Raw genomic sequence first — 56,877 nt, forward strand, 5'->3', positions numbered from 1 at the left:
TGGCGTTCCTTCCAGGGAATCGGTGACGTTGAACATCACCAGCCTGCCATGACCGCCCTCTCTCAGCGAATTTGCAGAACTCTCAGCACACTACCTATAGAGACGGGGAGAAAAACGCCGTCATCGCCCGCTTCGCCAATCGCCAGAGAAAGCGCTGGCGCCATGTTCAGCCTCCCCGTTCACGGGGAGAAATGCCCGGCAGGGCAATGAGGGGCGGCGCTGACATCGATATTTATGATATATTTGTACCTGCATTGCATATCATCGGATGAGAAATCGATGCCCGCCGTCAACAACGAGGAAGCCCCAAAGCCCCGACAGGACCACGAGACGCCGCTTGAAACAGCGGCGCGGCTTCGGGCCGAATTCGGGGTCGAGCTTAGCAAGCAGGCACCCGAACCGCTGCCACGCTCGGTTCACGACAAATTGTCTGGCGAAGTTTAACCAGGTTCTACGGTTAGGCTTACGGATCTGGAGACTGTTCCGTGACCGGCGGTGTGCCCTTCCGCCCAATATTGCGCCGGATCATGCCGAAATCGGCGCCGCCGGTGGCAAAGGCCGTGATGAAGTAGAGCAGAGCGCCGCCGGCTACCAGCGCCAGCAGCGTCGTTGCCTTGATCACCAGTGGCGAGCCGGGGCCGAGCCTGACGGCCAGCCAGTGCTCGGCGAAATAGAGCGCCACCGCCATCACCGCAGCCGACAGCACCAGGCGCGGAATGCGCTTCAGCAATGGCACGTCGCGGCCCCAATGGCCACGTCGGATCAGCACCGCAAGCAGCATCACCGCGTTGACCCAGCCGGCGACGGCCGAGGCCACCGCAATGCCGGGCGCGCCCATTTTCGGGAACAGCGTCAGCGCGGTGATCACGTTCACGCCGACCGAGATGGCGGCGAACATCATCGGCGTGCGCGTGTCCTCGCGGGCGAAATAGCCGGGAGTGAAGGCCTTGATCAGCACGAAGGCCGGCAGGCCGAGGCCGAAAATCGCCAGGATCGCGGCCACGGTCGGCGTCGAGCCGTTGGCGGCGAAGGCGCCGCGCTCATAGACCAGCCGCACGATCGGCTCCGCCATTACCCAAAGGGCCGCCGCCGCCGGCAAGGTCATGAACAGGGTGAACTCGACCGAGCGGTTCTGCAGATTGGCTGCCTCGACCAGATTGCCCGATTTCAGCGCCCGCGACAGCTCCGGCAACAGCACGATGGCCACCGCGACGCCGACGACGCCGAGCGGCAGCTGGTAGATGCGGTCGGCGTAAGCAAGCGACGACACGGCGCTGTCCTGCGCCGACGCGATCGCCGTGCCGATCAGCTGGTTGATCTGGGTGATGCCGCCGGTGATCGCCGCCGGCAGCGCCAGGATCAGCAGGCGCTTGACGTTGGGCGTCATCATCGGCCGGCGAAAGCCGATGGTGATGCCGGCATTGCGCACCGCCACCCAGACGATGGCAAGCTGCACCAGCCCCGCCGCCAGCACGCCCCAGGACAGGCTGAAACCGACCTCACGGGCATCCCTGCCGTGGTACCAGGCGTAGCCGAGCACGCTGATCAGGATGATGTTGAGGAATGCGGGCGCCACGGCAGCCGCGAAATAGCGGCGCAGCGAATTCAGCATGCCGGCCATCATCGCTGCGAGCGACATGCAGATGAGATACGGGAACATGATCGTCGCCAGCAGGACGGTCGTCTCGAACTTACCCGGCGTGTCGGCAAAGCCCGGCGCCACGAGATAGCGCACGATCAGCGGCATCGCCAATTCCATGACGATGGTCAGCGCCAGAAGTGCGGTGAACAGGACGCCGAACACTTCCTCCGAAAAGCGCTTGGCGCCGTCGGTGCCGTGAGTCTCGATCTCCTTGGCAAACAGCGGCACGAAAGCGGCGTTGAAGGCGCCTTCTGCAAACAGCCGGCGAAACGTGTTGGGAAACTGAAAGGCGGCGTTGAAGGCGTCCGCCACCGGCCCGGTGCCGAGTGCGGCCGCCATCAGCATTTCGCGGCCAAAGCCAAGGGCGCGGCTCATCAGCGTGCCGGACGCAACCGTGGCGAATTTCTTGACGAGGCTCATGCGCGGGGAGATTGCCTGGATGGTTGGGACAAAGGGGATGATTGGGACAAAGGGGGTGATTGGGACAAAGTGATGGTCACTCGGCCGCCGCCTTGGCCTTGCCGCCGCGCTCCGGGACAACGCCTTCAAGTGCCGCGATCAGCCTTGTGTGGATGGCGGCGGTGCGCGCCGGATTGTCGATCTTCTGCCCCGTAAGGTCGGTGACATAGAAAGTGTCGATCACCTTCTCGCCGAAGGTGGTAATGTGGGCCGAGGCGATGTCGAGCGAGAGATCGGACAACGCACTGGTGATTTCCGACAACAGCCCAGGCCGGTCCAGTCCCTCGACCTCGATCACCGAAAACCGGTTCGACAGCGTGTTGCGGATTTCGGCGCGCGGCGGAATCTTGAACACCTTGGCGCCGCGCCGCGGCCGGGTGCGCTTCTCGATCATCTCCGGCAACCAGCTCTTGCCCGACAGCACGTCCTCGATCAGCCGGCCGACGCGCTCGGCGCGACGGCGCTCATCCTCGTCGCGGTCGAATTCCCGTGAGATCAGGATGATGTCCAGCGCGCGGCCGTCGGACGTGGTGAATATCTGCGCGTCGACGATGTTGCCGCCGGCGCCGGCACAGGCGCCGGCAATAACCGAAAGCAGGCGCGGATGATCCTGCGCCAACACGGTGATCTCGGTCACCGCCTCGAATTGGTGGGTCCTGACCACGGTGGCGAGCTTCTTGCCTGCCGCGTCGGCTTCGCGAATGAATTCGGCATGGCGCAGCTGATCGGGGAGGTCGACCGTCAGCAGATAGTTCTCGTAATGCAGGCCGACATAGCGCTTGCGGGCCTTGTCCGGCCAATCGGCCAGCGCCTCGGCCAGCCGCTCGCGCGCCGCCGCCGTCCGCTTGGCGCGCGACACTTCCGAGAAGCCGCCGGTCAAAAGCAGTTCGGTCTCGTAGTAGAGCGTGCGCAGGAGCTGGCCCTTCCAGCCGTTCCACACGCCCGGCCCGACACCCCTGATGTCGCAGACGGTCAGGATCAACAGCATTTTCAGCCGCTCGACCGATTGCACGATCGAGGCGAAATCCTCGATCGTCTTGCGGTCGTTGAGGTCGCGCGTCTGCGCCGTCATCGACATCACCAGATGGTTCTCGACCAGCCAGGCGACGGTCTCGGTGTCGGCGGCCGACAGCCCCATATGCGGGCAGATGCGGCGTGCGATCCGGGCGCCGGCCTCTGAGTGATCCTCCGGCCGGCCCTTGGCGATGTCGTGCAGCAGCACCGCGACATAGAGTGCCTCGCGGCTCTTCTCTAGCCCCGGCATCAGCGTGTGCGACAGCGGATGCACCTTTTCACCATCGCCGCGCTCGATCTCGGCCAAGACGCCGATGCAGCGGATCAGGTGCTCGTCCACCGTATAGTGGTGGTACATCGAGAACTGCATCATGGCGACTATTCTGCCGAAATCGGGGATCAGCCTGCCGAGCAGGCCGGCCTCGTTCATGCGCCGCAAATTAAGCTCGGCATTGCGGTCCGAGGTCAGGATGTCGAGGAACAGCCGGTTGGCCTCCTCGTCGCGCCGCAGCGACTTGTTGACCAGACCGAGCGAGCGGGTGAGCAGCTTCAGCGCATCGGGATGGAACTCCAGCCCGTGCTTGTCGGCGAACCAGAACAGCCTGAGCAGATTGACCGGGTCGCGCTCGAACACGCTGTCGTCGGCGACGTTGATGCGGTGATTGTCGACAATGAAGTCCGACGTGCCTGCCAGCTTGCGCTTGCGGCGCTGGAAGGTGAGGAAGATGCGGTTGAAGCCGGGCACATGCTTGGCCTGCTCTTCCTCGAGCGCGGCGCAGAAGATGCGTGTGAGGTCGCCGACATCCTTGGCGACGAGGAAGTAGTGCTTCATGAAGCGCTCGACCGCCGACAGACCGGGATGCGTGGTGTAGCCCAGCCGTTCGGCGATCTCGCGCTGGATATCGAAATGCAGCCGTTCCTCTGGCTTGCCGGTGAGGAAATGCATGTGGCAGCGCACCGCCCACAGGAAGTCTTCGGCCTTCTGGAATTCGCGGTACTCGGCTTCGGTGAAGACGCCCTTTTCGACCAGTTCCTCGCCGGTGCGCACGCGATAGAAGTATTTGGCGATCCAGAACAGCGTCTGCAAATCGCGCAGGCCGCCCTTGCCGTCCTTGACGTTGGGCTCGACCAGATAGCGGCTTTCGCCGGCCTTGGCATGGCGATCATCGCGTTCGGCGAGCTTGGCCTGCACATATTCCGGTCCGGTGGTGCGCACCACTTCATGGTCGAAGCGGGTCAGCAATTCGTCGAAGAGCTTCTGTTCGCCCCACAGGAACCGCGCTTCCAGGATCGTGGTGCGGATGGTGATGTCGCTGCGCGACAGCCTGAGACACTCGTCGATGTTGCGGGTGGCGTGGCCGACCTTCAACCCGAGGTCCCACAGCATATAGAGCATATATTCGACGATCTGTTCGCCCCACGGCGTCTGCTTGTAGGGCAGCAGGAACAACAGGTCGATGTCGGAGCCCGGCGCCAGCGTGCCGCGGCCATAGCCGCCGACGGCAACGACCGCCATGCGCTCTGCGGTCGAGGGGCTTTTCACCCGGTAGACGTGGGTCGCGGCGAACTCGTAGAGGGCGCGGATGATCTCGTCCATCAGATGCGACAGCCGGGCGGCGCAGGCCGTGCCGCTGCCATCGTCCATCAGCATGCGCTCGGCAACCTTGCGGCCCTCGGTCAGCCGATCCTTCAGCAGCCGGAGCGCACCGACGCGCGCGCCGGGCTCGGCGCCGCTGGCCGCCGAGATCAGCGCCGTCATGTCGCGGCGCAAAGCCTCGCTGTCGATCAGCGCGTCGAGCTTGAGGGAGATTTTTGCCATGGATTGCCGGTGGGCCTCGCCTTTGCGCGGCGTCTATAGCGCGTTTTCACGGCGCTGTGTATGGGGCGGACGGACGCGTCGGCCGCGATACCAGAAAGGGATGATCATCTCGCGCCGGAGCCGGAAGAGATCGGCGATCTGCCGCGTCAACCGCCTGGCCTCGATCCTTGCCTTGGCGGTGATTGGCTTCTGGCGCTGTTTACCTATCCCGCTTGCCACCCATTCCTCTGTTCGCTCCTGCTTGAGCAGGCTTGGCAATCTCACCGGAATGTCGCCGAGGAATTGTGCCTGCAGGCACAATGCCGGGACGAGTTGGTAAATGACCTTGTCGGACGAGGTCGCAAAACGCGGATTGAAGATGAGGTGATCGACGGGAATGCTGATCTCGTTCGTTGCCGCAAGAAGGTCCCGCGCGGCCTGTCTGGACAGGATGTATCCCGCCGTACCGATATGGAGCCCGTGCAGTCTGCTCGCGGAAAAACCGTGACCGCAGGCGACTTGCTTGCGTGAAATTACGGTTCGGTTGAAGAACGTTTCCAACTTGACGATGTCCGCATCAGCGGGAATCCAGCCCGCATCGGCAAGCAAAGCACCGGCTTTGTCCGGGAAAACGACATCGTCCTCGAAAATCGCCGCGTAAGCATCCTCACCTGCAGCGATCATCGACCAACACTGTTGGTGGCTGAGCAGGCAGGCGATCTCGGCGTCGGCCAGGCGCAAATGCTTCTTGCCCTGCGGCATTTCGGCCAGATCCGGCCGATCTCGCGCATCGATGGCGGCGACTCGCTCGAAGGCGATGCCGATGCGCGCGAACTCCGCCGTTACATGGGCGAGGCGATCGCGGGACCGATCGAGATTGATAATCAGGCATTTCATTTGGGTGGGATCGATGCAGTGGGACGCGCGTCCATAGCATGGGAACAAAGTTGCGTAAGCGATTTTCCCTCGATGTGTGCGATGAGGGCCATGATCGAAAAGTGGAAATCGCCCCTTGACCTTCCAGTTACTGGAAGCACTACCTCCTCACCCAGACAGACATAAGGCATTTTTCGATGGCGCATTCCGAGCATCACCACCACGCGGCCGATGGCAGCTGTTGTGCGGCAAAGGCTGCTGAGCCGGCCGCCGAAGCCGTGGTGCGCGATCCGGTGTGCGGCATGAGCGTCGATCCGGCAGCCGGCAAGCCGACGGCCGAGCATGGCGGCCGTCTCTTTCACTTCTGCAGCGAGGGTTGCCGTACGAAATTCGTCGCCGGGCCCGAAAAATACCTGACCGCCACCGACCCCGTCTGTGGCATGAGTGTCGACCGCGCTACCGCCAGGCATTTTTTCCGCCACGAAGGCCAGGGTTTCTATTTCTGCTCGGCCGGCTGCCAGGCGAAGTTCGAGGCCGAGCCACAAAAATATCTCGGCGACAGGCCGGCGGCGTCGCCGGTGCCGAAAGGCACGCAATACACCTGCCCGATGCACCCCGAAGTGATAAGAGACAAGCCCGGCTCCTGCCCGATCTGCGGCATGGCGCTTGAGCCGATGGGCGTTCCCACTGGCGATGAGGGCCCGAACCCCGAACTGGTAGACTTCACCAGACGGTTCTGGGTCAGCGCGGTGCTGTCCCTGCCGCTGCTGATCGTTGCCATGGCGCCGATGCTCGGCCTGACGTTCCAGGCGTTTGTCGACGGGCGAACGATGGTCTGGCTGGAATTGGCGCTGGCCAGCCCAGTGGTGCTGTGGGCGGCCTTCCCCTTCTTCCACCGCGGCTGGGAGTCGCTGGTCAACCGCAGCCCCAATATGTGGACGCTGATTTCGCTGGGTGTGGGTGCGGCCTACCTCTACAGCGTCGTCGCCGTACTGTTTCCGGACATCTTTCCGCATCAGTTCCGTGGCCATGGCGGCACCGTCCCGGTCTATTTCGAGGCAGCTTCCGTCATCGTCGCGCTGGTATTCCTCGGTCAGGTGCTCGAATTGCGGGCGCGCGAAAAGACCGGCTCGGCCATCCGTGCGCTGCTCGACCTGGCGCCGAAGACGGCACGGCTGATCGGGGAGGACGGCTCCGACACCGACGTGCCGCTCGATGCGGTCAAGACCGGCGACCACCTGCGCCTCCGTCCAGGCGACGCCGTGCCGGTCGACGGCATCGTAACGGAAGGCCGTTCCTCCATCGACGAATCGATGATCTCGGGCGAGCCGCTGCCGGTCGAAAAAACGAAAGGCGATGCCTTGACCGGCGGCACGCTCAACAAGAACGGTTCGCTGATCATGCGCGCCGAAAAGGTCGGCTCCGAAACGACGCTTTCGCGCATCGTCGAGCTGGTCGCAAAGGCGCAGCGTTCGCGCGCGCCGATTCAAGGTTTAGCCGATCGCGTCTCCTTCTACTTCGTGCCGGCCGTCGTGCTGGTCGCGCTCGCGGCCTTTGCCGCCTGGGCGATCTTCGGTCCCGAACCCAGCTTGATCTTTGCCATAGTCTCGGCGGTCTCGGTGCTGATCATCGCCTGCCCCTGCGCGCTCGGCCTGGCGACGCCGATGTCGATCATGACTGCCACCGGGCGCGGGGCGCACGCGGGCGTGCTGATCAAGGACGCGGCCGCGCTCGAGCGCTTCGCTTCGGTCGACACGTTGATCGTCGACAAGACCGGCACCTTGACCGAAGGCAAGCCTCGCTTGACCGATGTCGTCGCTGCCGAAGGCCTGTCTGAGAATGAATTGCTGGCGCTCGCCGCCGGCCTGGAAAAAGGCTCGGAGCATCCGCTGGCCGAGGCCATTGTCGGCGGCGCCGGCGAACGCGGCCTGACGCTCGTTGAGGCCGGCGGCTTCGACGCCGTCACCGGCAAGGGCGTATCCGGCACGGTGTCTGGCAGGAAGGTTTCGCTCGGCAACGCCGCCATGATGGCCGATGTCGGCATCGACACCGCTTCCCTGTCGGCCAGGGCCGAGGCGCTGCAGGCAGAAGGCAAGACGGCGATGTTCGTTGCGGTGGACAAAAAACTGGCCGGCATTGTCGCGGTCGCCGATCCGGTCAAGGCAACGACAGCCGAGGCGATCAGGGCGCTGCACGACAGAGGCTTGCGGATCATCATGGCGTCCGGCGACAATGAATGCACGGCGCGCGCCATCGCCAAAAGCCTTGGCATTGACGAGGTGCGCGCCGGCCTGCTGCCGGAACAAAAGGCAGCCCTTGTCGAGGAGTTGCGTGCGAAAGGTGCCGGCGTCGCCATGGCCGGCGACGGCGTCAACGATGCGCCGGCCCTGGCCAGCGCCGATGTCGGCATCGCCATGGGCACCGGCGCCGATGTCGCTGTCGAGAGCGCCGGCATTACGCTGGTCAAGGGCGATCTCAACGGCATCGTCAGGGCCCGAACGCTCGCCCAGGGGACGATCCGCAACATCCGCCAGAATCTGTTTTTCGCCTTCCTCTACAATGTGCTTGGCGTGCCGGTTGCCGCCGGCGTGCTCTATCCGCTCACCGGCACGCTTTTGTCGCCGATGCTGGCGGCGGCGGCCATGAGCCTGTCTTCGGTTTCGGTCATCGCCAACGCATTGCGGCTGCGGACGTTGAAACTCTGAGCAAAGCCCCCAGATACGAATATCAATCAACAGGAGATCATGGATGACCTTGGCTAAGAAGATCGTGCTTTTGATGATGGCGGCGGGAATGCTGCTTGCCGTTTTCCTCGAAAGCGTCCCGGCGCAATCCGAAGAGATGAAACACGACATGGGCGCGATGGGCGCGCAAGGTCCTTCGACCGACGGCTACAAGGCGGCGATGGACAAGATGCACACCGACATGATGATCGAATACTCCGGCAATGCCGATGTCGATTTCGTGCGCGGCATGATCCCGCATCATCGGGGCGCGATCGACATGGCCAAGGTGGAACTCGCCAATGGCAAGGATCCCGAAATCCGCAAGCTGGCCGAAGATGTCATCGCCGCGCAGGAAGCCGAGATCGCCAAGATGCAGGCCTGGCTCGCCGCCCATCCGGTCAAATAGCGCAGCAACGACTGCGGAGAAGAATGCGGGATCCATTCTGGATTTCTCCCAGTGCTTGTGATGCCATGCGCATTGACCGCCATACGAGGAGCCTCCATGCCCACGACCATAAGAACCACCACGTTGCCTTCGGGCGAGGCCGTCCAGGTGCTGGGACAGGGCACATGGAAGATGGGCGAGGATTCCCGCCGCCGCGCCGGGGAGGTCAATGCCCTGAAGCTCGGGCTGGACCTCGGCATGACGTTGATCGACACCGCTGAAATGTATGCCAGCGGCGGCGCCGAGGAGGTGGTGGCGGAAGCCATTGCCGGGCGCCGCGACGAACTCTTTCTTGTCTCCAAGGTATTGCCGTCCAATGCCTCGCGCACCGGCGTGGCGCGGGCCTGCGAAAACAGCTTGAAGCGCCTGCGCACCGACCGCATCGATCTCTATCTCCTGCATTGGCCGGGCAGTGTGCCTCTAGGCGAAACGGTCGACGCTTTCGAGGCGTTGAAGAAGGCCGGCAAGATCCGTCACTGGGGCGTCAGCAATTTCGACACCGACGAAATGGAGGAACTGACCGGTCTGTCGTCTGGCGATCATGTCCAGACCAACCAGGTACTCTACAATCTGTCGCGGCGCGGCCCCGAATTCGATCTCGCGCCATGGAGCCGGCAGCGCGGCATCCCGCTGATGGCCTATTCGCCGGTCGAGCAGGGCGCGCTGGCGCGCAATTCCAGGCTGGAAACCATCGCCGCCCGCCACAACGCCACGGCAGCACAGATCGCGCTTGCCTGGGTGATGGCGCAGCCCGGTGTCATCGCCATCCCGAAGGCGAGTAGCCAGGAGCATGTCCGCCAGAATTTTGCCGCGCTCGACATCGAGCTGACGGCCGAAGACCTCGCCGAACTCGACCGCGCCTTTCCACCGCCGACGCGCAAGCGCGGGCTGGAGATGATCTAGATTGGAACGGGTTTCGACCGGGTATCATCATACGGCGTATAGAGTCGGAGCCATGACGGTCACGTCGCTGCGCGACGGTTACGTCGACATGCCAATCAGGCGGCTGCGCCAGCCCGGAGACCGGACATTCGGTGACAACCTGCCCTCGCATGTACCGCTCGTCGACGGTGCGCTCAGGCTTTCGGTCAACGCCTTCGCCATCGATGACGGCGACGACATCACGCTGATCGACACAGGGGCTTCGAACGCCTGGCACCCGACAATGGGGCACCTGCCCGAGGCGCTGCGCGAGGCGAAGATCGCCACCGACCGGATTCGGACTGTTGCTTTCACCCACACCCATCTCGACCATATACACGGGCTCATCCTTGCCGATGGTGGCGACGGCTTCCCGCAGCTCTCTCGCCTGCTTGTCCCGCGCGCTGAGCTCGGCATGTTTCGCGACGTGGCGAGGCTGGAACGCTTCCACGATCGCGCCCAGCCTCTCGATGCTGGACAGCGTGTCAGCGCTGACATCGATACGATCGGCTCCGCTGGCCATGAAGCCGGCCACACTTGCTTTCGCGTTGTGAGCGCAGGCGAAACACTGTTGATCTGGGGCGACATCGTACATGTGCCGTCGCTTCAATTCGATCGACCCGAGATCACGTGGGAATTCGACGCAGACCAGCAGCAGGCGAGGGCAAGCCGGTTGCAAATGCTGGCGCTTGCGGCCAACAACGACTGCTACGTTGCCGGCGCGCATCTTGATTCGCCCGGCGTCGGCCGGGTTTTTCGAACCGAGACGGCTTTCCGCTTCGAGCCCTTGTAGCACTCTAGCCGAGCGCCGCCCGCGCCCGTCGCAACGCGCGGGAAAACACTGCCGTGTCGTCGAAGGCGCGTGCCAGCGTGAGCGCGCCCTGGATGGCGCCGACCGCTTCTTCGGCGAGTTCGTCCGCCCTGTCAGCGCTGTGCCCGCTTCGGGTCAGCGCTTCGGCAAGATGCGCCACCCAGCGGCCGAAGTAGCTTCTGATCGCGATGGCGAAGAGGTCGCGGGATTCGTCCAGCGCGAAGGCGCCGATCAGGCACACCTGGCGGCCCGACCGGAAATAGCTCTCGGTCGCTTCGAACATCCGGTCGATGCCCGTACGAGGGTCGGCCCTGTCCTGCAACGGCACGAAGACATTTTCCTCGAACCAGCCATCTATATGGGCAATGACAGCCGCCGCCATCTCTTCCTTGCCGCCGGGGAAGAAGTGGTAAAGGCTGCCTTTGCCTAGGCCGGTCGCCGCACCGATCCGCGCCAGGCTCGCCCCTTCATAGCCGTGTTCGCGGAAAACCTCGCCGATGATGGAGAGCAAATCGGCGCGATCGGGCGCGATCCTGCGCATGCGCTAGTTTTTCCGCTTGAGCATGATCTTTGCCGAAAACCGCGACACAGCTCGAGGGATCATATTCTAAAGTCCGAGTTCGGACAGGCCGGGATGGTCGTCCGGCCGGCGGCCGAGCGGCCAGTGATATTTGCGCTCACCCTCGGCGATCGGCAGGTCGTTGATGCTGGCGACGCGCCTACGCATCAGTCCATCCGCGTCGAATTCCCAATTCTCGTTGCCGTAGGAGCGGAACCAGTGGCCGCTGTCGTCGCGCCATTCATAGGCAAAGCGCACCGCGATGCGGTTGTCGTTCCAGGTCCAGACCTCCTTGATCAGCCGGTAGTCCAGCTCGCGCGCCCATTTGCGCGTGAGGAAGGAGACGATCTCATTTCTGCCCGAGACGAACTCGGCGCGGTTGCGCCAGGTGCTGTCTTGCGTATAGGCGAGCGAAACCCGTTCGGGATCGCGGCTGTTCCAGGCGTCTTCGGCCATGCGCGCCTTCTGCGCGGCGGTCTCGGCGGTGAAGGGCGGCAGCGGCGGACGGCTCATGTCATTCTCCCATCGGCAAAGGCGATGGCGAGCATTGTACCAATCGGTACAATTGGTCAAGGCCGAAATCGGGCTAGGTTTTCCCCGCCAGCCCCTTCAGCCGGTAGAGCGCTTCCAGCGCCTCGCGCGGCGTCATCTCGTCTGGATTGATCTCACCCAGCGCTGCGCCCAATGCGTCGCTCTTCGCAGGCTTTGCCGCTTCCCGCTTCATTGCCACCGAAAACAGCGGCAGATCGTCGACCAGTCGGTTGGCCTTGCCGGAGACATCGCCTTCCTCGAGCTGATGCAGCACCTCTTTGGCGCGGCCGACCACCGCTTCCGGCAGACCGGCAAGTCGAGCGACCTGAACGCCATAGGAGCGATCGGCGGCACCCTTGCCGACCTCGTGCAGGAAGACGACGTCGCCTTCCCATTCCTTGACCCGCATGGTGACGTTGGAAAGGCGCGGCAGTTTGCCGGACAGCGCCGTCATCTCGTGGAAATGGGTGGCAAAGATCGCCCGGCAGCGGTTCTTCTCGTGCAGGTACTCGACCGCCGCCCAGGCGATCGACAGGCCATCGAAAGTGGCGGTGCCGCGGCCGATTTCGTCGAGGATCACCAGCGCCCGCTCACCGGCCTGGTTGAGGATCGCCGCCGTCTCGACCATCTCGACCATAAAGGTGGAGCGGCCACGCGCCAGATCGTCCGAGGCGCCGACGCGCGAGAACAACCGGTCGACGACGCCGATATGGGCCGATGTCGCCGGCACGAAGGAACCGGTTTGGGCGAGGATGGCGATCAGTGCGTTTTGCCGCAGGAAGGTCGACTTACCGCCCATATTCGGACCGGTGAGCAGCCAGATCGCGCCGGCCTTGGCCCCGTCTTGCGGCGACAGATCGCAATCATTGGCGACGAACGGCCCTTCGCCCGAACGCCGCAGCGCCTGTTCCACCACAGGATGGCGCCCGCCCGAAATGTCGAAGGCAAGGCTGGAATCGACCAGCGGCCGGCACCAGGCTTCGCTCTCCGACAACAGCGCGAGCGCCGCCGACACGTCGAGCACGGCGAGCGCATCGGCGCCGGCGCGGATCTTCTGCGCCTCGCCGACCGCCTCAGCCGTCAGCGTATCGAAAGCGGCAAGCTCGATGCTCAGCGCCCGGTCGGCGGCATTGGCGATCTTGGTCTCGAGTTCGGCAAGTTCGGTCGTGGTGAAACGCATGGCATTGGCCATGGTCTGGCGGTGGATGAAGCGCGCCTTGGCGCCGTCGCTTCCGGTCATGATTGAATGGTGGTTGGCCGTCACCTCGATGTAATAGCCCAGCACATTGTTGTGCCGGATTTTCAGCGAGCGGATGCCGGTCTCCTCGATCAGCGAGCGCTCCAGTCCGGCGATCACCTTGCGCGATTCGTCGCGCAGCGCCCGCATTTCGTCGAGTTCGGCATGGTAGCCGCCGCGCACGAAGCCGCCGTCGCGCCTCAGCAGCGGCAGTTCCTCGCCAAGAGCCTGGGTCAGATGCTCGGCCAGCGCGCGCGGCAGCGCCTTTATCGCGGCAAGTGCCGCGGTCAGCTCAGCGGGCAGGACGGTCGTTCCGAACAGTTCGGCAATGGTGGCCGCCGCTTCGAAGCCGGCACGCAGCGCGCCGAGGTCGCGCGGGCCGCCGCGGTTGAGCGCCAACCGCGACAGCGCTCGCGGCATGTCGGCGACGCTCTTCAGGCTTGACCGCACCGCCTGGCAGAGCCGCGTCTCGGCGCGGAAGAACGATACCGAATCAAGCCGGGCGGCAATCGCCGCCGGATCGGTCAGCGGCGCCATCAGCCGGTCGGCGAGCAGCCTGGCGCCGCCGCCGGTGACCGTGCGGTCTATAGCCTTGAACAGCGAGCCGTCGCGGCTGCCCGACAGCGTGCGCAACAGTTCCAGATTGCCGCGTGTCGCAGGATCGATGAACAGCGTCGAGCCCTGCTCCTCGCGTTCGGGACGCGACAAAGGCGGCCGCTCGGCCTTCTGCGTCTTTTCGACGTAGGCGATGGCGCCCGAGATCGCCGACAATTCGGCGCGCGAGAAGGCACCGAAACTGTCAGGCGTCGCCACTTCGAAGAAGCGCGCGATCCGCCCCGCTGCCGAAGCCGAATCGAAAAGCGACGGCGGCTGCGGGCTGGCGACGCGGCCGATGACGTCGAACACCGGCTTCAGCTCGGGATCGTAAAACACCGGCTCGGCGACGATCAGCTCGCGCGGGTCGACGCGGAAGACATCGGCCAGCAGGCGGTCGGCCGTGGTTTCGGCGACGCGGAAGACGCCGGTCGAGATCTCGATCCAGGCCATGGCGAAGGCGTCACCGCTGTTGCCGCCCTTCACCCGCCCTAGCGCCATCAGGAAGCTCGATTCCGACGGCGCCAGCAATTTATCCTCGGTGATGGTGCCGGGCGTCACCAGCCGCACGACGTCGCGGCGCACCACCGATTTGCCGCCGCGCTTCCTGGCTTCCGCCGGGTCCTCGATCTGCTCGCAGACGGCAACGCGAAAACCTTGGCCGATCAGCTTTTGCAGATATTCGTCGGCCGCATGCACCGGCACGCCGCACATCGGAATGTCGTTACCCTGGTGCTTGCCGCGCTTGGTCAGGACGATGCCCAGCGCCTTGCTCGCCTTTTCGGCGTCGTCGAAGAACAGCTCGTAGAAATCGCCCATGCGGTAGAACAGCAGAGAATCCGGGTTCGCCGCCTTGATCTCGATATATTGCTCCATCATCGGCGTGACGCTGCCGACGGGCGCAGGCGGTGTCACCTCGGGGGCGTCGGTTTCTGCTGAAGTGTGCATGTTCATGCCCGCACGCTAGCAGATGTGGGTGCGGGGTTTAATGCCGGCGGCCCGAAAAGCAGGGGACGACCGGCCTCGACGGCGGCTTGTGCTCCCTCTACGCCGGGTGAAGCCGTTGGTTGCTTCGGGCGCCAACCAGACCCTATGATCGCCATGGCGGGGATAAGCGGCATGGATCAGGACAAACAGGAGGCGTTCGAAGAGCTGGTCGGTCCGGCTGGATCGGCGCTTGAGCGCCTGCTGCTGTTGGCGGCGCGGCGCGTCCACCGCACCAAAAGCAAGCTTAGGGGGACAGTGCGCAAGCGCGTCCCCTTCCTCCTGCCGACACGGGGACCGCTGTCCGATCTCGATAGCGGCATCGAGATGTCGCTGCATGTGCTCAGCCGCGACCCGCTGGTGCTCTATGTCCCGATTGGCGGAGCCCGTCCGCTCTATCCGCTGGCGGCCCTTGGCCGGCGCCTGGCGGGACGGCGCGTCACCTTCCTGACGATGCAGACCTGGACCATGGAGCGGCCGGCTGTCATCGCCCGGATGGGCCGCGATCTCGCCTGGTATGCCGGCCGGTTTCCGCTGCACGAAATCATCTTCCTGTGCAACACCGAGGAAGAGCGCCGTCTCGTCGCGGCTGCGGGCGGCAATGCCATCTTCTCCAACCACAATCTGATGGTGTCGGAGGATATATTCCGGCCGCTGCCGGACGTGCCGGTCGAATTCGACGCGGTCTACAATGGCCGCATCTCGCCGATCAAACGCCATCACCTGGCCTTCGACATAGAGCGGCTGGCCCACATCACCTATTCGATCGGCGAATTGCCGCCGGTTGCCGCCCGCGCCTTTGTTCGGCGACTGCAGGCGCGTTCGCCGCTCCACCAGATCGCCAATCCGCTCGTCGACGGCTGGCCGGGCAAGCTGACGGCGCAACAGGTCAACCGCGTCTACAACCAGGCCGCCGTCGGGCTGTGCCTGTCGGCCGTGGAAGGAGCGATGTACTCCTCGATGGAATATCTGATGGCCGGCCTGCCGATCGTCAGTACGCCGAGCCTTGGCGGTCGCGACGTCTATTTCGATCCGGATTATTGCATCGTCGCCGATCCGGAACCGGCTGCCATTCGCCGCGCCGTCGAGACGCTGCGAGATCGTGCCATACCGCGTCAGCACATCCGCCGCCGCACGCTGGAGAAGGTTCACGCCCAGCGCATCGAACTCATGGCGTTCCTGACTGCATTGCTGCGGCGCAAGGGAAGCCGTGCGCCACCCATCGAGACGTGGCCTTTCCCCGGCACAGACGGCATGATGCGACGGGGAACGGTGCGCGAAATCGCTGCCTTCGTCAGCGAGCCAGAGCCGACGTGACGCCGTTCGACTTCGGGAGATTTCGCTGCGGGCGTGAAGATTGCTTGGCGGTTTACAGCGGTGGCGTGTAGCCTTGATTCAGAAGTTTCAAAAACACACACCCGTCTCAAGGGTGCGGCACCGGCGAGGAAATCAAAAGCATCATGGCCAAGAAAACCGAAAACAGCGGCCCCTCCGTCAGCGCCGAGGAGGCGCTGGAATTCCACGCCATGGGCCGCCCCGGCAAGCTGGAGATCGTCGCCACCAAGCCGATGGCGACGCAGCGCGATCTGAGCCTCGCCTATTCGCCGGGTGTCGCGGTTCCTGTGCTGGCCATCGCCGAAGACCCCAGCCGCGCCTTCGACTACACGACGCGCGGCAACATGGTCGCCGTCATCTCCAACGGCACCGCCATTCTCGGCCTCGGCAATCTCGGCGCGTTGGCCTCCAAGCCGGTGATGGAAGGCAAGGCGGTGCTGTTCAAGCGCTTCGCCGATGTCGATTCCATCGATCTCGAGGTCGACACCGAGGATGCCGACGAATTCATCAATTGCGTGCGCTTTCTCGGCCCGTCCTTCGGCGGCATCAACCTGGAAGACATCAAGGCGCCGGAATGCTTCATCATCGAGCAGCGCCTGCGTGAATTGATGGACATCCCGGTCTTCCATGACGACCAGCACGGCACCGCCATCATCTCGGCCGCCGGGCTGATCAACGCGCTGGAGATCACCGGCCGCGACATGAAGACCACGAAAATGGTCTGCAACGGCGCCGGCGCCGCCGGCATCGCCTGCATCGAACTGATGAAGGCGATGGGCTTTGCCCCCGAGAACATAATCCTGTGCGACACCAAGGGCGTCGTCTACCAGGGCCGCACCGAAGGCATGAACCAGTGGAAGTCGGCGCATGCGGTCAAGACCGACACGCGCAGCCTGGCCGAGGCGCTGGACGGCGCCGACGTCTTCCTCGGCCTGTCGGCCAAGGGCGCATTGACCACCAAGATGGTGCAGTCGATGGCCAAGAACCCGATCATCTTCGCCATGGCCAATCCCGACCCGGAGATCACGCCGGAGGAAGTGGCCGAAATCCGCACCGACGCCATCATGGCCACCGGGCGTTCCGACTACCCCAACCAGGTCAACAATGTGCTGGGCTTCCCCTACATCTTCCGCGGTGCGCTGGATGTCAGGGCCACCACCATCAATGACGACATGAAGATCGCCGCAGCGAGAGCGCTGGCCGACCTGGCGCGCAAGGACGTGCCCGACGATGTCGCCGCCGCCTATCAGGGCAACCGGCCGAAATTCGGCCCGAACTACATCATCCCGGTGCCGTTCGATCCGCGCCTGATCTCGGCCATCCCGCTCGCTGTGGCCAAGGCGGCGATGGAGTCAGGCGTCGCCCGCAAGCCGATCCTCGACCTCGACCGCTACGCGCAGGAACTGTCGGCCCGCCGCGACCCGATCGCCTCGACCTTGCAGCGCATCTACGACCGCGTCCGCCGCCAGCCCAAGCGCATCGTCTTTGCCGAGGGCGAGGAAGAACAGGTGATGCGCGCCGCCGTCTCCTATGTGAACCAGAAGCTCGGCACCGCGATCCTGCTCGGCCGCGACGATGTCATCAAGGAAAACGCCAGGCACGCCGGCATCGACCTCAACAAGCAAGGCATCGAGATCATCAATGCCAGGCTGTCGCGCCGCAACGGCATCTATACCGATTATCTCTACGAGCGCATGCAGCGCAAAGGCTTCCTGTTCCGCGACTGCCAGCGGCTGATCAACAACGACCGCAACCATTTCGCCGCCTGCATGGTGGCGCTGGGCGATGCCGACGGCATCGTCACCGGCGTCACCCGCAACTATTCCACGGCGCTTGACGATATCCGCCGCGTCATCGACGCCAAGCCCGGACACCGCGTCATCGGCGTCTCCATCGTGCTCGCGCGGGGCAAAACAGTCCTCGTCGCCGATACCGCCGTGCACGACATGCCCAATGCCGAGCAGATCGCCGACATCGCCGAAGAGGCGGCGGGATTTGCCCGCCGCATGGGCTACGAGCCGAGGCTCGCCATGCTTGCCTATTCGACCTTCGGCCACCCGCAGGGCGAACGCTCCGAGCGGGTGCAGGAAGCGGTGCGTATCCTGGACAAGCGCCGCGTCGATTTCGAATATGACGGCGAGATGGCCGCCGACGTTGCGTTGAACGCCCGCGCCATGGCGCAGTATCCGTTCATCCGGCTGACCGGCCCGGCCAACGTGCTGATCATGCCGGCGTTCCACTCGGCCTCGATCTCGACCAAGATGCTGCAGGAACTCGGCGGCTCCACCGTCATCGGCCCGCTGCTGGTCGGCCTCAACAAGCCGGTCCAGATCGTCTCGCTGAACGCCAAGGACTCAGACATCGTCAACATGGCTGCGATCGCGGCCTATAGCGCGGGAGCCTGATTGGCGGCAAAATCGCCAACCCATAAGAGATTGATAATATTCGGCTGCTATAGGGAACGTTCTCGCCCCCTATGGCCTTATGGCATTGGCGGCGCGCTCAGACCGCCAAAACGGGGGTGCGGCCATGAAGCATGACACGGCATCTGTGGTCGGCCAGGGGGTCTATCACGACGAGCGCCTGGATGCGCTGCTGAGCATCACCGGCCGCATGGACGGTTATCTCTACCGTTGCCGCAACGATGCGTCCTACACCATGCTCTACATCAGCGACGGCATTTTCACCGTCAGCGGTTATCGGCCGAGCGACTTCATTCAAAATGCCGTGCGCGACTATGTCTCGGCCATCCACCCGGATGATCTCGCTGCCGTCTATGCCGCCGTCGATACCGCGCTCGAGGCGCGCTGCAACTGGAACGTCGACTACCGCATCGTGCCGCAGGTCGGCGAGCCGCTCTGGGTCCGCGAGATCGGCGGCGGCGTCTGGGACGAGGCCGGCGAACTGGAATTCCTGGAAGGTTTCGTCGTCGACATCAGCGACCGCAAGGTCGTCGAGGATCTCAACGCCGAGCTGCTGCTCGAACTCAAGGCCGCCAATGAGGAACTCTCCGTACAAAAGCGCGAGATCGAGCTGGCCAAGCAGCACAGCGACCACTCGGCCAACCACGATGCATTGACCGGCCTGCCCAACCGGCGCGCCTTTCACAACGAGCTGAGGTCGGTGATCGACCGCTGCGACAGCACCGGCCAGGCGGCCGGCCTGCTGTTCATCGACCTCGATAGGTTCAAGAAGGTCAACGACACGCTCGGCCACGAGGCCGGCGACGCGCTGCTGCATGAGGTGGCGGGTCAGCTTCGCACCGTCCTGCGCAGCGCTGATTTCGTGGCGCGGCTCGGTGGAGACGAGTTCGCATTCCTGTTTTCAGGAGAGGCTAGCCGGGCCCGACAGAAGGCCGTGGGCGTCGCCGAACGTATCCTGGAAAAGCTGCGGATCAAGGTGCCGACGCCGAATGGTGCCATCCATGTTGGTTGCACCGTTGGCGTCGCCATCTACCCGGCGGAAGCGTCCGATTCGGAGGCGCTGATAACGCTCGCCGACCGACTGATGTACATCGGCAAAAAGAGCGGCCGCAACCGGCTGGTCACCGCCGGGGCTTTGGAACCCGGGCCTACGTCCGACGACCTTCGCCGCACCGCCTGAGCGGAGCGCCGGACAGCCTGATCCGGCGGGAACCCCTCATCTGGCTCGGCGCTGCGCGCCGAAAGACGGCCCTACAGCAACCCCGCCAATTGGGCCGCGCTGCGCAGGTTTTGCCGCGGCCGTGGCCCGAGCTGCTGGATCACCAGCCCGGCGGCCAGCGAGCCGAGATCGCCGCAATCCTTCAGGCTGCGCCCCGAGGTGTAGCCGTAGAGGAAACCGGCGGCATAGAGGTCGCCGGCGCCGGTGGTGTCGACCAGTTCGCGGATCGTCGTCGCCTGAATGGTGACGGTCTCGTCGCCGCGCACGATCACCGAGCCTTTTTCGGAGCGGGTGACGGCGGCAATCTTGCAGTCTTTGCGGATAGCCGCCAGCGCCTCGTCGAAGGATTTTGTCTGGTAGAGCGACTTGATCTCGTGGCTGTTGGCAAAGACGATGTCGACAGTGCCCGAGCGCATCAGCTCGAGGAACTCGTCCCGGTAGCGGTCGACGCAGAACGAATCCGACAACGTCATCGACACTTCGCGCCCGGCCTCGTGTGCGAGCTTCGCCGTCTGCCGGATCGCCTCCTTGGCGCGCGGCGGATCCCACAGATAGCCCTCGAAATAGGTAACCTTGGCGCCGGATGCCTTGTCGGCCTCGACGTCTTCCGGGCCGAGTTCGACGCAGGCGCCGAGATAGGTGTTCATCGAACGCTCGCCATCGGGGGTGACGAATATCATCGAGCGCGCCGTCGGCGGCTGTCCCTCAAGCGGCCTGGTGTCGAAGGCAACGCCCTGGGCATGGATGTCATGGGCGTAGATTTCGCCGAGCGGATCGTTCGACACTTTGCCGAAGAAGGCGGCGCGGCCGCCGAAGCTGGCGACGCCCGCCGCCGTGTTGCCGGCGCTGCCGCCCGAGGCCTCGATCGCCGGCCCCATGCGGCTGTAGAGCAGCTCGGCGCGCTTGGTGTCGATGAGGTTCATCGCACCCTTGATGATGCCGTTGGTCTCGAGAAAAGCGTCGTCGCACTGGGCGATGATGTCGACAATGGCATTGCCGATGCAAAGCACGTCAAAATCCGGCATCAATGTCTCCGCCTCGGAACCTGCCGGCTTTCTGCCGCGCCCGGGCGGGTCTACAGCATCACCCCGAAAAATGGCAACCGATTTCCATCCTTTGCCGGCCCAAGCCGGCGCGCGCGCCTGGGACGAGGCTCCATCACAGTTCGACCGTGGCCGAAGCATCTGACCGCCGGGTCGCCTACAAGCTTGGCCTCAAATCAAGCGCTGGAAGCACCCGCATGCAAGCAAAGACCGACATGACCACCGAACTGGCGCTGCTTGGCGTGCTGGCCGCCCTGTGGGGCGCGTCCTATACCTTCATCAAGATCGGTGTCGAGACGATCCCGCCGATATCCTTCATCGCTGCCCGCACCTTGATTGCCGGCGCCATCCTGCTCGCGCTGATCCGCTGGCGCGGCCTCGCCATGCCCAAGGACAGCGCGACCTTGTGGCGGTTCATGGTCCAGGCCTGCCTCAACAGCGTCGTGCCGTTCACGCTGATCGCCGCCGCCGAGCGCTCCATCGACGCCGGTCTGGCCACCATTCTCAACGCGACCTCGCCGATCTTCACCTTCCTGCTGACCGCGCTCATCACGCGCCACGAAACCGTAACCGCACGCAAGCTGTTCGGTGTCGGTGCAGGCATCGCCGGTATTTGCCTGATCGTCGGCACCCAGGCGCTTGGCGGGCTCGGCCATCAATTGTGGGCGCAGCTTGCCGTCATTGCCGCCACGGTCTGCTATGCCGGCGCCGCCATTTTCGGCCGCGGCTTTAGGGGACTCGACCCGATGCTGCCGGCCGCCGGCTCGATGCTGTGCGGCGCGGTCATCCTCGTCCCCTTGAGCCTGGCCTTCGACCGCCCGTGGACCCTGTCGCCTTCAATGGCGTCGATACTGGCCTTGTTGGCATTGTCGGTGTTCTCCACGGCGCTGGCCTTCTGCATCTTTTTCCGCCTCATCCACACGCTTGGTTCGGTCGGCACGACGTCGCAGGCCTATCTGCGCGTGCCGATCGGCGTCGGCATCGGCGTCGTGTTCCTCGGCGAGAGCCTTGGGCCGACAGCTTTCTGGGGCATGGGCTGCGTCGTCGCCGGCGTTGCGGCAATGACCATCCCAGCCCGCTCCCGGGCGCTGGCGCGCTAGATCGTGATGAGATTTGGTTGAAATCTCATCATGATCTAACCCTTTGTTGGAGCATGATCTTTTCCAAAAACCGGTACCCACTTTTTGGGATCATGCTCTAGTTCCCGTCCGGAATTGCGCCCGCTCCAGCAGGCTTGCGGCTGACAGGGTCTCAGCCTATGTCGGAGATATCCGTTCGTTCCTGGGGGTGAAACGCCGTGATCTTCAACGCTGCCCGCGCCGCCTTCAGCCGGCTGTTTTCTCCCGAATTCCGCGCGGTTTTCCTGAAGACGCTGGGCTTGACCGTGCTGGCGCTGGTCGCGTTGTGGTTCGTCTTGACCGGGCTTGTCGATTGGCTGGCGCTGCCATGGGTTCACTCCTTGCTGCCCGGCCTGCCGTCCTGGGCCGGATGGCTGAGCGGCATCATCGCTGCCATCGCGCTTGCCTTCGGGATGGCGCTGCTGATCGCGCCGGTGACGGCAATCGTGGCCGGCCTGTTTCTCGACGACATCGCCGAAGTGGTCGAGCGCACCGACTATCCGGCCGATCCCGTCGGACGCGCCATGCCGGCGCTGCGCTCGCTCGTGTTGTCGGTGAAATTCTTCGGCGTCGTCATCCTGGGCAACATCGTCGCCTTGCTCCTTCTGTTGGTTCCAGGCGTCAACATCGCCGCCTTCTTCATCGTCAACGGCTATCTGCTCGGACGTGAATTCTTCGAATTCGCCGCCATGCGCTTCCGCCCGGAAGATGAGGCGAGGGCGTTGCGCCGGAAATATGCCGGCACCGTCTTTCTGGCCGGGCTGCTCATCGCTGCCTTCCTCGCCGTGCCCCTGCTCAACCTGCTGACGCCGCTCTTTGCCGCCGCCATGATGGTGCATCTGCACAAGGCGGTCGGCGCGCGGGAGAGCGCCGGGCGATAGGCCTATCAACGCAGAAGAAAACCGCGTCCCAATTCGTCATCCGGCTCGACGGTGAATTCCGCCCGGCCCGAATAGTAGGCGCGGCCGCCGACGCGGGCGATGATCGCATCATGCGGGCCGGCCATGGTCGTGCGCGCCACCGCTCCGGAAAAGCGCGAGCCGGCGATGCTTTCGAAGGACCGCTCCTGACCAGGGTTGATCTCACCCTTGGCATGCATTGCCGCCAGCCGCGCGGTGACGCCGGAGCCGGTCGGCGAGCGGTCGACCTCGGCATCGGCAAAGACGCAGATGTTTTTTGTTGCCTCGCTGGAGAATGCATCGTGTCCATCGGTGAGGATGGTGCCGTAGAGGAAAGCGAGATCGGCATGGTCAGGATGCGATAGAGGGAACGCCGCCTTCAGCCGCTCGGTCAGCGCGGTTGCCGCGTCGACGAAATCGCGCACCCGGCTGCGGCCGAACTCCAGGCCGAATTGATGGCAGTCAGCCAGCGCGTAGAAGGCGCCGCCATAGGCGATGTCGAACGCAATCTTGCCGTATCCCCCCAATTCGATTTTTTGGTCATGGGCAAACAGAAAGGCCGGCACGCTTTCGAACGACACCGATCCCGCTTTGCCGTCCTTGACCTCCACCGAAGCGACGACCAAGCCGCACGGAGCCTCGATGTTGACCGTGGTGATTGGCTCCTGTTTGGGCACCAGGCCTTCGTCGACCGCGTAGCGGCCTAGCGCAATGATGGCGTGGCCGCACATCGTCGAATAGCCCTCGTTGTGCATAAACAGCACGGCCAGCTCGGCGCCGGGCAGGTCGGGCTCCACCAGCAGCGCGCCATACATGTCGTAGTGACCACGCGGCTCGAAGATCAGCAGCTTGCGCAAATGGTCGAGGTGGTCGCGCACATAGGCGCGCTTTTCCAGGATCGTGCCTTTGGGAATGTCTGGATAGCCGCCGGTGACGATCCTGAGCGGCTCGCCGCCGGTGTGCATGTCGACGACGGTGAGCGTCATGCGCCGGGCCCCTTAGCCTGAGGATTTGGAAAACAGCGCCTGCAATTTGCCGAACGGCATGGCGGCGCGGGTGAAGCCGAACGTGCCGTCCTGCTGGATCTCGCGCGCCGCGGTTTCCAGCATGCCGAAGGCGAAATTGGTCAGCCACGGACCGAGCGAGATGCGCTTGACCCCGGCCATGGCAAGGTCGGCGATGGTGAAGGCCGGCAGTGCCATGACGTTGACTGGCCTGCTCACCGCCGAGCAGATGTTCCGGATGGTCTCGACATCTTTGAGGCCGGGCGCATAGAGCACATCGGCGCCGGCCTTTTCGAAGGCCTGCAGCCGCTTGATCGTGTCGTCGAGATCCGGTTTGCCCCAAAGGAAATTCTCGGCCCGCGCGGTGAAGACGAAATCATGCTTGAGCGCCCGTGCGGCTTCAGCAGCAGCTGCAACGCGCTCGACGGCGTGTGAAAACTCATAGATCGGCTTGTCGGGATCGCCGGTATGGTCCTCGATCGAGCAGCCGGCGAGACCTGCCGCTTCGGCCGCAAAAACCGTCTCGGCGGCACTCGTCGCGCTGTTGCCCTTGCCTTTCTCGAGATCGGCCGACACCGGCAGGCTGGTCGCCGCCGTCAGCTCGCGGCAATGGTGGATCATCGCTTCGAACGTTACTGCGCCGTCGGGCAGGCCGCGCGAGAAGGCAAAACCGGCGCTGGTGGTCGCCAGCGCCTTGAAGCCGAAGGAGGCCAGGAGCTTGGTCGTGCCGACATCCCAGGGATTGGGCATGACGAAGGTCGAGGCGTGCAGGTCGCGAAAGATCTTGCCCTTGTCCATGAGTGCTCCCTTCAGATGCGGAAATGTCGGCAGATTTCTATCGTGCAGAAATGCACCGGGCAAACGAATGCGGTTGGCTCAGAAGCGTTTGGCGTTCTCTCCTGCCAGTTTGTCCAGCGCGTCGGAATCCTTGACGTAGTGCAACGTCTTTTTGTCCCAATGATAGGTAACGGAAATTGCGTGGGCTTCAGGCTTGGGGGGCTGGTCGTCGCAGCTCTCGCCGTTGAGCACCGTGGCGTCGGTCACCGTCACTTTGACCGCGGCATAAGGCTGTCCGTCAGCGATCGTCTGGAAAGCAACATCCTGCTTGCGGCTGTAGGCGCACAGGTTCTCATCGAAGGTGAAGATCATGTCGATCAGTTGGAATTTGTCGTCGCGCACCATGATCAGCGGCGTGATCGCGTAGTTTTGGCTTGAATTGAAATGCGCGCTCATGGTGATCACGATGTCGTCGTTCGGCCCAACGGAAAGCTTGCCCGGTTCACGGAAATAGGTGCCGCGGTCGAGCGCGACATTGACGGCGTCGAGCAGCTTCGGCTTGTCTGTGATGTCGTAGAGCGCCAGCACGGCATAGCCTTCGGCGCTGTCGGGAGAGTCGCCGAGGTCGTAGAGCATCGCCAGCCGGTCCTTGCCCCCGGCCTTGATGGCGAGCACGCCGGCGTTGGAGAGGCCCGATGTCTCAGGCGGCGAACCGCCGCCATCCGGTCCCTCGATGTGGCGCATCCCGATCGGCAATCCACCCCGGTAGAAACCGTTGCTGTCACCTGCGAGGCCGGGAATGACCATCCTTGCGAGGTCCAGATAGGTCACATCCATGTGGCCGGGGATGGCGCTGCCGAATTCCGGGAAGCTGACGGCTTGCGCGCCGGCTGCGGTCCAAAGCCACGGCAGCAGCACAAGCGCTAGAGCAATTTCAGGAAAAGTGTGTGCGGTTTTCCGGCCGGAAATTGCAACAAAACAAAAAGATAGAGCGGTTCGCCGTTTCCATGAAACGGTGAAACGCTTTAGGATGGAGCGAAGCAGGTTCGTTGGCATGGGCGCCTCAGGCTGGCCGCGCGGAACCTAACACAGCTTCAGTGGATCGGCACCAGCCCGGCAAGTTCGCGCATGTCGTCAAACAGGACGCCGCCGGCGCTGGCCAGGCCATCGCGGTCGGAATAGGGATCGCCATGATAGGAATAGACACGCATGCCCGCGGCAATGCCGGCCTGCGTGCCGGCAACGCTGTCCTCGATGACGATGCAGTCGGCCGGCGCAAAACCCATGGTCTTTGCCGCATGCAGGAACAGGTCCGGGAACGGCTTGCCGCGGCTGACCATGGTCGAAGAGAACATGGCATGCTCGAACAGCGGCAGCAGCCCGGTCTGGCCGAGCGTGATGTGCATCTTCGAGATACGCGCAGAAGTGGCGACGCAATAGGGAATGCCGGCCGCGCGAACCGCCTCGATGAAGTCGCGCACATAGGGGATCGCCTCGACGCCATGCGCAAACAGATCGGGCAGGCCGGCATTCCAGCGATCGACGAAATCGGCGCCGAGCCGCACCGTGGTCGTCTCTTCGATTTCCTTCTGCACCGCAGCCATGCTGCGGCCGGAAAAATATTTGCGGCAATATTCGAATGTGGTGGGATAACCGGCGGCAACAAACCACTCGGCAAGCCGCCGGTTGGCAAGGTTCTCGGTGTCGACCAGGATACCGTCGCAGTCGAAGATGACCAGTTTCGGTATGCTCATTCAGGCGGTGCCGGTCGATCCGAACCCGCCCGCGCCGCGCGTCGTGGCGCCGGCCAGCGAGCGCTCCTCAACCGTCACCTGCGTCACCGCGGCAAAGACGATCTGGGCAATGCGCATGCCGCGCGTCACCGCGAAATCCTCGTCGCCGAGGTTGACCAGCAGCACCTTAACCTCGCCGCGATAGTCGCTGTCGACCGTGCCTGGTGAATTGAGGACGGTCAGCCCATGCTTGAAGGCAAGGCCGGAGCGCGGCCGCACCTGGCCTTCCATTCCTTCGGGAATTTCCAGGATCAGACCGGTCGGCACCAAGGCGCGCTTGCCAGGCAGGATCAGCAGCGGCCGGTCTTCCGGCACCGCGGCGCGCAGATCCATGCCGGCGGCGCCGGTGCTTTCATAGGCGGGAAGAGGAAGTCCATCTCCATGCGGCAACCTGACGAAGCCGACAGTGGGACCAATGACGGAGGAATTTTGGAAGGCTGCGCGCATAAAATCGATCCTATCGGCGCGAACGGCGATTCGGTCAACTCGTCCGCAGGCCTATCAACGGCTTTCTTTCAGGCGTCAGTGTGACCTAGCGCAATTCCACCGGAACGACGGTCGTCTCCTTGATCTCCTCCATGACGAAGGAGGCCGAAACGTCCGACAGCGCCACCTTGGCGATCAGCCGCTGATAGAGCCGGTCATAGGCCTTCATGTCAGCAACGCGGGCGCGCAGCACGTAGTCGAGATCGCCGGACATGCGATAGACCCCGGTGATCTCGGGAAAACCGGTCACCGCCGCACGGAACTTCTGCAGCCAGTTCGGGTCATGATTGGAGGTGCGGATCAGGATGAACACCGAAAGTCCGAGCCCGAGCTTGTCGGCATCGACCAGCGCCACCCGTCCGGTGATGACGCCGTCCTCTTCCAGCCGCTTGACCCGGCGCCAGCAGGCGTTGCGCGACAGCGACACTTTTTCGGAGAGCTGATCGACCGACAGTGTGCCGTCGCGTTGCAGCTCGGCCAGCAATCTTCGGTCGATTTCATCGAATTCAAGCGCCATGTTGGGATGAATGTCCCGAACGACGGCGTTAGACAAGGACAAATTGAGACCGATGAACCTTTACCCCGTGGCAGGATACCCACATCGGGGCTTATCCCGGCAGGAGGGATCACCATGACGACGCTGTTTTCGAAGCTGTTCACCTCTCACCCGGCCAAGGTGGGCGAGACCTATTTCAGCCATATGGCCTTTGCCGCCTGGTTCTGCTCGCGCCTGCTGATGGCCGCTGGTGCGGCACTCGTTCACGCTTTCTTGCCGTTTCTCTTCGAAACTACGGCAAGCCGAATCGTTCGCGAACTCTATGAACGGACGCACAACAGAGGCTCGCACGCGGTCAAGGAGCCCCAGGCTCTCTTGGATCGCGCCTAGGATTGGTTAGAAGCGATGTGCCGATGGGCGGCCTATCTGGGTGACGCGGTCTTCCTCGAGGACGTCGTCACCGCGCCTTGCCACTCGCTCATCGCCCAGAGCCATTGCGCCCAGGAAGCCAAGTCGCCGACCAATGGCGACGGTTTCGGCCTTGCCTGGTATGGCGACCGGCCCGAGCCCGGCCTCTACCGCGACATCCTGCCGGCCTGGTCGGATCCCAATCTGAAAAGCCTGTGCCGGCAGATCAAATCCGGCCTGTTCCTCGCCCATGTCAGAGCGTCGACCGGCGGCGCCACCAGCCGCATGAACTGCCATCCCTTCATCTCCGGCAGCTGGTCGTTCATGCACAACGGCCAGATCGGCGGCTTCGAAAAGATCCGCCGCGCGCTGGAGAACTCGCTCTGCGACGCCGTCTTCGACCAGCGCGAGGGCACCACCGATTCCGAATTGTTTTTCCTGCTGATGATCGACGAGGGTCTTGCTGGCGACCCGCAAGGGGCAGTATCGCGCGCCACCGCCCGCGTCATCGAGGCATCGCGCCGCGCCGGTCCGGAGCCAGCCTTGAAACTGACTGCGGCCTTTTCGGATGGAAAGGCGCTGTATGCCGTGCGCTATGCCAGCGACGATCACGCGCCGACGCTGTACACGTCGGTGCGCAATGCCGGCCGTTGCATCGTGTCGGAGCCTTTCGATCGCGAGGGCGGGGAATGGCAGGCCATCCCGCCCGCGAGTTTTGTGACCATTACGGGTGATGGGATGAGCATTCGGCCGTTCGTGCCGGTTGTGGCAAGGCTGGCACTGGTCGTCTAGGCCCTAGTCTAGGCCGCATTCCTTCGCGCCCCCCTCTGTCCTGCCGGACATCTCCCCCACGAGGGGGGAGATTGGAGGTCACGGCGGCCTTCGCCAATTTTCAACGCAGGAAAAGGTGCGCCGAAAGCCAAAGCTGCCAATCTCCCCCCAAAGTGGGCCCAAAGTGGGGGAGATGTCCGGCAGGACAGAGGGGGGGGCGCCGTAGAGCGCCAACCTCAACCCGACCGGCAAGCGCAATTTTGATCAAGCGCCGATGATCTCCGAATGCTGAACTTGGTTTTAAACCGCGATACGTTTGGCAGCAGCCGGAGCAATCATGGACCTCGCCTTTTCCTCGACCATCGATCTCGCCGCCGCAATCGCGGCGCGAAAGATCTCCGCCGTCGAAGCTCTGGACGCCCATCTGGTCCAAATCGACCGACACAACGGGGCAATCAACGCGGTCGTCAATCTCGATGGGGAAGGCGCCCGCGAGCGCGCGAAACAAGCCGACGCGGTGCAGGCGCGCGGCGATGCGCTCGGACCGCTGCATGGCGTGCCTTTCACGTTGAAGGACATGCACCAAACCGCTGATATGAAGACCACGGTTGGTTTCGCACCATTCGCCGACTATGTGGCAAAGGCAGACAGTCCGGTCGTCGCCCGATTGAAAGCCGCAGGCGGCATCCTGATTGGAAAGACCAATGTCGCGACCATGCTGGGCGACTGGCAGTCAGACAATCCGCTGTTCGGTCGCACCAGCAATCCTTGGAACCTATCGCGCACTTCAGGCGGCTCCAGCGGTGGCGCCGCGGCAGCAGTGGCGACCGGGATGACGCCGTTCGATGTCGGAACCGACATGCAGGATTCGATCCGCCTGCCGTCGGCTTTTTGCGGCGTCTACGGGTTGAAACCGACCGAGCACCGCGTGTCGCTGGCCGGCGCCTTCCCCGATCCGAACGGCGCGGCGCGCAGCGTGCGGCTGATGTCCTGCCTCGGCCCGCTGGCGCGCAGCGTGGAGGATCTTGCGCTGATCTACAAAATCATCGCCGGCCCGGACGGAGCAGACACCGACCTCGCGCCGGTGCCCGTAGAGGCCATGCCCAGGCTCGACCTCAAGACATTGCGCATCGCCGTCGCGCCGTCCTTCCCCGGCTTTCCGGTGGCTGGTAAAATCGCTGCCGCGGTCGAAAGCCTGGCCAAGCGGTTGCAATCAGCAGGGGTGATTGTGGAAGAAGCGAACTTGCCTGAGATCGATCTGCATGACGATCTGGAGCAGGGCGGCGATCTGATCGGCATGATGCTGGAGGCAGCGCAGCCCGAACCGCCGGAGCAGCCAACGCCGATCACCAATTGGTTCGAGGCGCTCGCTCGCCGCGACCGCTCGATCCTGGCCTGGGACAGGTTCTTCGAAACCTGCGATGCCTTGCTGTGCCCGGTCGCCATGACCACGGCCTTCGCGCATTGTGAGCCCGGCACGCCGATCGAAGTCGACGGCAAGGAGCAAAGCTATTGGATGCTACCGGCCTATGGCGCGGTCTTCAATTATTCCGGCCATCCGGCACTCTCGCTGCCCTGCGGGCAAGACCGCGACGGCCTGCCTATCGGCCTGCAACTGGTCGGCAAGCGCTGGTCGGAATCGCGGCTGCTCGGCATCGCCAAGGCGATCGAAGCGCTGACCGGCGGCTTCAAGCGTCCGCCGGGCTACTGAGCAAACCGACCCAACCCATAAGGCGTCAGCAGCGGATCACGCTCGCCGTCGAGAATTTCGCGCGTGGCGAACAGCCCGACCGCGGGCGCCAGCGTTATGCCGGAATGCATGACGGCGACATAGAGACCTTCCGTGCCCTCGGCGCGGCCGATGATCGGAAAGCCGTCGATCGGCGTCGGCCGGTAGCCAACCGTGTGGAAATCGAATTCCAGTTCGTCGGCGCCGCGCAAAGCCGCCTTCATTGCTGCAAACAGCTCGCGCGCCGTGGCGTCGGGATTCTCACCGGGATCGCTCCCCGCGAAATCCGAGCCGGCGATGATGCGGCCCTCCGCCGTCTGGCGCATATGCAGCTTTTCGGCATGCACCAGCCCGTTGAGGAGCTTCTTGTAGGGCTGCGAGTGGACGATCAGACCGGGCGGCGTCTCGATTGGCAGCTTGATGCCGGCGGTAGCGGCAATATCGGGCGCCCCGACACCGGCTGCGATCACCACCTCTTCGGCTGGCATCAGCCCATGCGATGTATCGACACCGGCAATCCTGCCATCGGTCTGGACAAGTGCGGTTACAGAACTGGAGAGAACGCGCGCACCTTGCCGTTCTGCGTGGGCCAGCAGCGCCTTGGCCGCTGCGACCGGTTCGGCCACGCCTTCCTCCGCGACATAGACAGCGAATTCCGGCGGCTCGACGAGATTGGGCTCGATTTGCGCTGCCCGCCCGGCGTCGACGCGTTCGATGCCGTAACCCCAGCAAGCGTGCTCAGCCGCGTAGGCTTCGAGCCTGTCGGCCTGCAGATCCCAGCACAGCCCGCCGCACCAGGCGAGCGGCAGGCCGGGCAGCTCGTTTGCCAGCCGCTTCCATTCGGCCATCGCACGGATGCGCAGCCGGAAATAGATTTCGGGATTGCCCCAGCTGGCGTTGATCCAGGCAAAGGAGTTTGGCGTGGCGACGCCGCCGGCACCACTATCGGAAATCACAGTCACCCGCGCCCCGGCCTTGGTCAGGTGCCAGGCGATGGACGCCCCGATAATGCCGGCGCCAATGACGATGACTTCTTTAGCGCTGCTCATACCGGACCTCTCAGAATGGGCTCCTCTGATGCCACCGTAACGATTCAAGCTCAAGTGTGGTCGGCCTGCCGGCCCGAAACTGTCGACAGGCCAGCAATGCGCTGCTAGAAGCCCGCGCCACAGACAGGATTCCAGAAATTGGCTGAAGACATCGAACAGGCGGTATCGCGCCGCCGCACTTTCGCGATCATCGCCCACCCCGACGCCGGAAAGACGACGCTCACCGAAAAGCTGCTGCTGTTCGGCGGCGCCATCCAGCTTGCCGGCGAGGTCAAGGCCAAGAAGGATCGCATCCAGACCCGGTCCGACTGGATGAAGATCGAGCGCGAGCGCGGCATTTCGGTCGTCACCTCGGTGATGACCTTCGAATATGAGGACAATGTCTTCAACCTGCTCGATACGCCCGGCCACGAGGATTTTGCCGACGACACCTACCGCACCCTGTCGGCGGTCGATAGCGCCGTCATGGTCATCGACGCCGCCAAGGGTATCGAGCCGCGCACGCTGAAACTGTTCGAAGTCTGCCGGCTGCGCGACATCCCGATCATCACCTTCATCAACAAGATGGACCGCGAAAGCCGCGACCCGTTCGAAATTCTCGACGAGATCGAGCAGAAGTTGGCGCTGGACACTGCGCCCATCACCTGGCCGATCGGCCGCGGCAAGACTTTTGCCGGCACCTACCACCTGGCGCTCAACGCTGTGCGCAGGGGCGATGCCGAGAAAGACCGCACGCCGGTCAACGGCCCCGACTCCAACCGCGTCGCCGGCCTGCTGCCGGAAAACGAGCGCGAGGCCTTCATCGAGGAGCTGGAGCTCGCGCGCGAAGCTTGCCGCCCGCTCGACATCGACGCCTTCCGCGAAGGCCATCTGACACCGGTCTATTTCGGCTCGGCGCTGCGCAATTACGGCGTGCGCGACCTGATCGAGGCGCTCGGCGCCTTCGGCCCGCCGCCGCGTGCGCAGGACGCAGACACCCGCAAGGTCGAGGCGACGGAGGAGAAGATGACGTCCTTCGTGTTCAAGATCCAGGCCAATATGGACCCCAACCATCGCGACCGCATCGCCTTCGTGCGCGTCTGTTCGGGCAAGCTCGAGCGCGGCATGAAGGCCAAGCTGGTGCGCACCGGCAAGCCGATGAGCCTGTCGGCGCCGCAGTTCTTCTTTGCCCGCACCCGCGTCACCGCCGACGAAGCGTTTGCCGGCGATGTCGTCGGCATTCCCAACCACGGCACGCTGCGTATCGGCGATACGCTGACCGAAGGCGAGGAGATACTGTTCCGCGGCGTACCCAACTTCGCGCCGGAAATCCTGCGCCGTGTGCGCCTCGGCGACGCGATGAAGGCGAAAAAACTCAAGGAAGCGCTGCACCAGATGGCCGAGGAAGGCGTCGTGCAGCTGTTTTCGCCGGAAGACGGCTCGCCGGCCATCGTCGGCGTTGTCGGCGCGCTGCAGCTCGACGTCTTGAAGGAAAGGCTGAATTTCGAATACACGCTGCCGGTCGAATTCGAAATGTCGCGCTTCTCGGTCTGCCGCTGGATCTCTGCCGACGACAAGGCCGAAACGCTTCGCTTCATTGAGGCGCATCGCGGCGACATCGCCCGCGATCTCGACAACGACCCGGTGTTTCTGGCCCAGAACGCCTTCTCGCTGAACTACGAAGCCGAACGCTGGAGGGCGATCCGCTTCGCCACCATCAAGGACTACCAGGTCCGCGACAAGGCGGCGTAAGGCGCCCCTTTTCCTTCTGCCCGCTTACGCGGAGAAGGTGCCCGAGGGCGGATGAGGGGCAGCGCCGACCTTGAAGGGTCAATTGGCTCCAAGGCGCGCCGGCCGTTCGCGTGGCTCAGGGCGTTCGAAGCTCGAAAAGCAAAGCAATTGGCTTTTCGTCCGCTACGCGGCCGCTTCTCACCCCTTCGCAGCTTCCTCGATCTTGGCAATATCGATCTTGCTCATCTGCATCATCGCCGACATCACCCGCCCGGCCTTGGCCCGGTCCGGATCCAGAAGCAGGCGCGGCAGTTGCTCCGGCACGACTTGCCAGGAGACGCCGAACTTGTCCTTCAGCCAGCTGCATTGCGACGGTTCGCCGCCGCCTTCGATGAGCTTGTCCCAGAAATAGTCGACCTCTTCCTGCGTCTTGCAGTCGATCGACTGTGACATCGCCTCGTTGAACTTGAATTGCGGTCCGCCGTTCAGCGCCTGGAACTGCACGCCGTCGAGTTCGAACGTGGTTACCAGCGCCTTGCCGGCATCGGTATGGCCTTCGGGCCAACGCAGCACGCTCAGTACCTTCGAGTTCTTGAAGATGGAAACGTAGAAATTCATCGCCTCTTCGGCCTGGCCATCGAACCACAGGCAGGTGGTGATCTTTTGCATGTCATGCTCCTCGGGTGTTTGGTTGCGGTTACAGGTGAAGCGGCTGACTTATAGAAATGGTGCCATTCCCTTGCCGTCGTCCCAAGGACGGATGCCGGGCTAGCGATCCGACACTGGCCGGCAATCTTTTTCGAAACCCTGATTTCAGCGAGACTCTGGCGCATTGCAAAAATGTGGCCAGACCATACTTGCCGGTCTATAAACCCCGCGGTCCAAATTAAGCGCCGCCACGCTCCGCGTTGAGCGCAGCCAACCAGCCAAGGAACATTCATGCCTGCCTATCGCTCCCGCACTACCACCCACGGCCGCAACATGGCCGGCGCCCGCGGCCTGTGGCGCGCCACCGGCATGAAGGACTCGGATTTCGGCAAGCCGATCATCGCGGTGGTCAATTCCTTCACCCAGTTCGTGCCGGGTCATGTCCATCTCAAGGACCTTGGCCAGCTGGTGGCGCGCGAGATCGAGAAGGCCGGCGGTGTCGCCAAGGAATTCAACACCATCGCCGTCGATGACGGCATCGCCATGGGCCATGACGGCATGCTCTATTCGCTGCCGTCGCGCGAGCTGATCGCGGACTCGGTCGAATATATGGTCAACGCGCATTGCGCCGATGCCATGGTCTGCATCTCCAATTGCGACAAGATCACGCCCGGCATGCTGATGGCCTCCTTGCGCCTCAATATCCCAAGCGTCTTCGTCTCCGGGGGGCCGATGGAAGCCGGCAAGGTGGTGCTCGCCGGCAAGACACAAGCGCTCGACCTGGTCGACGCCATGGTTGCCGCCGCCGACGACAAGATCTCCGACGAGGACGTCAAGGTCATCGAACGCTCGGCCTGCCCGACCTGCGGCTCGTGCTCCGGCATGTTCACCGCCAATTCGATGAATTGCCTGACCGAGGCGCTCGGCCTGTCGCTACCCGGCAATGGCTCGACCCTCGCAACCCACGCCGACCGCAAGCGGCTGTTCGTCGAGGCCGGCCATCTCATCGTCGATCTCGCCCAGCGCTACTACGAGCAGGATGATGAGTCGGCACTGCCGCGCAGCATCGCCTCCAAAGGCGCCTTCGAGAACGCCATGACGCTCGATATCGCCATGGGCGGCTCGACCAACACCGTGCTGCATATCCTGGCCGCCGCCCATGAGGGCGAGGTCGATTTCACCATGGAAGACATCGACCGGCTGTCACGCCGCGTTCCGGTGCTGTGCAAGGTCGCACCGGCCAAGTCCGACGTGCATATGGAAGACGTCCACCGCGCCGGCGGCATCATGGCGATCCTCGGCCAGCTCGACAATGCCGGGCTGCTCAACCGCAACCTGCCCACGGTGCATACGGCAAGCCTGGGCGAAGCGCTTGACCATTGGGACATCTCCCGCACCTCGAGCCAGAGCGTCCGCGACTTCTTTCTCGCCGCTCCGGGTGGCGTGCCGACACAGGTCGCCTTCAGCCAGGACCGCCGCTGGGACGAGCTCGACCTCGACCGCGAGAAGGGCGTCATCCGCTCAGCCGAGACGCCGTTCTCGAAAGACGGCGGCCTTGCCGTGCTGAAAGGCAATCTGGCGCTCGACGGCTGCATCGTGAAGACGGCCGGCGTTGACGAGTCGATCCTGAAGTTCACCGGCCCGGCCCGCGTGTTCGAAAGCCAGGACGCTTCCGTGAAGGCGATCCTGTCCAACGAAATCAAGGCCGGCGATGTCGTCGTCATCCGCTATGAAGGACCGCGCGGCGGTCCCGGCATGCAGGAAATGCTCTACCCCACGAGCTATCTAAAGTCGAAAGGCCTCGGCAAGGCCTGCGCGCTGGTCACCGACGGCCGCTTCTCCGGCGGCACATCAGGCCTGTCGATCGGCCATGCCTCGCCCGAAGCAGCGGAAGGCGGCACGATCGGACTGGTGCAGGAAGGCGATACGATCGAGATCGACATCCCCAACCGCACGATCCGGCTTGCTGTCAGCGACGCTGAACTCGACGCGCGCCGCGCGGCCATGGAGGCGAAGGGCGCCATGGCCTGGAAGCCCGAGGAAAAGCGCAAGCGCAAGGTGACGACCGCGCTGCGCGCTTACGCCGCCTTCGCCACCAGCGCCGACAAGGGCGCGGTGCGGCACGTACCGGAGTGAGGGGTGCGGCGCCGACCCCCACCCCGCTGCTGCGCAGCGACCCTCCCCACAAGGGGGAGGGTAAAGCTCACGGCATCAGCTGATATTCGTAAAGCTTCTGATACAGCCCGCCCTGGTTGAGCAGCGTGCGATGCGCGCCGCTTTCCACCACCTTGCCGGCCTCCAGCACCACGATCGTGTCGGCCTGGTGCACGGTCGACAGGCGGTGGGCAATGACGATGGTGGTGCGCCCGACCGTCAGCTGCTGCAGCGCGTCGCGGAAAAGCGCCTCGGATTCGGCGTCGAGCGCGCTGGTCGCCTCGTCGAGCAGCAGGATTTCGGCATTGCGCAGCATGGCGCGCGCGATCGAGATGCGCTGGCGCTGGCCGCCTGACAGCAGCGCGCCATTCTCGCCGACATCCGTGTCGTACCCTTTCGCCTGGGCGCTGATGAAGTCATGTGCATTGGCGGCCCTTGCGGCGGCCATTACTTCCTCGTCCGTGGCGCCCTCGCGCCCGAGCCTGATGTTGTGCATGATCGTGCCGGCAAACAGGAACGTGTCCTGGCTGACATAGGCGATCTTTTCCCTGACCGAGGTGAGCGTGGCACAAGAAATGTCCTGCCCGTCGAACATCACCCTGCCGACCTGCGGGTCGTACATGCGCATGATCAGGTTGAGGATGGTCGACTTGCCGCTGCCCGAGGGTCCGACCAGCGCCGTCATCTTGCCTGCGGCAAGCGTCAGGTCCAGTCCCTCGAACACCGGCGCGCTTTCGGGGTAGGCGAAGCTGACATTGTCGAAATGGATCTCGCCCGGCCCGGCCCGCAGCGGCTTTGCATCCGGCTTTTCGGCCAGCGTCAGCGGCCGGTCGGCGAGCTGGAACATCATGCGCACGCCGACAATGCCGGTTTCAAGCGAGATGCGTACGCGGGCCAGGCGCTTGGCCGGCTCATAGGCCAACAGCAGCGCCGCGATGAACGCCATGATGTTGCCCGGCATCTGACCGCCGCCGCCCAGAACCAGGAAGCCGCTGACAAAAACGGCGCCAGCGATGGCCAGCCCCGCAAGTGTTTCCATCACCGGGCTGGTGGCGGCCTCCAGCGTGGCGATGTTGTTGGCGCGGCTCTCCACGTCCGACACGGCCTTGTACATGCGCTTGCGCATGGCGCCTTCGAGGCCGAAGGATTTGACGACGCGCACGCCGATCGCCGTTTCCTGCATCACCTGCACGATCTGGCCGAGCGAACGGAATTCTTGCGAGGCAATTTTTCGGACGCGCTTCAGGATACGATTGACGCCGTAAATGGCGATCGGCCCGATCACCAGACAGATCAGGGACAGCGCCGGCTGCTGCCAGACCATCACACCCACCAGCGCAGCCAGCGTCACCAGGTCGCGAACATAGGACGTGACGATTTGGTCGAGCACGCTGCGCGCGGCCTGGGCATTGTTCGTCATGCGCGAAATCAGTTCGGACGAAGAGGTCGAATGATAGAATTCGATGCCTTGCGCAAGAATGCTGTCATAGATCTTGCGCTGCCGGTCGGCGATGATGGCATTGCCGACCCTGCTCATGAAGTAGGCCTGGATGAAGTTTGCGAAGCCCTTGAGAATGAAAATCGCTCCGGTCGCCGCCGCGATCAGATTGACCTGCCCAATCCGCTTGTAAACCACGAATTCATTGGTGATTTCGCGCAGCATATAGGCGCTGGCTGCTGTCGTTGCCGCCACCACCAGCATCGACAGAATGGCCGCAGCGTAGCCAAATCTATGCGCGTGAAAGGATTCCCGCAAAAGCCTTGCGATAAGGCGCTGGTTTTCCGTCGAACGGAAGAAGCGAAACAAATGGCCGATCCCATGCCTGACTGACGAATTTCGGATTCGCCACCAGGGCGAAAGGCGGCTTATAGAGCGAGTTGTGGCCGGATGGAACCTTTCGCTGTCGCGGAGACAATCGGCTGCGGCACGGTGTCTTTTGCGCCACGATTGCGGCGATTGATCTGCGGGGAGATGACGACAGATGGATTTCGACCTTGTTGTGCGCGGCGGAACGCTGCCCGACGGCACCGTCGCCGACCTCGGCATCATCGGCGAGACGATCGTCGCCATCGAGCCCGAACTGCATGTCAGCGCCGGCACGTCGATCGACGCCCGTGGCAATCTGATCTCGCCGCCCTTCGTCGATCCGCATTTCCATATGGATGCCACGCTGTCCTACGGCATTCCACGCATCAACGCTTCGGGTACGCTGCTGGAGGGCATTTCGCTATGGGGCGAGCTGAAGCCGCTCCTGACGCATGACGCGGTTCGCGAGCGGGCGCTCGCCTATTGCGACTGGGCGGTCTCGATGGGCCTGCTCGCCATCCGTACCCATGTCGATGTCTGCGATGACAGGTTGCTCGCGGTCGAGGCGCTGCTCGACGTCAAGAAGATTGTCGCGCCCTATATCGACCTGCAATTGGTCGCCTTCCCGCAGGACGGGTTTTATCGCTCGCCGACGGCGCGCCACAACACCATCCGCGCGCTCGACATGGGCGTCGACATCGTCGGCGGCATCCCGCATTTCGAACGCACCATGGCCGACGGCACGCGCTCGGTGACCGAATTGTGCGAAATCGCGTCGAAGCGCGGGCTGATGGTCGACCTGCATTGCGACGAGACCGACGATCCGCTGTCGCGCCACATCGAGCAGCTTGCCTATGAGACCCACCGCCTTGGCCTTCAGGGCAAGGTGGCCGGCTCGCACCTGACTTCCATGCACTCGATGGACAATTATTACGTCTCCAAGCTCCTGCCGCTGATTGCCGAGGCCGGTGTGTCGGCGATCCCCAATCCGTTGATCAACATCATGCTGCAGGGCCGCCATGACACGTTTCCCAAACGCCGCGGCATGACCCGGGTGAAGGAGATGCAGGCGCTCGGCATCCGCGTCGGCTGGGGCCAGGATTGCGTTCTCGACCCCTGGTATTCGCTCGGCACCGCCGACATGCTCGACGTCGCCTTCATGGGCCTCCACGTCGCTCAGATGTCGAGCCCTGCCGACATGGCGCGCTGCTTCGACATGGTCACCAATGTCAACGCCGCCATCATGGGCCTCGATCATCTCGGCCTTGCCGTGGGCAAGCGCGCCAGCTTCGTCATTCTCGATGCCGGCAACCCGATCGAGGCCTTGAGGTTACGTGCCGAACGGCTGTGCGTCGTCGCCAGGGGCAAGGTGGTGGCCGAGCGCACGAAGCAGGAGACACGGCTGTCGATCGCCGGCCGTCCCGGACAGGTAAACCGGCGGCACAAAACTGCGTAGAAACAGCCGATTTCCGCCGCTGGTCTTACCGATTTGCCTCGTCAAAGCGGCCGCTTGCAGCTAGGGAGCCGCATGGCCCAGTCGCTCGTCCGCACCTTTACCATCAGGAACGTGCTTTTGGCCGGCATCCTTTTGATGCTGGCCGGCGACTTCATGTTCGCGCTGAACGACGCTATGGGCAAATGGCTGGTCGCCAGCTTCTCGGTGGGGCAGGTGGTGCTGATCCGATCGATCGGGGCCTTCATCGTGCTCGGCCCGATGATCGCCAACCAGGGCGCCCGCAGACTGTTCCGGATGGAGCGGCCGGTCCTCCAGATTCTGCGCGTGCTGGCGACCACGGCGGACACGGCGCTGTTCTATGCCGCCGTCGTCTATCTTCCGCTTGCCGACGTGATGAGCTTCTACATGGCCGGGCCGATCTATGTGGCGGCGCTGTCGCATTTCCTGCTCGGCGAAAAGGTCGGCTGGCGCCGCTGGGCCGCCATCCTGGTCGGCTTCTGCGGCGTGCTGATCATCTTGAAACCCTCTTCGGCGGCGTTTTCGCAGTCCTCGCTGTTCGCGCTGGTCGGCAGCATCGCCTTCGCCTTTGCCATCATCCTCAGCCGCCGCCTGCGCGGCACCAGCGACACAACGCTGGTCACCTGGCAGACTATCGGCACGCTGCTGGTCGGCGGCGTGATGACCATAGGCGCCTGGCAGACGCCCTCGGCACTCGATTTCGGCGCCATGCTCCTGCTCGGCATCGTCTCCTGCAGCGCGCATCTGATGATTACCAGGGCGCTGAAACTGGCCCCTGCCTCGACGCTGGCGCCGCTGCACTACAGCCTGCTTCTATGGGCGGTGATCTTCGGCCTGGCCTTCTTCGGCGACGTGCCGGGACCGCGCATCCTGATCGGCTCGGCCATCGTCGTGCTCGCCGGCCTGTTCATCTTCCACCGCCAGAAGGTGGTCGAAACAGTCGTGCCGCCGGAGAACGTGCCGAAAGGCGTGAATTGACCTAACCTTGGCGCACCGCCGCCAGATGCCGTGAAAACTCAGGCGTTTCCATCAGCGCCTTGCAACGGGCGAAGCGGCCGTCGGCATAGGCGCGGAAATCCTCGACCGGGTTGTTGTTGGCAAGCTGGATAAGGCCCCAGAGCGTCCACAACAGGTCGCACATCGCCTTGTAGGTGACGACGCGGCCGCGCTCGGCCGGTTTTGCCTCGCCGCCGAAATAGGCGCGCATCATCTCTTCCTCCTGCGCGGTGTCGAACCGGCCTTCGACCGAGAGGTCGCCGAGGTCCCAGAGCGGGTCGTTCATCCCCGAATATTCCCAGTCGACGATCCACATCCGCTCGCCCGTATCGAGAAAATTCTCGCACAGTGGATCGCAATGGCAGGCGGCAATCGGCAGTCTATGCGCGGCAAGGGACGCACGCACGGTGTCGGATTCGCGCACCACGTCGTGGTAGCCCGGCGGCAAGGCGACTTCCTTGGTCGATAAGACCTTGAGATAGTCGTCGATCATCGCAAACAGCTCGAAGCGGAACGGAAATACCGCACCGGACGTGTGCAGCTTGCGGAAGGCTTCGCCGGCGCGGGCCGGGCTGCCGGCGCGCAGCTTGAACTTTTCCGGCGACATCGTCACGGCGCCGGCAACGAAGCGGCTCGCCAGCACGCCTGTCTCGGGGTCGACATGCAGCACTTCGGGGCTGACGCCGGCTTTGGCCGCCTCACGCGCCGCCACCGCTTCATTGGCGCGGTTGATATATTCCTCGGTGCCTTTGCCGGGGATACGCAGGCAGATAACGCCGGCCCGAAAGACGAGATTGGTCATCCCGCCCAGCCGCTCAAGCGGTCCGTCATAGCCCGCCAATGCCGGAATTGCCGCAAGTGTTGCGCGTGCCTCGTCGGTCCCCATGCCTGTTGCCCCTGGCGTGTTATTTCTTCCGACAACGGTTCCACAGTTTTCGCCGTTTGGCTATCATCCGATCGAGGGTGAGCAGCGAGCTGGCGGAGAAACAGCCATGGCGGGCAACAAGGATCATGGCGGGCTTGGCGCCGCCTATTCGGCGCAACGGCCCGAGGACGTCGCCGCGATCTATGACAGTTGGTCGGAAACCTACGATGCCGACATGTCGGCCGCCGGCTACCGCCATCCGACGATCTGCCTGGCCCTGCTGGCCCGCCATCTGCCGCGCGGCGCCGCACCGCTTCTCGACGCCGGCGCCGGCACCGGGCTGATCGGCGAGTGGCTGGCCATCACCGGCTATCCCCAGGTCGAAGCGCTCGATATTTCGCAAGGCATGCTGTCTAAAGCGGCGGCAAAGGGCGTCTATTCGGCGCTGCATTGCCTGGCGCTCGGCGGGCCACTGCCCTTTGCCGACAATGCCTATGCCGGCATCGTCTCGGCCGGCGTTTTCACCTCCGGCCATGTCGGCGCCGAGGGGCTGGACGAACTGATCCGCGTCTGCCGTCCCGGTGGCGTCATCGTGCTGACCATCAAGAACACGCTGTGGAACGCCGGCTTTGCCGATCGCATCGCTGCGCTCGAGGCTGAGGTCAGGGTCGTTCGTGCCGAGGAGACTGCGCCTTATGTTTCGATGCCGGGCGAGGCTGACACCGTGCCCAGCCGCGGCCTTGTACTCCGTGTGAGCTAATCCAGGTTTCGTCTACGCCTTGATCCTGCTCATCGAAGAATCGTACATCGGTTCGAGATGAATGTTGGCCGGCGTCCGTTCCATCGCGACCACCAGCTCATAGTCCCCTGAGCTGAGAAAATCGTCGCTGACGCCATCGGCGTTGCGGACATAGCCATAGCCGATGTTCTTAGCCAGCGTGTAGCCATAACCGCCGCTGGTGAGATAGCCGACCGGTTCGCCATTGCGCAAAATCGTCTCGCGCCCGACCAGCACGATATCGGGATCGTCGACCGTGAAGCCGGCAAAGCGTTTCTTCAGGTCGGCGCCGCTGATCTTTTCGAGCGCCCGCCGGCCGACGAAATCGGTGTTCTTCCTCAGCTTCACCGCCCAGCCGAGGCCGGCCTCCTGAGGCGTGTCGTTGGGGGTGATGTCGGAGCCCCAGGCGCGGTAGCCTTTCTCCAGCCGAAGTGATTCCAGCGCCCGGTAGCCGATCGGCCGGATGCCGTGCGGCTTGCCTGCCGCCATCAGCGTGTCGAAAATCTCGCCGGTGGCGGCGATCGGCACATGCAATTCCCAACCAAGCTCGCCGACATAGGTGACGCGCAACGCCCGAACCGTATGGCCGGCAGTCGTGATCTCGCGGATATGGCCGAACGGGAAGGCGGCGTTCGAGACATCGGCATCGGTCACGGCAGCCAGAACGTCGCGGGCCCGCGGTCCCATCAGTGACAGCGTGCCGAAATCCTCAGTGACATCTTTCAGCGTCACGTCGAGACCCTTGCCGACATGGTCGCCGATCCAGGGGAGATCATGCGTGCGGAAGCCGGTGCCGGTCACGATGTAGAATTTGTCTTCGGCGAGCCTGGCCACCGTCAAATCGGCCTCGATGCCGCCGCGCGTGTTGAGAAGCTGCGTGTAGGTCAGCCGTCCCACCGGCTTGGCGACATCGTTGGCGCAGATCCAGTCCAGCGCCTTAGCCGCATCCGAACCCTTCATTTCGTATTTGGCGAAGGACGACTGGTCGAAGATGCCGACTTTCTCGCGCACATGGCGATGCTCCTCGCCGACCGGGCCAAACCAGTTCTGCCGGCCCATGGAATAAATGTCTTCGGATGTGGCGCCCTGCGGCGCGAACCAGTTCGGCCGTTCCCAGCCGAGCTTGGAGCCGAACACCGCGCGGTGCGCTTTCAGCCGCTCGTAGAGCGGCGAGACGATGCGCGGCCGGCCCGAGACGTACTCCTCATGCGGAAAGCCGATCGTGTAATGCTTGCCATAGGCTTCCAGCGTGCGATCGCTGACCCATTGCCGGTCGCGGTGCAAATTGGAAAAGCGCCTGATGTCGACCACCCAAAGGTCGAGCGGCGCTTCACCATCGACAACCCATTGCGCCAGCACCCAGCCGGCGCCGCCGCCGGAAGCGATGCCGAAGGCGTTGAAGCCGGCGCCGACGAACATGTTGGCGCATTCGGGCGCGACACCGAGGATGAAATTGCCGTCCGGCGTAAAACTCTCCGGCCCGTTGATCATCTGCTTGACGCCGACCGTCTCCAGCGCCGGCACGCGCGCGATCGCCTGGCTCATATGCTGTTCGAAATGATCGTAGTCGTCGTCGAACAGGCGGAACTCCCAGTCATCGGGGACATCGCCGCCGGGCAGGCCGGTCGCCCAGGCCTGCGGGTTCGGCTCATAGCCGCCCATCACCAGCCCGCCGACCTCTTCCTTGAAATAGGTGCGGCGGTCGGGATCGCGGATTGTCGGCGCGTCGGTCGCCAGCCCGTCGACCTTCTCGGTGATGATGTACTGGTGCTTGACGGGTTGCAGCGGTACGGAAATGCCGGCCATCGCGCCGACCTGGCGCGCCCATTGCCCGGCACAGTTCACCACCTTGTCGCAAGCAATGTCGCCCTTGTTGGTCTTCACCGCGGTGATGTGCCCGTCCATCATGTCAAATCCGGTGACGCGGACATCCTCGAACAGCTTCGCGCCATGCATGCGCGCGCCCTTGGCCAGCGACTGCGTGATGTCGGAGGGGCTGGCCTGCCCATCGGTCGGCAGCCAGGAGGCGCCGACCAGGTCGCTGGTCTCCAGCAGCGGCCACATCTTTTTGACCTCCCCCGGCGACAGCAACTGCATGTCCATGCCGAAGCTCCTGGCCGTCGTCGCCAGCCGTTTATATTCGGTCCAGCGGTCGGCATTGGTCGCAAGCCTGAGGCACCCGGTCATCTTCCAGCCGGTAGCGAGCCCGGTCTCAGTCTCCAGTCCCTTGTAGAGCTCGACCGAATATTTGAGCACGCGGGTGATCGAGGCCGACGAGCGCAACTGGCCGACCAGCCCGGCCGCATGCCAGGTCGAGCCCGAGGTCAGCTTGCCCTGTTCCAGCAGCACGACATCGGCCTTGTGGTCGCGCGCCAGGTGATAGGCCGTCGAACAGCCGATAATGCCGCCGCCGATGACGACGATGCCGGCATGTGTGGGCAATGTCATGACTGGGTCCCGTACTTCGTGCGGTAATTGTCCAGCGCCGCGTCAAGCCGCGTCAGGTTCTCTGCGGTGTAGGCGACGTAGTCGATGCCCGGCGCGTCGAGGTAAAGTTCGGAAACCATGCTCCACATCGCCTCGCGCAGCAGCGAGGCGCATTGCATGGCGGCGTGCGAGCGGCGGATCGCCTCATCCGGCTCGCGCATGAAATACGCCGTGAGGAAAGTGAAGGACTCCGCGTCGCTCATCTCGGCGTTGGAGGCAACGCCGGCAAGATCGAACATCGCGGTGTTGAAACCGGCATATTCGAAATCGATGAGCCACAACCTGTCGCCATCGTCGAGGATATTTGCCGGCAGAAGATCGTTGTGGCCGAATACGATCGGCAGCAGCTTCTGCGCCCGCTCCAACTCGTCGGCCAGAGCCAGCAGCCTGGGCAGCTCGTCGCGCTTGCGGCTGCCGCCTTCGCTCAGCGTTCGCGCATAGTCGCGGATGACATGGAAGACCCAGAACATGAAGCCGGCGCCGGAGATGTGATTGGGCATCTCGCGATGGAACCCGCGCATAAGCGCTGCGACGCGGCCGATATTGGCGCGCACATCCTCGGCGACATAGGTTTTCGCGCCGAGGAATTCCGTGACCATGATGCCGGGTTCGGAATGGCGGACCGCCGGCGCGAAGCCTGCGGCGTGCGCCGCCCGGGCCGTCATCACCTCGCGGTCGCGAAAGACGTGGTGAAATGGATAGTCCTGGCCGAAGCGCACGACATGCCGCCCGGCTGCGTCCTTGACCAGATAATTGGCGTTGCTGAGGCCGCCCGGCAGCGGCGCAATGTCGATGTTGCCGTTCCAGCAGGGCAAGGCCCGGATGCGGTCTTCAGCAGTCACGGGACCATCCCTGACTTTTGCGGAGCTTTCCCAGGCGCCATGGGCCGCGCAACGAGCGTTGGGAAACGCAAAAAATCTCGTCGGTGCGGGACGCAGGAACTCCTATCCCGCGCCGCACCGACGAGCCCCTCTGGCCAGGTTTTGATACCCGGTCTCCGCCCCCGCGGATTTGAGAAACTTTTGTGCCAGTTCAAACCCAGACGGTCTGGCCAGACGGTCCGGTCCGTGAATTGCGGCTCTGCCATCACCCTCCCGTGGCAGTTCCGAAGCTGTCACGCCGTCAATGTCACGCCAGTGCTGCCTAACTGTCAATGAAATGTTGCGACTTTTTTTGGGTGTTTTGCCCGAAACCACGAGCAATTCCTTTAAAAACGGCGGCATTGCCCTAAAACCGGGCAGGCCGCAAACTGAGGAAGCCAGATGATCCATTCGAAACGGCATGGCGAAATCCTCCGCCTCCTCAAGGAAGAGGGCACCGTCACCATTGCCAGCCTCGCCGACCGGCTGGGGGTTTCGCTTGAAACGGTGCGCCGGGATGTCAAGCCACTGACCGGCAATGGCTCGGTGCTCAAGATGCATGGCGCCATCGGCCTGCCGTCGATGGCCGGCGAAGCGCCCTTCGAGCGGCGCATGCGCGACAATGCCGAGGCCAAGCGGCTGATCGCCCGCATGGTCGCTGCCACCATTCGCGACGGTGAATCGGTCATGCTGGACACCGGCACCACGACCTCGTTCCTGGCCCGCGAACTGCTCGGCCACCGGCGGCTGACGGTCGTCACCAACTCGTCCGATATCGCCCGCACGCTGGCCACCGTCAACGGCAACAAGGTCTATATGGCCGGCGGCGAATTGCGCAGCGATTCCGGAGCCGCCTTCGGCGCCTCGGCGATCGATTTCGTCAGCCGCTTCTCGGTCAGCCATGCGGTGATTTCGATCGGCGCCGTCGATGCCGCCGCAGGCCTTGCCGACTACGATCTGGAAGAGGCGGAGTTCGCCCGCATGGTGCTGTCGCGCGGCCAGCGCTCGCTGGTCATCACCGACCACACCAAGTTCGGTCGCCAGGGTCTGGTCCAGGTCTGCGGCTTCGACGGTTTTTCCGAACTCGCCACCGACCAGCCGCCGCCGCGCGACATTGCCTCGGCACTTGCCGAGGCTGGAGCGCGCCTTAGCATTGCTGCGGCCTAGCCAAACACCAGCGACTGGCGCGCCGCGATCCCGGCCATGCCGCCACCCGATACCACGAAGGCGATGTTGTGCATCATGCGCGCCGCGTTGCCGGCCGCGTAAGATGTCGTTCTGGTGAAAAATTGTTTTTCAATCATCCCGCTCTTCGCAATGTCCATGCAACTTGGCAGCCGCAAACAGCGCCTCGTCGAAATGCGGGCCGGGCGAATCGCCCGCATCAGCAATGAGGCCACCATGCTGCAAACGATGCCTTGTCTTTCCTCATGGCCTGGACGCTTGCGCGCTCCGACCTGGAAGCCGACCCGGCTTGGCCGGACATTCCGCAACTTTCCGCCGGCGACGGTGTATGACGGTGTATAAGGTGTCCAGGATCAAGAACCTCAAAACCTATGACTGGCGCTTCGCATGACTGATCCACTGTCGGCGATCCTGGGCTTCGGCCTGCTCGGCGTCGCCTGCCTCGCCTTCACAGAAAAGATCCTGCCGCTGCCGCCCTCGCATGTGCTGCTGCTGTTCCTCGGCATGACGGCAGCCCCCGATCTCCCGGCGCTGGCGATCCTGCTTCTGGTAACGACGCTGTCCGCCATCACAGGCTGCCTTGTCTGGTATAGTTTGGGTCGTCGGATTGGCTTGGATCGTGCCGACAGGCTGGTCCAGCGTTTCGGCAAATATGTCTGCTTGCGCTATGCGACCTACAGCAAGCTTGGTCAGGCCTATCGCCGCCATCATGTCCGGGTCTCCTTGCTGGCGCAGTTCATCCCGACGGTTCGCAACTATCTGCCGATCGCGGCCGGCGCGCTCCGTCTTCCACTCTTGCCCTTCGCGGCGGCGACGCTGCTCGGCGCCACGCTATGGAACACCGGCTTCCTCGTCACCGGCTACCTTATGCGCGGCAGCGGCCGGGATTCCTATGCCATCGGCTTTCGCATCATCGTCATCGTCATGGCGCTGGAGACGGCGTTCATGCTCGCGCTGCGCTACGGTTCAGCCTGCCGGCGGCGCCTCAGGTTCGGCTGACCAGGAGGCGCCTCAAGCCGTATGGGTATAAGCTCCGCCTTCGGCTTTCCTTCCCCGGCGCGCCGGTGTTTAGTCCGGCCATGGCTTTCACCATCCGCCAGCTGCAGTTCTTCATTGCCGTCGCCGAGCAAGGCACGGTGTCGGGCGCCGCACAAAACCTCTCCATCTCGCAATCCTCGGTCACCGAGGCGATCAAGGAGCTGGAGAGCGATCTCGGCGTCGAATTGTTCGAGCGCCATCCGCGTGGCCTCAACATTACCCACAAAGGCCACCAGTTCCTGCGCCATGCGACCAAGATCCTGGCCGACGTCTCCGACGCGCGCCGCGCTTTTTCCGACGACCAGGTGGTGGCCGGCGGGCGGCTGCAGCTCGGCGTCACCTCGCTGGTCGCGGGCTATGTGCTGTCCGATCTGCTGGCGCGCTACCGCCGCGCCTATCCCGGCGTCGATGTCTCGGCCATCGAGGACAATGGCGACTATCTCGAACATCTGCTGATCGGCGGCAAGCTCGACATTGCCGTCATGGTCACCTCCAATTTGCGCGACCGCACCGCGCTGCAGTCGGAAATCCTCGAGGTCTCGGCCTACCGGCTGTGGGTCCCGCTCGGCCACAAGCTGGCCAGCGCCGACATTATCGGCATAGGCGACATTGCCGGCGAGCCGCTGATCATGCTGACCGTCGACGAGATCGAGGAGAACACCGGCAAGCTTCTGGCGGCGATCGGCGCCAGGCCGCATGTCGCCTTTCGCACCCGCTCGGTCGAAGCCGTTCGCAGCCTCGTCGCCACAGGTGCGGGCGTGGCGTTGCTGCCCGACCTAGTCTACCGGCCGTGGTCGCTGGAAGGCGACCGCATCGAATCGCGCGACATTTCGGGTTCCCTGCCGGTCGTCCAGGTCGGCATGGTCTGGCGCCGCGGCTCCGGTCTGCCGCAGGCGTCGCGCGACTTCATCGGCCTTGCCCAGTCGCAGCGTATGGTACGCCAGCAGCGTTGATAGGGTTGCGTGGTTATCTATCGGAAAAACCGATATCGCGTTTCTGATAAATGAATTTGCGAAACCGGAATTTTCCGAGCACTTTTCATGTCAGGGACGAAAGCCGCCATCAGAGCGGCAACGTGCCATCGAATGAACTGACGCTTTTCAGCCTGCGGCTGACCGCGGCGGCGACTCGCTTCGCAGTCAGGCGCCAAAATGGGAGATTGACGATGAATTCATTCCTGAAGACGTGCACCGCCTTGACGGTCGCGCTGACCTTTTCCGGTCAGGCCGTCGCCCAGGTCAAGGAACTTGGCAAGGGCGAAGGGGAGGTCAGCATCGTTGCCTGGCCGGGGTACATCGAGCGCGGCGAAACCGACAAGGGCTATGACTGGGTGACCTCCTTCGAGAAGGAGAGCGGCTGCAAGGTCAACGTCAAGACCGCGAACACCTCCGACGAGATGGTCTCGCTGATGAATGAGGGTGGGTTCGATCTAGTCACCGCTTCGGGTGACGCATCGCTGCGCCTCGTTGCCGGCAAGCGCGTGCAGCCGATCAACACCGATCTCATCCCGAGCTGGAAGGCGGTAGACGACCGTCTGAAGGATGCGCCCTGGTTCACCGTCGACAAGGTGCATTACGGCGTTCCCTATCAGTGGGGCCCGAACATCCTGATGTACAACACCGATGTCTTCAAGGAAGCGCCCAAGAGCTGGAACGTCGTCTTCGAGGAAATGAACCTGCCGGACGGCAAGTCCAACAAGGGCCGCGTCCAGGCCTATGACGGCCCGATCCACATCGCCGACGCCGCCAACTATTTGATGTTCCACAAGCCGGAACTCGGCATCAAGGACCCGTACGAACTGAACGAAGACCAGTACAAGGCAGCGCTCGAGCTGCTGCGTGTTCAGCGGACGCTGGTCGGCCGCTACTGGCATGACGCCGCCATCCAGGTCGACGACTTCCAGAACGAAGGCGTCGTCGCTTCCGGTTCGTGGCCTTACCAGGTCAACACGCTGGTTGCCGCCAAGAAGCCGGTCGCCTCGACCGTGCCGGAAGAAGGCGTCACCGGCTGGGCCGACACCACCATGATGGAGGCCGACGCCGCGCATCCCAACTGCGCCTATATGTGGCTTGAGCATTCGCTGTCGCCCAAGGTGCAAGGCGATGTCTCGGCCTGGTTCGGCTCGCTCCCCGTGGTGCCCGCTGCCTGCAAGGGCAACGAGCTGCTCGGCGAGGAAGGCTGCAAGACCAACGGCTACGAGAACTTCGACAAGATCAAGTTCTGGAAGACGCCGGTCTCGAAGTGCGCCACCCAGAACGACCACTGCGTGCCCTACTACCGCTGGGTGTCCGACTATATCGGCGTCATCGGCGGGCGGTGAGCTCCCTTAACCCTCCCCCTTGTGGGGAGGGTCGACGCGCAGCGTCGGGGGGGCAACGCTGACGTCCGGTGCTAGTCACCCCACCCGCGGCTTCGCCGCGACCTCCCCCATCGAGGGGGAGGTGAAGTGCCGTGCCCGCTGGCCTGATTGGTGGCGGCAAGAGCTATTTCGACGAACACAAACCGGCAACAGACGGACAGCCCATGACATCGGCCGTTTCCTTCCAGAAAGTCTCTCGCCATTTCGGCAGCGTGCGCGCCGTCGATGCGGTCGATCTCGATATCGTGCCGGGCGAGTTCTTCGCCATGCTCGGTCCGTCGGGGTCCGGCAAGACGACCTGCCTGCGCCTCATCGCCGGCTTCGAGCAGCCGACCTCGGGCTCGATCTCGATCTTCGGCGACCGCGCCGAGGGCGTGCCGCCCTATCGCCGCAACGTCAACACGGTGTTCCAGGACTACGCGCTGTTCCCGCATTTGAACGTGCTGGACAATGTCGCCTACGGGCTGATGGTCAAGGGCATCGCCAAGCCGCAGCGGCAGAAGGCGGCGGAAGAGGCATTGTCACTGGTGCGGCTTCCCGGCTATGGCGCCCGCCGTCCCGGCCAGCTCTCCGGCGGCCAGCGCCAGCGCGTGGCGCTGGCCCGTGCGCTGGTCAACCAGCCCAAGGTGCTTCTGCTCGACGAGCCGCTCGGCGCGCTCGATCTCAAACTGCGCGAGAACATGCAGGAAGAGCTGAAGTCGCTGCAGAAGGCGCTCGGCATCACCTTCGTCTTCGTCACCCACGACCAGGGCGAAGCGCTGTCGATGGCCGACCGCGTCGCCGTCTTCAATGACGGCAAGATCATGCAGATCGGCACGCCGGAAGACATCTACCAGCGGCCGAAGACCCGCTTCGTCGCCGATTTCGTCGGCTCCTCCAATGTGTTGCCGCCGGATTTCGTCCAGCGTTATTCCGGCCAGGACCGCTGGGGCAGCTTGCGCCCCGAATCGATCCGCATCGGCAGCATTGCGAAAGGCGAAGGGGTTGCCGCGCGCCTGGTCGGAACCAACTATCTCGGCGCCACGACCAGGCTGGCGCTCGACGCCGACGGCTTGAGGCTGCACGCCATCGTGCCGGCCGGGACAAAGCTGCCGGCGGAAGGCGAAGCGGTGGTGCTGACGTTCAACCGCGAGCATTTGCATTTGATGGACGAGCCGGCATGATTGAGGTTTGCGCCAAGCACCCCCCTCTGTCCTGCCGGACATCTCCCCCTCAAGCGGGGAGATTGGCTGTTCCTCCCGGTTTCGCCAATCTTCAACGTTGGGGATTTGGCGAGGCAGCGAAACTGCTGATCTCCCCCCTTGAGGGGGAGATGTCCGGCAGGACAGAGGGGGGTGTGAAGGAACCCGGCTTCTCAGGGTTCCTTCAGCACGCGGTCTCCCCATGACCATCGCCGCGCTCAACTCAACCTCCGCCCCCGCCATCCTGCCCGGCAGCGGCGGCGTGCGCGGTGCGCTGTCCGACCTGTTCTGGCGCAAGCCGCAACTGCTGCTGTTCCTCATGTTGGCGCCGCCGGTGCTGTGGCTCGGCGTCGTCTATATCGGTTCGCTGTTCGCGCTCTTGGCACAGAGTTTCTTCTCGATCGACGAATTTTCCGGCCTCATCAACCATGAGTTCACGCTGAAGACCTATGGCGACCTGTTCCAGCCCGCCAATCTCGACATCATCCTGCGCACGGTGACGATGGCGGTGCTGGTCACGCTGGCCTCCGCCGCCATCGCCTTCCCGATCGCCTATTATGCGGCGCGCTATGCCCGGGGCCGGTGGAAGGCGCTGTTTTATCTCGGAATCATGCTGCCGCTGTGGTCGAGCTACCTCGTCAAGATCTACGCTTGGAAGTTGATCCTCGCCAAGGAAGGCATTCTGACCTGGCTGCTGGCCAAATTGCATCTGCTTTGGATGCTCGACGGCTGGCTGTCGCTGCCGGTCGTCGGCGGCAATTCCCTGTCGGTCTCCGCCACCGGAACCTTCATCGCCTTCGTCTATGTCTGGCTGCCGTTCATGATCCTGCCGGTGCAGGCGGCATTGGAGCGCGTGCCCGGCAATCTGGTCGAGGCGTCCTCCGATCTCGGGGCGTCGCCGGGCCAGACCTTCCGCAACGTGCTGTTCCCGCTGGCGCTGCCCGGCATCGTCGCCGGCTCGATCTTCACCTTCTCGCTGACGCTGGGCGACTACATCATCCCGCAGATCATCGGCACGTCGCGGCTGTTTATCGGCCAGGCCGTCTATTCGCAGCAGGGCACAGCCGGCAACATCCCGCTCGCCGCCGCCTTCACCGTCGTGCCCATCGTCATCATGGGTTTCTATCTCTGGGGCGCCAAGCGCATGGGGGCCTTCGATGCGCTCTGACGGTTCGCAATCCGCCCCGCTCGGCCTCAAGATCGCAGCCGCTTGCGGCCTGCTCTTCCTGCACCTGCCGATCCTGCTGATCTTCGTCTATGCCTTCACCACGGAAGAGAAGAGCTTCGTCTGGCCGCCGCCGGGGCTGACCACACAATGGTTCGCCGCCACCTGGAACCGGCCGGATGTCTGGCAGGCGCTGTCGCTTTCGGTCCGTGTCGCCGCCATCTCGACCGCGATTGCCTTGATACTGGGCACGCTGTGCGCCGCCGCCGTGTCACGGACGAAATTCTTCGGCCGCGAGACGATCTCGCTGCTCGTCATCCTGCCGATCGCACTGCCCGGCATCATCACCGGCATCGCGTTGCGCTCGGCCTTCTCGCTAGCCGACATCCCGTTCTCGTTCTGGACGATCGTGCTCGGCCACGCCACCTTCTGCGTTGTCGTCGTCTACAACAATGCGGTCGCCCGTTTCCGCCGCACTTCCGGCTCAATGATCGAGGCCTCGATGGATCTCGGCGCCGACGGCTTCCAGACCTTCCGGCACGTCGTGCTGCCCAACATCGCCACCGCTCTGCTTGCCGGGGGGATGCTCGCCTTCGCGCTCTCCTTCGACGAGGTCATCGTCACCACCTTCACCGCCGGCCAGCAGCAGACCGTGCCGATCTGGATGCTGGAAGAGCTGATCCGCCCACGCCAGCGTCCGGTCACCAATGTCGTCGCCATGGTCGTGGTGCTGGTGACGCTGCTGCCCATCCTTGCCGCCTATTACCTGACCCGCGACGGCGACCAGATCGCCGGTTCGGGCAAATGAAGAACAGCGAATAGGGAGTAGCGAATAGCGAATAGGGAGATTGCACGACCAGCCCTGTTCGCTACTCGCTATTCGCTACTCGCTCCTGACCAAGGAGAACCCGCATGGACACCCAGATGCTGATCGGCTCGAAGTTCGAGAACGGCACCGAGACCGAGGAGCCGATTCTGAATCCAAAGACCGGGGCGACCATTCTCAACCTGCCTGAAGCCAGCCAGGCGCAGATCGAGGCGGCTGTTACTGCCGCCGGGCGAGCATTCGTCTTGTGGTCACGCACAACGCCGGCGCAGCGCTCCGGCTATCTCCTCAAGATCGCCGACCGCATCGAGGCCAACGCGCGGGAGTTCGCGGCGCTCGAGGCGCTGAATTGCGGCAAGCCGATCAACGCGGTGCTCAATGACGAAATCCCGGCGATCGTCGACTGCTACCGCTTCTTTGCCGGCGCGGTACGTTCGATGCCGGGCGTGGTCGCCGGCGAATATCTGCCCGGCCACACCTCGATGGTGCGGCGCGACCCGATCGGCATCGTCGCTTCCATCGCGCCGTGGAACTATCCACTGATGATGATGGCCTGGAAGCTGGCGCCGGCCATTGCCGGCGGCAACACCGTCGTCTTCAAGCCGTCGGAGCAGACGCCGCTGACGGCGCTGAAGCTGGCCAGGATCCTGGCCGAGGTGCTGCCCGAGGGCGTCGTCAATGTCGTGCTCGGCCGCGGCGACAGCGTCGGCAACACGCTGATCAATCACGCCAAGGTCAACATGATTTCGATCACCGGCGACGTCGCCACGGGCAAGAAGGTGCTGCAGGCCGCCGCCAAGTCGGTCAAGCGCACGCATCTGGAACTCGGCGGCAAGGCGCCGGTCATCGTTTTCGACGATGCCGACCTCGGCGCCGTGGTCAACGGCCTGCGCGCTTTCGGCTACTACAATGCCGGGCAGGATTGTACAGCCGCCTGCCGCATCTATGCCGGCAAGAAGATCTACGACAAGCTCGTCGCCGATCTCTCATCTGCCGTCTCGACCATCAAATACAACCAGCCCGACGACACCGAAAACGAGATCGGGCCGCTGATCTCGCGCCGCCAGCGCGATCGAGTCTCGGGCTTCGTCGAGCGCGCTTCGGAACTGAAGCACATCGAGATCACCACCGGCGGCAAGCCGGGCGAAGGCTCCGGCTTCTATTACCAGCCGACGGTGGTTGCCGGCGCGCTGCAGGAAGACGAGATCGTGCGCCGCGAAGTGTTCGGTCCGGTCGTCTCCATCACCCGCTTCTCCGAAGTCGATGAAGCCGTGAACTGGGCCAATGACAGCGACTACGGCCTGGCATCCTCGGTGTGGACCAAGAACGTCTCGCGCGCCATGGCGACGGCCGCCCGTCTGCAATATGGCTGCACCTGGATCAACACCCATTTCATGCTGACCAACGAGATGCCGCATGGCGGGCTGAAGCAGTCTGGCTACGGCAAGGACATGTCTCTCTATGCGCTGGAGGATTATACCGCCGTTCGTCATGTGATGGTGGCGCATGGGTAGAGGCCGCCACTATCGCTAAAATATTCGCCAACCCGTTTTCTGTACATTAAGCGAGAGTTACTTTTGCGGTACGGCGGGAGTTCACGATTTACTGAATATTCAACCTGAACGAGCAGCCTCTTGCCGGGAAACCGCGCGGCGAGGGGTTTGCGCATGAACACGACCAAGATCAAGCTGGTACTCATTGGCGGCTTCTGTCTGCTGATCGCTGTGTTCGGCGGCAAGGACATGATCAAGAAGAGCGGCTGGCCCGAGGCGCCTGCTGAAATCCTCGCGGTCAATGTCGAATGCGACATGGAATCGACCGCCCACAAGATTGTCTACAAGACCGTCAGCACCGCCACGATGCCGTGCGAACTGGTGGATGCGTTCAAGACGGTTCATGCTGACAAAGAGTGGAAGGTGACCCAGAAATTCACCGGCACCTTGCGCGTCGGCACCGGCGCCGACGCCGTCGAGGCCACGATGGAGCTGAACAAGAACGGTGCCCGCGAACCGCAGGTCGGCGACAAGCTCACCGTCGTCCAGAACCCCGCCAACCCCACCCAGATCGAACGCACCGGCATGACCGGCACGCGTTTGACGATCGTCATTGGGGCTGGACTGCTCGGCGCGTTGCTTCTCTATCTTGCTTTCAAACCCCGCCGGCGGATGTCGACCTCCGCCGTGGCGGGCAACCCTGCCGGAGATGCCGGCGCGGACCAGCGCGCGCGCCAGGCCGACGCCTTGATAGCGGCGGCCCTGGCCAAGCAGGCCACATTGCCCAATCAGCCGGCACGTGTCGCGGCTGCCGGATCGGCCAGGGAAGGGCGGTTTTCCGGGCAGCGGACGAGTTTCGGCCGCCGCAACTGATGGCCGAAAACTGCTGCACCTGCCACGGCTACTCCACGATGCGGTAGATGTTCCAAAGGCTGGTGCCTGAAACGACGTAGGGCTCCATCTCCTTGCCCCATTTGGCGTGCGCGTCGATCTTGCCGATCCTCGCGAAGAATCCCTCCAGCTGGGCAAGGCTTTCGACCTGATGATGCGATTCGACCGTCGCTTCCCGAGCTCCGACCGAACCGGTCATGATCTGGAACTCGAGATCGGCAATGCCGACCTGAGAGCCGATCTCGCGTTCCCATTTCTTCAACAGGTCGAGCACGGTCTGCTTGTGCCCGAACTTGGCGTCGATCTGCCATCTGGCGCTGAACATTTTTGTCTCCTCCAGTTTTGCGGCCCAAACCGCGGTTGATCTTTCCGCGGTGGAACTACTCGTCCCAGGCCTGCACGACGGTCTGTCGTGCAATCCGCCCATTCTTCAGCTCCAGCATCGCCGCGCAGAACACTTTCGTTCCGTCCGGATAGGCGCAGGCCTGGGTGAAGGCGAGATTGTCGCCATCGGCGATGGTGGTGTCGACCTTGTGGGTCATCGCCCGGCTGCAGATGTCGTCCCAGAAGGTGCTGATCGCCGCCCGGCCGCGGATCTCGCGCGGCTTGCTCGGCGGATTGTTGCGGTCGATCACCCGCACCAGTGCGTCGTCGGCATAGAAGCTAGCGAGCATCCTGCCGTCCCGTCCTTCGATCGCTTTCTTGATCGCCGCGCCGTCCACGCTCTGCGTCTTGGTCAGCATCTTCTCCTCCATGGCCCGTTGATCGGGCGGTTGAATGATCACAAGCAATGCCCGGCGCACCGCCCGGCATTTTCTTTCACTGCGACTTGGCTTTGACGGCTGCGAACACCCCGTCGGTCTGTTGTTTGAAGGTCGCGAAATCGACCTGGCTGCCGTTGAGCATCGTCGACCAGTGGCGCACGATGGCCGCCATCGCGATCGCCTCCTTGATCTCCTCATCGGTCGCGCCATTGAGCTTGGCGGCCTCGGTGTGGAAATAGATGCAGTACTGGCAGGGGATCTGCGAGGCGACGGCCAGCCCCAGCAGTTCCTTGGTCTTGCCGTCGAGCGCGGTCTTGGGGTTGAGCTGCACACCCTTGATCTCGGCCCAGGCGCCGGCAACCGCGACATCGGGCAGCGTCTTGAACATGTCCGGCACTGAGCCGAGCGTCGCCTCGATGTCCTTGTAGGCGGCGGCCGCCGAGGCATCCTCGGCTCTGGCGGGAGCGATCGTGAACAGCGCGCCAACGCCTGCCGCTATCACCAGCGATTTGATCGACCTGTTTGAATTCAGCATTGCATCCTCCATCCGCAGTGCCTTTCCCGGCGACATCCGCCTGGCCTGCATGGAGAGAATTGGTACGCCTCGACCCCACCTAGCCGCTTCGCCCGAAAGCGCCATGGTCCCTATGGCCCGTCCGGGCCAGCCTGCCTGGCGGAAAATGCCGCTGCCGCCGCCCGTGACGGCAAATCGAGCTTCAGCAATATGTTGGCGACATGACGCTTGACCGTATGCTCGCTGAGCCTCAGCTCGGCGGCGATCGCGGCATTGCTCTTGCCGTCGGCGATCAGGATCACCACCTCGCTTTCGCGCGCCGTCAGTTGAGCCGGCTCGGCGGGTTTCGCCTTGGGGCGGCAGGCCGGCTCCAGGTGCTGTTCCGACGTTGCCTGGACCAGCGCCAGCGGCTCGTCCAGCTCATCCACCGTGACACGCCCGGCATCGATGAAATGCAGGCCGGACCCCGCCGCCAGATCGGCGGCCAGCCGCGACGCCAGAATATCGCCGCGCCCGGCATGGGCGGCGATCTGCA

The 56,877-nt window shown here is 63.7% G+C and carries 50 protein-coding genes (1 of these 50 only partly in view); 26 read left to right on the plus strand and 24 right to left on the minus strand.

The genetic code is table 11. The features are described 5' to 3' along the window. Positions 1-463: 463 nt before the first annotated feature. From murJ to NKI15_RS28625, 3 genes are all read right to left on the minus strand, one after another. Positions 464-2,062 carry a murein biosynthesis integral membrane protein MurJ gene (gene murJ / locus NKI15_RS28615; RefSeq protein WP_352515272.1) on the minus strand — a complete coding sequence of 533 codons (1,599 nt, stop codon included), beginning with the start codon at positions 2,060-2,062 and terminating at the stop codon, positions 464-466. Between the two features lie 76 nt (positions 2,063-2,138). After that, on the minus strand, positions 2,139-4,934 hold the full coding sequence (locus NKI15_RS28620) for a [protein-PII] uridylyltransferase (protein WP_352515273.1): 2,796 nt from the start codon (positions 4,932-4,934) through the stop codon (positions 2,139-2,141). 33 nt (positions 4,935-4,967) lie between these two features. After that, positions 4,968-5,810, minus strand: a complete 843-nt coding sequence (locus NKI15_RS28625) for a glycosyltransferase family 25 protein (protein ID WP_352986606.1) — start codon at positions 5,808-5,810, stop codon at positions 4,968-4,970. A gap of 176 nt (positions 5,811-5,986) precedes the next feature. Here NKI15_RS28625 and NKI15_RS28630 point away from each other — a divergent pair, with 176 nt between their 5' ends. The 4 genes from NKI15_RS28630 to NKI15_RS28645 all read left to right on the plus strand — a co-directional run bounded on the left by NKI15_RS28630 (position 5,987) and on the right by NKI15_RS28645 (position 10,674). Then, on the plus strand, positions 5,987-8,494 hold the full coding sequence (locus tag NKI15_RS28630) for a heavy metal translocating P-type ATPase (protein WP_352887676.1): 2,508 nt from the start codon (positions 5,987-5,989) through the stop codon (positions 8,492-8,494). Positions 8,495-8,537: 43 nt separating this feature from the next. Then, positions 8,538-8,921, plus strand: coding sequence for a CopM family metallochaperone (gene copM, locus NKI15_RS28635; protein WP_352515276.1), 384 nt, complete (start codon positions 8,538-8,540; stop codon positions 8,919-8,921). 96 nt (positions 8,922-9,017) lie between these two features. Continuing rightward, a complete protein-coding gene (locus NKI15_RS28640; RefSeq protein WP_352515277.1) occupies positions 9,018-9,863 on the plus strand; it encodes an aldo/keto reductase in 846 nt (281 codons plus the stop codon). Between the two features lie 52 nt (positions 9,864-9,915). Continuing rightward, positions 9,916-10,674 (plus strand): MBL fold metallo-hydrolase, encoded by a 759-nt coding sequence (locus NKI15_RS28645; RefSeq protein ID WP_023698948.1) that lies wholly within the window; start codon positions 9,916-9,918, stop codon positions 10,672-10,674. Between the two features lie 4 nt (positions 10,675-10,678). Here the strand turns inward: NKI15_RS28645 and NKI15_RS28650 are convergent, their stop codons facing one another. The 3 genes from NKI15_RS28650 to mutS form a co-directional block, all read right to left on the minus strand. Then, positions 10,679-11,233, minus strand: a complete 555-nt coding sequence (locus NKI15_RS28650; RefSeq protein ID WP_023703548.1) for a TetR/AcrR family transcriptional regulator — start codon at positions 11,231-11,233, stop codon at positions 10,679-10,681. Positions 11,234-11,299: 66 nt separating this feature from the next. Then, positions 11,300-11,764, minus strand: a complete 465-nt coding sequence (locus tag NKI15_RS28655; RefSeq protein WP_023703547.1) for a nuclear transport factor 2 family protein — start codon at positions 11,762-11,764, stop codon at positions 11,300-11,302. 73 nt (positions 11,765-11,837) lie between these two features. Continuing rightward, positions 11,838-14,567 (minus strand): DNA mismatch repair protein MutS, encoded by a 2,730-nt coding sequence (gene mutS / locus NKI15_RS28660; protein WP_023708202.1) that lies wholly within the window; start codon positions 14,565-14,567, stop codon positions 11,838-11,840. A 165-nt stretch (positions 14,568-14,732) separates the two neighbouring features. Here mutS and NKI15_RS28665 point away from each other — a divergent pair, with 165 nt between their 5' ends. From NKI15_RS28665 to NKI15_RS28675, 3 genes are all read left to right on the plus strand, one after another. Next, positions 14,733-15,914, plus strand: coding sequence for a glycosyltransferase family protein (locus NKI15_RS28665; RefSeq protein WP_032891613.1), 1,182 nt, complete (start codon positions 14,733-14,735; stop codon positions 15,912-15,914). A 143-nt stretch (positions 15,915-16,057) separates the two neighbouring features. Then, positions 16,058-18,337, plus strand: a complete 2,280-nt coding sequence (locus NKI15_RS28670) for an NADP-dependent malic enzyme (RefSeq protein ID WP_023685127.1) — start codon at positions 16,058-16,060, stop codon at positions 18,335-18,337. A gap of 124 nt (positions 18,338-18,461) precedes the next feature. Beyond that, positions 18,462-19,535, plus strand: a complete 1,074-nt coding sequence (locus NKI15_RS28675) for a GGDEF domain-containing protein (protein WP_023746643.1) — start codon at positions 18,462-18,464, stop codon at positions 19,533-19,535. 71 nt (positions 19,536-19,606) lie between these two features. Here the strand turns inward: NKI15_RS28675 and NKI15_RS28680 are convergent, their stop codons facing one another. Beyond that, positions 19,607-20,599, minus strand: a complete 993-nt coding sequence (locus NKI15_RS28680) for an adenosine kinase (RefSeq protein WP_023692653.1) — start codon at positions 20,597-20,599, stop codon at positions 19,607-19,609. Between the two features lie 215 nt (positions 20,600-20,814). Here NKI15_RS28680 and NKI15_RS28685 point away from each other — a divergent pair, with 215 nt between their 5' ends. Continuing rightward, positions 20,815-21,717: a DMT family transporter gene (locus tag NKI15_RS28685; protein ID WP_023746644.1), complete on the plus strand. Its 903-nt coding sequence runs from the start codon at positions 20,815-20,817 to the stop codon at positions 21,715-21,717. Between the two features lie 197 nt (positions 21,718-21,914). After that, positions 21,915-22,616, plus strand: coding sequence for a sulfate transporter family protein (locus tag NKI15_RS28690; RefSeq protein WP_023746645.1), 702 nt, complete (start codon positions 21,915-21,917; stop codon positions 22,614-22,616). A 5-nt stretch (positions 22,617-22,621) separates the two neighbouring features. Here NKI15_RS28690 and NKI15_RS28695 read toward each other — a convergent pair whose 3' ends face one another. The 6 genes from NKI15_RS28695 to NKI15_RS28720 all read right to left on the minus strand — a co-directional run bounded on the left by NKI15_RS28695 (position 22,622) and on the right by NKI15_RS28720 (position 27,211). Continuing rightward, on the minus strand, positions 22,622-23,620 hold the full coding sequence (locus NKI15_RS28695; protein WP_023746646.1) for a proline racemase family protein: 999 nt from the start codon (positions 23,618-23,620) through the stop codon (positions 22,622-22,624). 12 nt (positions 23,621-23,632) lie between these two features. Continuing rightward, positions 23,633-24,436 (minus strand): isocitrate lyase/PEP mutase family protein, encoded by an 804-nt coding sequence (locus tag NKI15_RS28700; RefSeq protein ID WP_023746647.1) that lies wholly within the window; start codon positions 24,434-24,436, stop codon positions 23,633-23,635. Positions 24,437-24,514: 78 nt separating this feature from the next. Next, positions 24,515-25,333 (minus strand): hypothetical protein, encoded by an 819-nt coding sequence (locus NKI15_RS28705; RefSeq protein ID WP_245271196.1) that lies wholly within the window; start codon positions 25,331-25,333, stop codon positions 24,515-24,517. A 176-nt stretch (positions 25,334-25,509) separates the two neighbouring features. After that, positions 25,510-26,169 (minus strand): HAD family hydrolase, encoded by a 660-nt coding sequence (locus NKI15_RS28710; RefSeq protein ID WP_352515279.1) that lies wholly within the window; start codon positions 26,167-26,169, stop codon positions 25,510-25,512. After that, positions 26,170-26,655, minus strand: coding sequence for a dUTP diphosphatase (dut, locus tag NKI15_RS28715; protein WP_023698959.1), 486 nt, complete (start codon positions 26,653-26,655; stop codon positions 26,170-26,172). 85 nt (positions 26,656-26,740) lie between these two features. Continuing rightward, the gene (locus tag NKI15_RS28720; RefSeq protein WP_023746649.1) at positions 26,741-27,211 is read right to left on the minus strand and encodes an Lrp/AsnC family transcriptional regulator; all 471 of its coding nucleotides are present in this window, start codon (positions 27,209-27,211) and stop codon (positions 26,741-26,743) included. 114 nt (positions 27,212-27,325) lie between these two features. On the opposite strand from NKI15_RS28720, the gene NKI15_RS28725 reads away from it, so the two are divergent. From NKI15_RS28725 to NKI15_RS28735, 3 genes are all read left to right on the plus strand, one after another. Further along, on the plus strand, positions 27,326-27,580 hold the full coding sequence (locus NKI15_RS28725; RefSeq protein WP_023685117.1) for a DUF6356 family protein: 255 nt from the start codon (positions 27,326-27,328) through the stop codon (positions 27,578-27,580). A gap of 15 nt (positions 27,581-27,595) precedes the next feature. Next, a complete protein-coding gene (locus NKI15_RS28730; protein ID WP_023746650.1) occupies positions 27,596-28,390 on the plus strand; it encodes a class II glutamine amidotransferase in 795 nt (264 codons plus the stop codon). A gap of 316 nt (positions 28,391-28,706) precedes the next feature. Then, a complete protein-coding gene (locus tag NKI15_RS28735; RefSeq protein WP_023746651.1) occupies positions 28,707-30,080 on the plus strand; it encodes an amidase in 1,374 nt (457 codons plus the stop codon). Here NKI15_RS28735 and NKI15_RS28740 read toward each other — a convergent pair. Next, positions 30,074-31,147 (minus strand): NAD(P)/FAD-dependent oxidoreductase, encoded by a 1,074-nt coding sequence (locus NKI15_RS28740; protein ID WP_023746652.1) that lies wholly within the window; start codon positions 31,145-31,147, stop codon positions 30,074-30,076. The two genes, NKI15_RS28735 and NKI15_RS28740, sit on opposite strands and share 7 nt — an antisense overlap. Positions 31,148-31,285: 138 nt before the next feature. Here NKI15_RS28740 and NKI15_RS28745 point away from each other — a divergent pair, with 138 nt between their 5' ends. Further along, positions 31,286-32,878, plus strand: a complete 1,593-nt coding sequence (locus tag NKI15_RS28745; protein ID WP_023685113.1) for a peptide chain release factor 3 — start codon at positions 31,286-31,288, stop codon at positions 32,876-32,878. 177 nt (positions 32,879-33,055) lie between these two features. Here NKI15_RS28745 and NKI15_RS28750 read toward each other — a convergent pair whose 3' ends face one another. Then, complete coding sequence (locus NKI15_RS28750; protein ID WP_023685112.1) at positions 33,056-33,526, minus strand: VOC family protein; 471 nt, start codon at positions 33,524-33,526, stop codon at positions 33,056-33,058. A 270-nt stretch (positions 33,527-33,796) separates the two neighbouring features. Between NKI15_RS28750 and ilvD the strand changes: the two genes are divergently transcribed. Continuing rightward, positions 33,797-35,641, plus strand: a complete 1,845-nt coding sequence (ilvD, locus tag NKI15_RS28755) for a dihydroxy-acid dehydratase (protein ID WP_023692643.1) — start codon at positions 33,797-33,799, stop codon at positions 35,639-35,641. Positions 35,642-35,708: 67 nt separating this feature from the next. On the opposite strand, the gene NKI15_RS28760 is transcribed toward ilvD, so the two are convergent. After that, positions 35,709-37,466, minus strand: a complete 1,758-nt coding sequence (locus tag NKI15_RS28760) for an ABC transporter ATP-binding protein (protein ID WP_023698913.1) — start codon at positions 37,464-37,466, stop codon at positions 35,709-35,711. 175 nt (positions 37,467-37,641) lie between these two features. On the opposite strand from NKI15_RS28760, the gene NKI15_RS28765 reads away from it, so the two are divergent. After that, positions 37,642-38,922: an amidohydrolase family protein gene (locus NKI15_RS28765; protein ID WP_023698914.1), complete on the plus strand. Its 1,281-nt coding sequence runs from the start codon at positions 37,642-37,644 to the stop codon at positions 38,920-38,922. 72 nt (positions 38,923-38,994) lie between these two features. Further along, positions 38,995-39,918 (plus strand): DMT family transporter, encoded by a 924-nt coding sequence (locus NKI15_RS28770; protein WP_023703535.1) that lies wholly within the window; start codon positions 38,995-38,997, stop codon positions 39,916-39,918. A gap of 1 nt (position 39,919) precedes the next feature. On the opposite strand, the gene NKI15_RS28775 is transcribed toward NKI15_RS28770, so the two are convergent. Beyond that, a complete protein-coding gene (locus NKI15_RS28775; RefSeq protein WP_023703534.1) occupies positions 39,920-40,822 on the minus strand; it encodes a phosphotransferase family protein in 903 nt (300 codons plus the stop codon). 106 nt (positions 40,823-40,928) lie between these two features. On the opposite strand from NKI15_RS28775, the gene NKI15_RS28780 reads away from it, so the two are divergent. Continuing rightward, complete coding sequence (locus tag NKI15_RS28780; protein WP_023703533.1) at positions 40,929-41,561, plus strand: class I SAM-dependent DNA methyltransferase; 633 nt, start codon at positions 40,929-40,931, stop codon at positions 41,559-41,561. A 12-nt stretch (positions 41,562-41,573) separates the two neighbouring features. On the opposite strand, the gene NKI15_RS28785 is transcribed toward NKI15_RS28780, so the two are convergent. Beyond that, entirely contained in the window at positions 41,574-44,027 is a 2,454-nt protein-coding gene (locus NKI15_RS28785) for a GcvT family protein (RefSeq protein WP_352515281.1), read from the minus strand. After that, positions 44,024-44,908, minus strand: coding sequence for a phosphotransferase family protein (locus NKI15_RS28790; RefSeq protein ID WP_031246582.1), 885 nt, complete (start codon positions 44,906-44,908; stop codon positions 44,024-44,026). The genes NKI15_RS28785 and NKI15_RS28790 overlap by 4 nt, the downstream gene beginning before the upstream one ends. Before the next feature lie 420 nt (positions 44,909-45,328). On the opposite strand from NKI15_RS28790, the gene NKI15_RS28795 reads away from it, so the two are divergent. Beyond that, positions 45,329-46,093 (plus strand): DeoR/GlpR family DNA-binding transcription regulator, encoded by a 765-nt coding sequence (locus NKI15_RS28795; protein WP_023685103.1) that lies wholly within the window; start codon positions 45,329-45,331, stop codon positions 46,091-46,093. Here NKI15_RS28795 and NKI15_RS28800 read toward each other — a convergent pair. Continuing rightward, positions 46,090-46,251: a hypothetical protein gene (locus NKI15_RS28800; RefSeq protein WP_023713562.1), complete on the minus strand. Its 162-nt coding sequence runs from the start codon at positions 46,249-46,251 to the stop codon at positions 46,090-46,092. The two genes, NKI15_RS28795 and NKI15_RS28800, sit on opposite strands and share 4 nt — an antisense overlap. A 247-nt stretch (positions 46,252-46,498) precedes the next feature. On the opposite strand from NKI15_RS28800, the gene NKI15_RS28805 reads away from it, so the two are divergent. The 8 genes from NKI15_RS28805 (at position 46,499) to NKI15_RS28840 (ending at position 55,046) form a co-directional block, all read left to right on the plus strand. After that, on the plus strand, positions 46,499-47,110 hold the full coding sequence (locus NKI15_RS28805; RefSeq protein WP_023725817.1) for a DedA family protein: 612 nt from the start codon (positions 46,499-46,501) through the stop codon (positions 47,108-47,110). Between the two features lie 80 nt (positions 47,111-47,190). Further along, the gene (locus NKI15_RS28810) at positions 47,191-48,102 is read left to right on the plus strand and encodes a LysR family transcriptional regulator (protein ID WP_023673412.1); all 912 of its coding nucleotides are present in this window, start codon (positions 47,191-47,193) and stop codon (positions 48,100-48,102) included. Between the two features lie 212 nt (positions 48,103-48,314). Further along, positions 48,315-49,469, plus strand: a complete 1,155-nt coding sequence (locus NKI15_RS28815; protein ID WP_023688802.1) for an ABC transporter substrate-binding protein — start codon at positions 48,315-48,317, stop codon at positions 49,467-49,469. Between the two features lie 203 nt (positions 49,470-49,672). Continuing rightward, positions 49,673-50,671 carry an ABC transporter ATP-binding protein gene (locus NKI15_RS28820; RefSeq protein WP_023703528.1) on the plus strand — a complete coding sequence of 333 codons (999 nt, stop codon included), beginning with the start codon at positions 49,673-49,675 and terminating at the stop codon, positions 50,669-50,671. Between the two features lie 220 nt (positions 50,672-50,891). After that, a complete protein-coding gene (locus tag NKI15_RS28825) occupies positions 50,892-51,857 on the plus strand; it encodes an ABC transporter permease (RefSeq protein ID WP_023749986.1) in 966 nt (321 codons plus the stop codon). Beyond that, positions 51,847-52,662: an ABC transporter permease gene (locus NKI15_RS28830; RefSeq protein WP_023703527.1), complete on the plus strand. Its 816-nt coding sequence runs from the start codon at positions 51,847-51,849 to the stop codon at positions 52,660-52,662. Before NKI15_RS28825 ends, NKI15_RS28830 begins: the two co-directional genes overlap by 11 nt. Positions 52,663-52,766: 104 nt before the next feature. Continuing rightward, positions 52,767-54,194, plus strand: coding sequence for a gamma-aminobutyraldehyde dehydrogenase (locus tag NKI15_RS28835; protein ID WP_352887689.1), 1,428 nt, complete (start codon positions 52,767-52,769; stop codon positions 54,192-54,194). 153 nt (positions 54,195-54,347) lie between these two features. Beyond that, on the plus strand, positions 54,348-55,046 hold the full coding sequence (locus tag NKI15_RS28840) for a DUF3592 domain-containing protein (protein ID WP_023749987.1): 699 nt from the start codon (positions 54,348-54,350) through the stop codon (positions 55,044-55,046). Positions 55,047-55,074: 28 nt separating this feature from the next. On the opposite strand, the gene NKI15_RS28845 is transcribed toward NKI15_RS28840, so the two are convergent. From NKI15_RS28845 to NKI15_RS28860, 4 genes are all read right to left on the minus strand, one after another. Beyond that, entirely contained in the window at positions 55,075-55,389 is a 315-nt protein-coding gene (locus NKI15_RS28845) for a hypothetical protein (RefSeq protein WP_023738143.1), read from the minus strand. 55 nt (positions 55,390-55,444) lie between these two features. Further along, complete coding sequence (locus NKI15_RS28850; protein ID WP_023688799.1) at positions 55,445-55,807, minus strand: nuclear transport factor 2 family protein; 363 nt, start codon at positions 55,805-55,807, stop codon at positions 55,445-55,447. 76 nt (positions 55,808-55,883) lie between these two features. Continuing rightward, positions 55,884-56,363, minus strand: a complete 480-nt coding sequence (locus tag NKI15_RS28855; RefSeq protein ID WP_023703524.1) for a carboxymuconolactone decarboxylase family protein — start codon at positions 56,361-56,363, stop codon at positions 55,884-55,886. A gap of 110 nt (positions 56,364-56,473) precedes the next feature. After that, positions 56,474-56,877, minus strand: partial view of an alpha/beta fold hydrolase gene (locus tag NKI15_RS28860; protein WP_023703523.1) — the 3' portion only. Its footprint extends 1,150 nt past the window's final position; 404 of the gene's 1,554 nt are visible here — the last part of the coding sequence; its start codon lies beyond the right edge, outside the window; it ends in the stop codon at positions 56,474-56,476.

The sequence above is a fragment of the Mesorhizobium sp. M0862 genome (assembly GCF_040319795.1).
GTDB lineage: Bacteria > Pseudomonadota > Alphaproteobacteria > Rhizobiales > Rhizobiaceae > Mesorhizobium.

What these genes read in the sequence shown, in the direction of transcription:
- murJ (WP_352515272.1), bottom strand. Translation starts at nt 2,062, where the DNA reads ATGAGCCTCGTCAAGAAATTCGCCACGGTTGCGTCCGGCACGCTGATG.
- NKI15_RS28620 (WP_352515273.1), bottom strand. Translation starts at nt 4,934, where the DNA reads ATGGCAAAAATCTCCCTCAAGCTCGACGCGCTGATCGACAGCGAGGCT.
- NKI15_RS28625 (WP_352986606.1), bottom strand. Translation starts at nt 5,810, where the DNA reads ATGAAATGCCTGATTATCAATCTCGATCGGTCCCGCGATCGCCTCGCC.
- NKI15_RS28630 (WP_352887676.1), top strand. Translation starts at nt 5,987, where the DNA reads ATGGCGCATTCCGAGCATCACCACCACGCGGCCGATGGCAGCTGTTGT.
- copM (WP_352515276.1), top strand. Translation starts at nt 8,538, where the DNA reads ATGACCTTGGCTAAGAAGATCGTGCTTTTGATGATGGCGGCGGGAATG.
- NKI15_RS28640 (WP_352515277.1), top strand. Translation starts at nt 9,018, where the DNA reads ATGCCCACGACCATAAGAACCACCACGTTGCCTTCGGGCGAGGCCGTC.
- NKI15_RS28645 (WP_023698948.1), top strand. Translation starts at nt 9,916, where the DNA reads ATGACGGTCACGTCGCTGCGCGACGGTTACGTCGACATGCCAATCAGG.
- NKI15_RS28650 (WP_023703548.1), bottom strand. Translation starts at nt 11,233, where the DNA reads ATGCGCAGGATCGCGCCCGATCGCGCCGATTTGCTCTCCATCATCGGC.
- NKI15_RS28655 (WP_023703547.1), bottom strand. Translation starts at nt 11,764, where the DNA reads ATGAGCCGTCCGCCGCTGCCGCCCTTCACCGCCGAGACCGCCGCGCAG.
- mutS (WP_023708202.1), bottom strand. Translation starts at nt 14,567, where the DNA reads ATGAACATGCACACTTCAGCAGAAACCGACGCCCCCGAGGTGACACCG.
- NKI15_RS28665 (WP_032891613.1), top strand. Translation starts at nt 14,733, where the DNA reads ATGGATCAGGACAAACAGGAGGCGTTCGAAGAGCTGGTCGGTCCGGCT.
- NKI15_RS28670 (WP_023685127.1), top strand. Translation starts at nt 16,058, where the DNA reads ATGGCCAAGAAAACCGAAAACAGCGGCCCCTCCGTCAGCGCCGAGGAG.
- NKI15_RS28675 (WP_023746643.1), top strand. Translation starts at nt 18,462, where the DNA reads ATGAAGCATGACACGGCATCTGTGGTCGGCCAGGGGGTCTATCACGAC.
- NKI15_RS28680 (WP_023692653.1), bottom strand. Translation starts at nt 20,599, where the DNA reads ATGCCGGATTTTGACGTGCTTTGCATCGGCAATGCCATTGTCGACATC.
- NKI15_RS28685 (WP_023746644.1), top strand. Translation starts at nt 20,815, where the DNA reads ATGCAAGCAAAGACCGACATGACCACCGAACTGGCGCTGCTTGGCGTG.
- NKI15_RS28695 (WP_023746646.1), bottom strand. Translation starts at nt 23,620, where the DNA reads ATGACGCTCACCGTCGTCGACATGCACACCGGCGGCGAGCCGCTCAGG.
- NKI15_RS28700 (WP_023746647.1), bottom strand. Translation starts at nt 24,436, where the DNA reads ATGGACAAGGGCAAGATCTTTCGCGACCTGCACGCCTCGACCTTCGTC.
- NKI15_RS28710 (WP_352515279.1), bottom strand. Translation starts at nt 26,169, where the DNA reads ATGAGCATACCGAAACTGGTCATCTTCGACTGCGACGGTATCCTGGTC.
- dut (WP_023698959.1), bottom strand. Translation starts at nt 26,655, where the DNA reads ATGCGCGCAGCCTTCCAAAATTCCTCCGTCATTGGTCCCACTGTCGGC.
- NKI15_RS28720 (WP_023746649.1), bottom strand. Translation starts at nt 27,211, where the DNA reads ATGGCGCTTGAATTCGATGAAATCGACCGAAGATTGCTGGCCGAGCTG.
- NKI15_RS28725 (WP_023685117.1), top strand. Translation starts at nt 27,326, where the DNA reads ATGACGACGCTGTTTTCGAAGCTGTTCACCTCTCACCCGGCCAAGGTG.
- NKI15_RS28730 (WP_023746650.1), top strand. Translation starts at nt 27,596, where the DNA reads ATGTGCCGATGGGCGGCCTATCTGGGTGACGCGGTCTTCCTCGAGGAC.
- NKI15_RS28735 (WP_023746651.1), top strand. Translation starts at nt 28,707, where the DNA reads ATGGACCTCGCCTTTTCCTCGACCATCGATCTCGCCGCCGCAATCGCG.
- NKI15_RS28740 (WP_023746652.1), bottom strand. Translation starts at nt 31,147, where the DNA reads ATGAGCAGCGCTAAAGAAGTCATCGTCATTGGCGCCGGCATTATCGGG.
- NKI15_RS28750 (WP_023685112.1), bottom strand. Translation starts at nt 33,526, where the DNA reads ATGCAAAAGATCACCACCTGCCTGTGGTTCGATGGCCAGGCCGAAGAG.
- ilvD (WP_023692643.1), top strand. Translation starts at nt 33,797, where the DNA reads ATGCCTGCCTATCGCTCCCGCACTACCACCCACGGCCGCAACATGGCC.
- NKI15_RS28765 (WP_023698914.1), top strand. Translation starts at nt 37,642, where the DNA reads ATGGATTTCGACCTTGTTGTGCGCGGCGGAACGCTGCCCGACGGCACC.
- NKI15_RS28770 (WP_023703535.1), top strand. Translation starts at nt 38,995, where the DNA reads ATGGCCCAGTCGCTCGTCCGCACCTTTACCATCAGGAACGTGCTTTTG.
- NKI15_RS28775 (WP_023703534.1), bottom strand. Translation starts at nt 40,822, where the DNA reads ATGGGGACCGACGAGGCACGCGCAACACTTGCGGCAATTCCGGCATTG.
- NKI15_RS28780 (WP_023703533.1), top strand. Translation starts at nt 40,929, where the DNA reads ATGGCGGGCAACAAGGATCATGGCGGGCTTGGCGCCGCCTATTCGGCG.
- NKI15_RS28785 (WP_352515281.1), bottom strand. Translation starts at nt 44,027, where the DNA reads ATGACATTGCCCACACATGCCGGCATCGTCGTCATCGGCGGCGGCATT.
- NKI15_RS28795 (WP_023685103.1), top strand. Translation starts at nt 45,329, where the DNA reads ATGATCCATTCGAAACGGCATGGCGAAATCCTCCGCCTCCTCAAGGAA.
- NKI15_RS28800 (WP_023713562.1), bottom strand. Translation starts at nt 46,251, where the DNA reads ATGGACATTGCGAAGAGCGGGATGATTGAAAAACAATTTTTCACCAGA.
- NKI15_RS28805 (WP_023725817.1), top strand. Translation starts at nt 46,499, where the DNA reads ATGACTGATCCACTGTCGGCGATCCTGGGCTTCGGCCTGCTCGGCGTC.
- NKI15_RS28810 (WP_023673412.1), top strand. Translation starts at nt 47,191, where the DNA reads ATGGCTTTCACCATCCGCCAGCTGCAGTTCTTCATTGCCGTCGCCGAG.
- NKI15_RS28815 (WP_023688802.1), top strand. Translation starts at nt 48,315, where the DNA reads ATGAATTCATTCCTGAAGACGTGCACCGCCTTGACGGTCGCGCTGACC.
- NKI15_RS28820 (WP_023703528.1), top strand. Translation starts at nt 49,673, where the DNA reads ATGACATCGGCCGTTTCCTTCCAGAAAGTCTCTCGCCATTTCGGCAGC.
- NKI15_RS28825 (WP_023749986.1), top strand. Translation starts at nt 50,892, where the DNA reads ATGACCATCGCCGCGCTCAACTCAACCTCCGCCCCCGCCATCCTGCCC.
- NKI15_RS28830 (WP_023703527.1), top strand. Translation starts at nt 51,847, where the DNA reads ATGCGCTCTGACGGTTCGCAATCCGCCCCGCTCGGCCTCAAGATCGCA.
- NKI15_RS28835 (WP_352887689.1), top strand. Translation starts at nt 52,767, where the DNA reads ATGGACACCCAGATGCTGATCGGCTCGAAGTTCGAGAACGGCACCGAG.
- NKI15_RS28840 (WP_023749987.1), top strand. Translation starts at nt 54,348, where the DNA reads ATGAACACGACCAAGATCAAGCTGGTACTCATTGGCGGCTTCTGTCTG.
- NKI15_RS28845 (WP_023738143.1), bottom strand. Translation starts at nt 55,389, where the DNA reads ATGTTCAGCGCCAGATGGCAGATCGACGCCAAGTTCGGGCACAAGCAG.
- NKI15_RS28850 (WP_023688799.1), bottom strand. Translation starts at nt 55,807, where the DNA reads ATGCTGACCAAGACGCAGAGCGTGGACGGCGCGGCGATCAAGAAAGCG.
- NKI15_RS28855 (WP_023703524.1), bottom strand. Translation starts at nt 56,363, where the DNA reads ATGCTGAATTCAAACAGGTCGATCAAATCGCTGGTGATAGCGGCAGGC.